At 70.7% G+C, this 48,215-nt stretch carries 48 protein-coding genes and 5 pseudogenes (1 of these 53 only partly in view); 24 read left to right on the forward strand and 29 right to left on the reverse strand.

Annotation, left to right across the window (positions count from 1 at the left end):
• On the reverse strand, positions 1 to 5 hold the start of the coding sequence (locus H1D24_RS14745) for a universal stress protein (RefSeq protein WP_181657979.1). Its footprint begins 460 nt before the window's first position; the window shows 5 of its 465 coding nt (coding positions 1-5); it begins with the start codon at positions 3 to 5; its stop codon lies beyond the left edge, outside the window.
• A gap of 236 nt (positions 6 to 241) precedes the next feature.
• Here H1D24_RS14745 and H1D24_RS14750 point away from each other — a divergent pair, with 236 nt between their 5' ends.
• Positions 242 to 1,111: a polysaccharide deacetylase family protein gene (locus tag H1D24_RS14750; protein ID WP_181657980.1), complete on the forward strand. Its 870-nt coding sequence runs from the start codon at positions 242 to 244 to the stop codon at positions 1,109 to 1,111.
• Between the two features lie 69 nt (positions 1,112 to 1,180).
• Here H1D24_RS14750 and H1D24_RS14755 read toward each other — a convergent pair whose 3' ends face one another.
• The 6 genes and pseudogenes from H1D24_RS14755 to H1D24_RS14775 all read right to left on the reverse strand — a co-directional run bounded on the left by H1D24_RS14755 (position 1,181) and on the right by H1D24_RS14775 (position 5,398).
• Complete coding sequence (locus H1D24_RS14755) at positions 1,181 to 1,852, reverse strand: class F sortase (protein WP_181657981.1); 672 nt, start codon at positions 1,850 to 1,852, stop codon at positions 1,181 to 1,183.
• 408 nt (positions 1,853 to 2,260) lie between these two features.
• A complete protein-coding gene (locus H1D24_RS44380; RefSeq protein WP_445194917.1) occupies positions 2,261 to 2,785 on the reverse strand; it encodes a hypothetical protein in 525 nt (174 codons plus the stop codon).
• Between the two features lie 74 nt (positions 2,786 to 2,859).
• Entirely contained in the window at positions 2,860 to 3,009 is a 150-nt protein-coding gene (locus H1D24_RS44385) for a hypothetical protein (protein WP_445194918.1), read from the reverse strand.
• 691 nt (positions 3,010 to 3,700) lie between these two features.
• Positions 3,701 to 3,931, reverse strand: a complete 231-nt coding sequence (locus H1D24_RS14765) for a hypothetical protein (RefSeq protein ID WP_181657983.1) — start codon at positions 3,929 to 3,931, stop codon at positions 3,701 to 3,703.
• A gap of 69 nt (positions 3,932 to 4,000) precedes the next feature.
• Positions 4,001 to 4,765 (reverse strand): annotated as a pseudogene (locus tag H1D24_RS14770) (bestrophin-like domain).
• Between the two features lie 18 nt (positions 4,766 to 4,783).
• The gene (locus H1D24_RS14775; RefSeq protein ID WP_181658053.1) at positions 4,784 to 5,398 is read right to left on the reverse strand and encodes a hypothetical protein; all 615 of its coding nucleotides are present in this window, start codon (positions 5,396 to 5,398) and stop codon (positions 4,784 to 4,786) included.
• A 263-nt stretch (positions 5,399 to 5,661) separates the two neighbouring features.
• Here H1D24_RS14775 and H1D24_RS14780 point away from each other — a divergent pair, with 263 nt between their 5' ends.
• From H1D24_RS14780 to H1D24_RS14790, 3 genes are all read left to right on the forward strand, one after another.
• A complete protein-coding gene (locus H1D24_RS14780) occupies positions 5,662 to 6,624 on the forward strand; it encodes an SCO0930 family lipoprotein (protein ID WP_181657984.1) in 963 nt (320 codons plus the stop codon).
• Positions 6,625 to 6,978: 354 nt separating this feature from the next.
• Positions 6,979 to 7,791 carry an SAM-dependent methyltransferase gene (locus tag H1D24_RS14785; RefSeq protein ID WP_181657985.1) on the forward strand — a complete coding sequence of 271 codons (813 nt, stop codon included), beginning with the start codon at positions 6,979 to 6,981 and terminating at the stop codon, positions 7,789 to 7,791.
• Positions 7,788 to 9,923: a putative bifunctional diguanylate cyclase/phosphodiesterase gene (locus H1D24_RS14790; protein WP_181657986.1), complete on the forward strand. Its 2,136-nt coding sequence runs from the start codon at positions 7,788 to 7,790 to the stop codon at positions 9,921 to 9,923. The genes H1D24_RS14785 and H1D24_RS14790 overlap by 4 nt, the downstream gene beginning before the upstream one ends.
• Before the next feature lie 161 nt (positions 9,924 to 10,084).
• Here H1D24_RS14790 and H1D24_RS14795 read toward each other — a convergent pair whose 3' ends face one another.
• Complete coding sequence (locus H1D24_RS14795) at positions 10,085 to 10,963, reverse strand: LysR family transcriptional regulator (protein ID WP_181657987.1); 879 nt, start codon at positions 10,961 to 10,963, stop codon at positions 10,085 to 10,087.
• A gap of 95 nt (positions 10,964 to 11,058) precedes the next feature.
• Here H1D24_RS14795 and H1D24_RS14800 point away from each other — a divergent pair, with 95 nt between their 5' ends.
• The 5 genes from H1D24_RS14800 (at position 11,059) to H1D24_RS14820 (ending at position 16,921) form a co-directional block, all read left to right on the forward strand.
• Positions 11,059 to 11,763: a succinate dehydrogenase gene (locus H1D24_RS14800; protein ID WP_181657988.1), complete on the forward strand. Its 705-nt coding sequence runs from the start codon at positions 11,059 to 11,061 to the stop codon at positions 11,761 to 11,763.
• Position 11,764: 1 nt separating this feature from the next.
• Complete coding sequence (locus H1D24_RS14805) at positions 11,765 to 13,714, forward strand: fumarate reductase/succinate dehydrogenase flavoprotein subunit (protein WP_181657989.1); 1,950 nt, start codon at positions 11,765 to 11,767, stop codon at positions 13,712 to 13,714.
• Entirely contained in the window at positions 13,711 to 14,460 is a 750-nt protein-coding gene (locus H1D24_RS14810) for a succinate dehydrogenase/fumarate reductase iron-sulfur subunit (protein WP_181657990.1), read from the forward strand. Before H1D24_RS14805 ends, H1D24_RS14810 begins: the two co-directional genes overlap by 4 nt.
• A 587-nt stretch (positions 14,461 to 15,047) precedes the next feature.
• Positions 15,048 to 15,833: a GNAT family N-acetyltransferase gene (locus H1D24_RS14815; RefSeq protein ID WP_181657991.1), complete on the forward strand. Its 786-nt coding sequence runs from the start codon at positions 15,048 to 15,050 to the stop codon at positions 15,831 to 15,833.
• A 41-nt stretch (positions 15,834 to 15,874) separates the two neighbouring features.
• Positions 15,875 to 16,921: a lysophospholipid acyltransferase family protein gene (locus H1D24_RS14820; protein ID WP_374064237.1), complete on the forward strand. Its 1,047-nt coding sequence runs from the start codon at positions 15,875 to 15,877 to the stop codon at positions 16,919 to 16,921.
• A 43-nt stretch (positions 16,922 to 16,964) separates the two neighbouring features.
• Here H1D24_RS14820 and H1D24_RS14825 read toward each other — a convergent pair.
• Positions 16,965 to 17,973, reverse strand: a pseudogene (locus tag H1D24_RS14825) (LLM class flavin-dependent oxidoreductase).
• A gap of 174 nt (positions 17,974 to 18,147) precedes the next feature.
• Between H1D24_RS14825 and H1D24_RS14830 the strand changes: the two are divergent.
• Entirely contained in the window at positions 18,148 to 18,609 is a 462-nt protein-coding gene (locus H1D24_RS14830; protein WP_181658046.1) for a phosphatase domain-containing protein, read from the forward strand.
• Positions 18,610 to 18,634: 25 nt separating this feature from the next.
• On the opposite strand, the gene H1D24_RS14835 is transcribed toward H1D24_RS14830, so the two are convergent.
• The 6 genes from H1D24_RS14835 to egtA form a co-directional block, all read right to left on the reverse strand.
• The gene (locus tag H1D24_RS14835; RefSeq protein ID WP_181657992.1) at positions 18,635 to 18,850 is read right to left on the reverse strand and encodes a dodecin; all 216 of its coding nucleotides are present in this window, start codon (positions 18,848 to 18,850) and stop codon (positions 18,635 to 18,637) included.
• Positions 18,851 to 19,161: 311 nt separating this feature from the next.
• Positions 19,162 to 19,635, reverse strand: coding sequence for a carboxymuconolactone decarboxylase family protein (locus H1D24_RS14840; protein WP_181657993.1), 474 nt, complete (start codon positions 19,633 to 19,635; stop codon positions 19,162 to 19,164).
• Positions 19,636 to 19,833: 198 nt separating this feature from the next.
• Entirely contained in the window at positions 19,834 to 20,796 is a 963-nt protein-coding gene (gene egtD, locus H1D24_RS14845; RefSeq protein ID WP_181657994.1) for an L-histidine N(alpha)-methyltransferase, read from the reverse strand.
• Complete coding sequence (gene egtC, locus H1D24_RS14850) at positions 20,793 to 21,626, reverse strand: ergothioneine biosynthesis protein EgtC (RefSeq protein ID WP_181657995.1); 834 nt, start codon at positions 21,624 to 21,626, stop codon at positions 20,793 to 20,795. The genes egtD and egtC overlap by 4 nt, the downstream gene beginning before the upstream one ends.
• Positions 21,626 to 23,089 (reverse strand): ergothioneine biosynthesis protein EgtB, encoded by a 1,464-nt coding sequence (gene egtB, locus H1D24_RS14855; protein WP_181657996.1) that lies wholly within the window; start codon positions 23,087 to 23,089, stop codon positions 21,626 to 21,628. Before egtB ends, egtC begins: the two co-directional genes overlap by 1 nt.
• Positions 23,086 to 24,417, reverse strand: coding sequence for an ergothioneine biosynthesis glutamate--cysteine ligase EgtA (egtA, locus tag H1D24_RS14860; RefSeq protein ID WP_181657997.1), 1,332 nt, complete (start codon positions 24,415 to 24,417; stop codon positions 23,086 to 23,088). The genes egtB and egtA overlap by 4 nt, the downstream gene beginning before the upstream one ends.
• A gap of 233 nt (positions 24,418 to 24,650) precedes the next feature.
• Here egtA and H1D24_RS14865 point away from each other — a divergent pair, with 233 nt between their 5' ends.
• Positions 24,651 to 25,511 carry a TIGR02452 family protein gene (locus tag H1D24_RS14865; protein WP_181657998.1) on the forward strand — a complete coding sequence of 287 codons (861 nt, stop codon included), beginning with the start codon at positions 24,651 to 24,653 and terminating at the stop codon, positions 25,509 to 25,511.
• Positions 25,512 to 25,640: 129 nt separating this feature from the next.
• Here the strand turns inward: H1D24_RS14865 and H1D24_RS14870 are convergent, their stop codons facing one another.
• Positions 25,641 to 26,108: a type II toxin-antitoxin system PemK/MazF family toxin gene (locus tag H1D24_RS14870; protein WP_374064238.1), complete on the reverse strand. Its 468-nt coding sequence runs from the start codon at positions 26,106 to 26,108 to the stop codon at positions 25,641 to 25,643.
• 862 nt (positions 26,109 to 26,970) lie between these two features.
• Here H1D24_RS14870 and H1D24_RS14875 point away from each other — a divergent pair.
• Positions 26,971 to 27,975 (forward strand): LacI family DNA-binding transcriptional regulator, encoded by a 1,005-nt coding sequence (locus tag H1D24_RS14875; protein WP_181657999.1) that lies wholly within the window; start codon positions 26,971 to 26,973, stop codon positions 27,973 to 27,975.
• A 433-nt stretch (positions 27,976 to 28,408) separates the two neighbouring features.
• Positions 28,409 to 29,845, forward strand: coding sequence for a benzaldehyde dehydrogenase (locus H1D24_RS14880; RefSeq protein ID WP_181658048.1), 1,437 nt, complete (start codon positions 28,409 to 28,411; stop codon positions 29,843 to 29,845).
• Positions 29,846 to 29,924: 79 nt separating this feature from the next.
• Here the strand turns inward: H1D24_RS14880 and trxA are convergent, their stop codons facing one another.
• A complete protein-coding gene (gene trxA, locus H1D24_RS14885) occupies positions 29,925 to 30,308 on the reverse strand; it encodes a thioredoxin (RefSeq protein WP_181658000.1) in 384 nt (127 codons plus the stop codon).
• Between the two features lie 214 nt (positions 30,309 to 30,522).
• On the opposite strand from trxA, the gene H1D24_RS14890 reads away from it, so the two are divergent.
• Positions 30,523 to 31,950 (forward strand): dihydrolipoyl dehydrogenase family protein, encoded by a 1,428-nt coding sequence (locus H1D24_RS14890; RefSeq protein WP_181658001.1) that lies wholly within the window; start codon positions 30,523 to 30,525, stop codon positions 31,948 to 31,950.
• 143 nt (positions 31,951 to 32,093) lie between these two features.
• Here H1D24_RS14890 and H1D24_RS14895 read toward each other — a convergent pair whose 3' ends face one another.
• A complete protein-coding gene (locus H1D24_RS14895; protein ID WP_220136720.1) occupies positions 32,094 to 32,453 on the reverse strand; it encodes a tetratricopeptide repeat protein in 360 nt (119 codons plus the stop codon).
• Between the two features lie 105 nt (positions 32,454 to 32,558).
• Here H1D24_RS14895 and H1D24_RS14900 point away from each other — a divergent pair, with 105 nt between their 5' ends.
• Positions 32,559 to 33,524 carry a pirin family protein gene (locus tag H1D24_RS14900; protein WP_181658002.1) on the forward strand — a complete coding sequence of 322 codons (966 nt, stop codon included), beginning with the start codon at positions 32,559 to 32,561 and terminating at the stop codon, positions 33,522 to 33,524.
• 384 nt (positions 33,525 to 33,908) lie between these two features.
• Positions 33,909 to 34,256 (forward strand): annotated as a pseudogene (locus H1D24_RS14905) (PucR family transcriptional regulator); the annotation flags it as partial.
• Positions 34,257 to 34,323: 67 nt separating this feature from the next.
• On the opposite strand, the pseudogene H1D24_RS14910 reads toward H1D24_RS14905, so the two are convergent.
• The 7 genes and pseudogenes from H1D24_RS14910 to H1D24_RS14940 form a co-directional block, all read right to left on the reverse strand.
• A pseudogene (locus H1D24_RS14910) lies at positions 34,324 to 34,492 on the reverse strand (IS1380 family transposase); the annotation flags it as partial.
• 257 nt (positions 34,493 to 34,749) lie between these two features.
• A complete protein-coding gene (locus tag H1D24_RS14915) occupies positions 34,750 to 34,920 on the reverse strand; it encodes a hypothetical protein (RefSeq protein WP_181658004.1) in 171 nt (56 codons plus the stop codon).
• A 36-nt stretch (positions 34,921 to 34,956) separates the two neighbouring features.
• Positions 34,957 to 35,313 carry a PRC-barrel domain-containing protein gene (locus tag H1D24_RS14920; protein ID WP_181658005.1) on the reverse strand — a complete coding sequence of 119 codons (357 nt, stop codon included), beginning with the start codon at positions 35,311 to 35,313 and terminating at the stop codon, positions 34,957 to 34,959.
• A gap of 195 nt (positions 35,314 to 35,508) precedes the next feature.
• Complete coding sequence (locus H1D24_RS14925) at positions 35,509 to 35,781, reverse strand: hypothetical protein (RefSeq protein WP_181658006.1); 273 nt, start codon at positions 35,779 to 35,781, stop codon at positions 35,509 to 35,511.
• Between the two features lie 87 nt (positions 35,782 to 35,868).
• The gene (locus H1D24_RS14930) at positions 35,869 to 36,129 is read right to left on the reverse strand and encodes a hypothetical protein (RefSeq protein WP_181658050.1); all 261 of its coding nucleotides are present in this window, start codon (positions 36,127 to 36,129) and stop codon (positions 35,869 to 35,871) included.
• A gap of 86 nt (positions 36,130 to 36,215) precedes the next feature.
• On the reverse strand, positions 36,216 to 36,443 hold the full coding sequence (locus tag H1D24_RS14935) for a hypothetical protein (protein WP_181658007.1): 228 nt from the start codon (positions 36,441 to 36,443) through the stop codon (positions 36,216 to 36,218).
• A 24-nt stretch (positions 36,444 to 36,467) separates the two neighbouring features.
• Positions 36,468 to 37,007: a DUF5994 family protein gene (locus H1D24_RS14940; protein ID WP_181658008.1), complete on the reverse strand. Its 540-nt coding sequence runs from the start codon at positions 37,005 to 37,007 to the stop codon at positions 36,468 to 36,470.
• A gap of 386 nt (positions 37,008 to 37,393) precedes the next feature.
• Here H1D24_RS14940 and H1D24_RS14945 point away from each other — a divergent pair.
• Together H1D24_RS14945 and H1D24_RS14950 are read left to right on the forward strand one after the other, a co-directional pair.
• Positions 37,394 to 37,510 (forward strand): annotated as a pseudogene (locus H1D24_RS14945) (pirin family protein); the annotation flags it as partial.
• Between the two features lie 436 nt (positions 37,511 to 37,946).
• Positions 37,947 to 38,477 (forward strand): hypothetical protein, encoded by a 531-nt coding sequence (locus H1D24_RS14950; protein ID WP_181658009.1) that lies wholly within the window; start codon positions 37,947 to 37,949, stop codon positions 38,475 to 38,477.
• A gap of 98 nt (positions 38,478 to 38,575) precedes the next feature.
• Here the strand turns inward: H1D24_RS14950 and H1D24_RS14955 are convergent, their stop codons facing one another.
• The 4 genes from H1D24_RS14955 to H1D24_RS14970 form a co-directional block, all read right to left on the reverse strand.
• The gene (locus H1D24_RS14955) at positions 38,576 to 39,055 is read right to left on the reverse strand and encodes a hypothetical protein (RefSeq protein ID WP_181658054.1); all 480 of its coding nucleotides are present in this window, start codon (positions 39,053 to 39,055) and stop codon (positions 38,576 to 38,578) included.
• A gap of 198 nt (positions 39,056 to 39,253) precedes the next feature.
• Entirely contained in the window at positions 39,254 to 39,574 is a 321-nt protein-coding gene (locus H1D24_RS14960) for an aldo/keto reductase (RefSeq protein ID WP_309484313.1), read from the reverse strand.
• 59 nt (positions 39,575 to 39,633) lie between these two features.
• On the reverse strand, positions 39,634 to 40,392 hold the full coding sequence (locus H1D24_RS14965; RefSeq protein WP_181658010.1) for an IclR family transcriptional regulator: 759 nt from the start codon (positions 40,390 to 40,392) through the stop codon (positions 39,634 to 39,636).
• On the reverse strand, positions 40,389 to 41,936 hold the full coding sequence (locus H1D24_RS14970) for an APC family permease (RefSeq protein WP_181658011.1): 1,548 nt from the start codon (positions 41,934 to 41,936) through the stop codon (positions 40,389 to 40,391). Before H1D24_RS14970 ends, H1D24_RS14965 begins: the two co-directional genes overlap by 4 nt.
• A gap of 258 nt (positions 41,937 to 42,194) precedes the next feature.
• On the opposite strand from H1D24_RS14970, the gene H1D24_RS14975 reads away from it, so the two are divergent.
• The 6 genes from H1D24_RS14975 to H1D24_RS15000 all read left to right on the forward strand — a co-directional run.
• Positions 42,195 to 43,646 (forward strand): APC family permease, encoded by a 1,452-nt coding sequence (locus H1D24_RS14975; protein ID WP_309484314.1) that lies wholly within the window; start codon positions 42,195 to 42,197, stop codon positions 43,644 to 43,646.
• Between the two features lie 74 nt (positions 43,647 to 43,720).
• Entirely contained in the window at positions 43,721 to 45,712 is a 1,992-nt protein-coding gene (locus H1D24_RS14980; protein WP_181658012.1) for a primary-amine oxidase, read from the forward strand.
• A gap of 71 nt (positions 45,713 to 45,783) precedes the next feature.
• Positions 45,784 to 46,332, forward strand: a complete 549-nt coding sequence (locus H1D24_RS14985) for a hypothetical protein (protein WP_181658013.1) — start codon at positions 45,784 to 45,786, stop codon at positions 46,330 to 46,332.
• Positions 46,333 to 46,506: 174 nt separating this feature from the next.
• Positions 46,507 to 47,319, forward strand: coding sequence for an amidohydrolase family protein (locus H1D24_RS14990; protein WP_181658014.1), 813 nt, complete (start codon positions 46,507 to 46,509; stop codon positions 47,317 to 47,319).
• 309 nt (positions 47,320 to 47,628) lie between these two features.
• Positions 47,629 to 47,832 (forward strand): cold-shock protein, encoded by a 204-nt coding sequence (locus H1D24_RS14995; protein ID WP_181658015.1) that lies wholly within the window; start codon positions 47,629 to 47,631, stop codon positions 47,830 to 47,832.
• A gap of 109 nt (positions 47,833 to 47,941) precedes the next feature.
• Positions 47,942 to 48,215: argininosuccinate synthase domain-containing protein (locus H1D24_RS15000; RefSeq protein ID WP_181658016.1), on the forward strand; the 274-nt coding region annotated here is incomplete at its 3' end.

Consider the following 48,215-nt stretch of genomic DNA (forward strand, 5'->3'; position numbering starts at 1 on the left):
GTCACAGTCGCGAGGCTAGCGGAACTCGCAGGTCGTGGGCCTGGTGCGGGTCAGATGAGGGTCAGCGGCGGCAGCGGCCGCGCTTCCGGTGCGCGGGCTGAGGTAGCGCCCGTCCTGCCGGGCGGGCCGGGGGAGGGCGTCCGGTGGTCGGCAGGTGGCGCTGGCCCCAATGAGTGCTCCCGTTCGCCCGTACCGGTACTGACCGGCGGCAGCAGCCGCCGGGCGGGTGACCCATTTAGTCATGAATAAGGATCAGATGCTCTCGCGACGAAGGGCGTTGCTGGCAGGTGCCCTCGCCCTGGCGGCTGCCGGCCAGACCGGCCTCTTCACCGTGGAGCCGACCGTCATCCGGGGCGCCCCGCGCAAACCCGCCCCCGCCCCGGGCGCGCCGGCGGAGACCGGCGCCGCCGGACCCCCGGCCCGCCGTCCCGTCAAGGCGTCCACCTACCGGCTCCAGCCTCTCACCGGATACGGCCCGCCACGCAGGGCCCCCCTCCGCACACCGGTGCGGCGGGCGCCGATCCTGCGGCTGTCCGGCATCGGCCGCAGGATGGTGCTCACCTTCGACGACGGCCCCGACCGCCGCTACACGCCCGGAATCCTGAGCACCCTCCGCAAACACGACGTGCGAGCGATGTTCTTCGTCTGCGGCGGGATGGCCGCCGACAACAAGGACCTGCTGCGCCGGATGGTCGACGACGGGCATGTGATCGGCAACCACACGTGGTCCCACCCACTGCTCACGTCACTCTCACGGTCGGGGGTGCGCGACGAGATGGACAGAACCAGCGATCTCATCGAGGACACGGTGGGCGAGCGGCCGCTCTGGTTCCGCGCTCCGTACGGGGCCTGGAACCGCGCGGCCTTCCAGCTCGGCGCCGAGCTCGGCATGGAGCCCCTCGCTTGGACCGTCGACACTCTCGACTGGACCACCCCGGGCACCGGCACCATCGTCACCCGTGTCATCGACGGCGCGGGGCCCGGCGTGGTCGTGCTCTCGCACGACGCGGGCGGCGACCGTTCCCAGAGCGTCGCGGCGCTGCGGAGTTATCTCCCGGACCTGCTGGACGAGGGCTACCGCATCACCGTGCCGCAGCGAAGGCGCGTCTGAGCAGCCACCGATTCTGGGGTCACAGGCATGAGAAAGGCGGGCATCAGCCCGCCTTTCTGGTCGGAACGTTCAGCGGACCTCGACGAGGCGGGCGAAGACCACCACGTTGCCGTCGTATCCGAACTGCTTGGTGAATCCGCCGCCGCAGGTGATGACCCGCAGTTCGGCCTGTCCGGTGTTCCCGTAGACGCGCTGTCCGGGGAAGTTGGTCTTCGAGAATACTTCGACGCCGTAGACCTCGAAGACCGCCGTCTTCTGGTCCGCACGCTTGACCTCTACGCGGTTTCCCTTCTTGAGCGAGCCGAGCCCGTAGAAGACGGCCGGGCCCTTGCTGTTGTCCACATGGCCGACGATCACGGCGGTTCCCTTTTCGCCGGGGGCCACGGCACCGGTGAACCAACCAGCGAGATTCGAGTCCTCAGGTGGTGGTGCCTGCACCCAGCCTTCGGAGTCGAGCCCCACGGCCGTGACGGGTGCGTCGACATTGATCGCGGGGAGCCGCACCCGCTCCACCATCGAGAACGGCAGCGGATCGCGTGTCGCCTTGGGCGCCGTCGTCCCGGTGGAGGTGCGGCCGTCCGCGGCCGCCGCGGCGGCGGGTTGCGGAGGCCCCTCGTTGAATTCCCCGGAGCCATTCCGCATCAAAGCGAGGCCGGTCAGCAGAACAAGCGCGATGACACCCCAGGGCGCGCGCTTCCTCCGTCTTACCTCCTCCTCTTCGGCCGGTTGAAACGAAGGCATTCTCCATCCCCTCTTGACACGGTGGTCCTTTCCCAGTGCCTCAAGGGCCTGGGAGGCGCCCCAGGCACGGCTGGCCCGCCGCGTTCGTTGCGTGTACGTGAACGTTAAGTCCGTCGCGCGCGACGGGCGACCGAAGAAGTGCGAACGGGTGGCGGGGTAAATCTTCCTGCGCCATCCGAGTCGCAGTGGGCCGGAAATTTCTGACGGTGCGTGACCTGCGGCAATATCACATTGATCGCAATTCCCCGGCGTGTCTCCTCACCAGGACGGACGAGTCTCGAAATGCGGCCCTGAGCTGGGCGTCTGAGGGTCGGTCTGGAGGGCGTTCTTGCCGATCTTCCTGGGGAAGGTTCCCCGGGGCGCCTTCCCCGGAGGACTCACATGCGTACTACACGCGCCCTGGCGGTCTCAGCCGCCGCGGTCGTCGCGCTCGGGCTCGCTGCACCGTCGGCTGTGGCCGGGGACGAACCGAACAACGGCAACGGCTCCCGCAACGGCATCGGTGGCGATGGCCCTGGTGGCAACGGCAACCGTAACGGCGATGGCCCTGGTGGCAACGGCGACCGCAATGGCGGTGGCCCTGGTGGCAATGGCAACCGCAACGGCGATGGTTTCGGTGGCAATGGCAACAACGGCTTTGATGGCAACGGGTTCGGCAATAACGGCTTTGGTGGTAACGGAAACGGCTTCGGCCCCAACGGTCCCGGCCTCGGCGGCAACGACAAGGACAACGGCCTCGGCGGATTCCCGGGGAATGGGTTCCCCGGGCTCGGCGGCAACGGGTTCCCAGGGTTCCCGGGCAACGGGCTGGGCGGCAACGGGTTCCCACGATTCCCGGGCAACGGGCCCGGTGTCGGCGGTGCCTTCGGCGACGACAACGACTTCGGGGACAACATCTCCGTGTCGCCCAGCGTCGTACGGCCGGGCGACCATGTGACGGTCACCGTCCGGGGCGTCGCGGGCGTCGTGTGCCAGCTCGCGGGCAGCAAGGTGGAGTCCGGCGCCTTTCAGACCACCTGGCTGCGCCCCAGCGGCGGCAACACCGCGACCGCCTCCGCCACCATCAGGCGGGATGCCAGGGGCCCGTACGGCGTCAGCGCCAAGTGCGGGGGCCAGACCTTCAGCGACAACGAGAACGAGCTCGTTGTCTTCCCCACGCGCAACGGATTCGGTGGCAACGGAGCCGGCGGTGACCACGGCAACAACGGGGTCGGTGGCAACGGAGTCGGCGGTGACCGCGACCGGGACCGCGGCCGCGGCAACAACGGGTTGCCGGGACCGGTGGCCGGCGGCCTCGGCGGCAGCCTCGCCGGTGCGACCGCCACCGACACGGCCATCGGCGGCGGACTGGTGGCTGCCTCGGCTGCGATCGGTGGTGTGTTCTGGCTGCGTCGACGGGCCGAGAAGAGGGGCTGACGACCAGCACAGCCGCATGGAGACAGACCGCACACGACAGCCCTTCACCCCGGCCGGTACCCGATGAGGTCCGGATCCGGGGCGAAGGGCTGTTCGGCGAGAGGCCCTCGGGCGCGTCGTCACGCGCGTTGCCGCGTGGGCGGCGGTGCAGGCGGTGAGCACGGTTATGCCCTGGTGGGCTATGCCGTGCGGGGCGGCCGAAGCCACGCGTATCGCGTGCAAGGTGGTTCCTCCGGTCCTCGAGGAGCAGCCGCGGACCGTCGTCCGCTCGATGACGCAATGCACCTCGATGCCGGAAACGCTAGGGAGGGCCGGGAGATGACGCGATCGGGATCGGGCATAAGGGGCAACCTTGTGGGCCGTACGGGGGGTGTGGCGCGTACGGGCGGGGGACACGGGCGGCGTGTCGAGTCTGGGCGCGGGCGTGAACGGTCAGGGCGCCGTCGCCTCGTCGGGGCGCCAGACGTGCGGGCGGCCGCCCCGCCACTCGACGAGGTGCGGGTCGTCGAGCGCCATGTCGGCCTCGCTCAGCCCCACCCGCCGCAGAAGCCCGACCAGCTCCCGGTCGCTGTGCGCGATGCCCACGGCCTGCCCCCGCACGCTGACCTGGCGCCCGCCCCCGGCGGCGGGCGGGTGCACGACGATGGGTGCTTTCCAGGCCATACCACCAGAGTGCGCCGGTGCCCGGCCCGGCGCACAGCCGTGCCCGGCGCACTGCCGTGTCGGCCTCGCTCAGTTCCCGACGTGGGGGAACAGCGCGTGGAAGGGCTCCGCCGTGGCCGGGATGCCACGGCCGTAGGGGGCGTCGAAGTCTCAGATCAGGAAGAGCAGGAAGGCGATCAGGGCGGAGAAGAGGCCCGCGAGGATCAGTTCGCGCGGTGAGCGGCGGATCTGGAGGGCGAAGACCATGCCGATGGTCACGACTCCGCCGGTGATCAGGCCGAACCACACGACGCCGGGCATCGTGGCGCCGGCCGAGTCGGCGCGCGCGCCCCGCGCGTTGTCGGCGGCGGCGACCTGGTCGAGCAGCGGCTGATAGGCCTGCGCCTCGAAGTCGTTCGCGGGTTCGTGGTCGGTGACATCGTGGCGGAGGCGGTCGAGGAGTGCGGTCCCCCGGGCGGTGAGCTCTCCGCTGCCGGCCATCGTGTCCCACTCGGTGGTCACGACATGGCCGACATACGCGTCGACGTCGGCGCGGATCCGGTCGCGGACATCGTCCGGATAGACGCGGACGCGCTCGGAGATCTCGTGCAGCGCCTGAGCCTCGGCGCGGACATGGTCCTGGGCGGCGCCGCGGGCCTCCCAGACACCGGCGATGGCGAGGCCCAGCACGATGGCGTAGACGACGCCGATCATCATGGTGATGTACTCGATGACGTCCGGGGTCTCGGACGGATCGTCGTCATCCCCGATCCGGCGGTGCCGGATGACCGTGATGATGAGGACGACGGAGCACGCGGCCGCCATCGCGAGGGCGAGAACAAGCCATTCCGGCATAGGAGGACCTCCAGCGGATCAGCGGGGCCGCAGCGCGGCCACGGCGAGCACCGCGGGCGCGGTGACGAGCAGGGTCAGGGACACCAGCGACGGGCCGCTCCGGGGCTGCTGCTGTTGCACCTGAGGGCGGCGGTACGGCGGAAAATGCACCTGTGACGGGGTGGGGGACGGTGACGGCTCCGGGCGGACGCCGGGCTCCGGTGCCGTGACCGGAGGGCTGGGAGCCGGAGCCGGCGCCGGAGGACGTGGTGACGGCGGCGGCGTCGGGGCCGGGGGCTCCGGGCTGGGCGGAGACGGCGGCGCCGGAGTCGGAGTGGGCGTCCGTGTCGGCGTGGGCGGCTCGGGAGACGGGGAGCAGGTCGGCGGAGGCGGCGGGGTGGGCGGAGGCGGGGGTTCCGGCGGGCTTGGCGTCGGGCTCTCCGGGCAGTCGACGTCGTCCCCGGCGACCGCCACCACGCCGCCGCCCTGCCCGCCGCCGTCCCCGCCGACGTAGGCGTACGCACAGGCATCGGCCGGCATCGCGGCCACCGCCACGACCGTCGAGGAGCGCAACAACAGGGCGAGCGTGCCCAGAGTGCACAGCGCCAGCCCGCTTACGAGACGGGCGGACCGCGCCCAGAGTGATCCGTACACGGCGGAGAGCATGATCGGCCGTCGGGCCAGGTACGCCGATGAGGGCGCCGATTGGCGCGAACGTGGGGAATGGGGGAATGGGTGCCCCAAGGTTTGCCGCGCCGGCCGTTGACCGAACTCGCCTGCTGCGACCGGCGGGGGCGGGCCGCTGTCGGCAGATTTTTCGGAGCCGGTTGAACACATCCGCCACCCCCGCCCGTACCTAGGGCCAAGCGCGGCGCATCCCGGCGTCGCAACACGCAAGCAGACAACGGGAGTTGGCAATGAATACCTGGCGGAGCGCCTCGCTCGTAGCGACAGCTGCGGCCGTGCTGGCGCTGACGACGGCGTGCGGTCAGGAGAAGGGCGATCAGGCACCCGCCGGGGCCGTGGGCGCCGCGGCCCCGGCGGCCGAGGGCGGATACGGCTCGAGTGACGGCTACGGGTCCGGCGCGGGCGCCAAGGACGAGCAGGCGTCGCAGAGCAAGGCGCAGGAAGCCGGCCAACTTGCCGTCTGGGACAGCAAGAAGCTCGGCGAGGTCGTCACCGACAGCGCGGGATTCACTCTCTACCGGTTCGACCAGGACACCGCCGAGCCGCCCAAGTCGGCCTGTGACGGCGACTGTGCGACCGCGTGGCCCCCCGTGCCGGGCTCGGGGGCATCGGCCCCGCCCGGTGTCGACGAGTCACTTCTGGGCGAGGTGACCCGCAGCGACGGCACCAAGCAGCTGACGATCGACGGCTGGCCGATGTACCGGTACGCCAAGGACACCAAGCCCGGTGAGGCCAAGGGCCAGGGGGTGGGCGGCACATGGTTCGCCTCGGCGCCCGACGGCAAGAAGGCGTCCGCGGAGGGCAGCGGAGCCGGGGCCGGCGCCGCCGGTCTGCCTGGCATGTCCACCCGTGAGGACCCGGAGCTCGGCGAGATCGTGGTCGACAAGAACGGCATGACGGTCTACCGGTTCATGAAGGACTCGGCCTGGCCGATGAAGACCGCCTGCACCGGCGCGTGCCTCGAGAAGTGGCCCGTCGTCGAGCCGGTCGCCAAGGACGACACCAAGGGGATTCTGAAGAAGGGCTTCGTCACCTTCAACCGGCCCGACGGTCTCCAGCAGCAGACCATCGACTGCTGGCCGCTGTACACCTTCTCCGGCGACAAGCAGCCGGGAGACACCAACGGTCAGGGCGTGGGCGGCACGTGGTACGCCGTGTCGCCCGAGGGAAAGCCGGTCGGCGTGTCCAAGTAGGTCACCGAGAAACAAGGGAGTTGGACGCCACAAGGAGATCAGCGCGGCACGCCCGGCCTGCCGGTCCGTTCCTTCCGCACCGCACGGAGGGAACGGGCCGGCTCTTTTCCCGTTCTCCGGAGGGCTCTCCGGCGTACCCTCGCTCTCGGAGTCTCCGGAGCCCTCCGTATCTGCACCGGATCGCTTGAGATCCGTTCGGAATGCTTCGGGATGTTTTCGGGTGACATTCCGTCGGCACTTGCCCGAGTCAGTGTCCGAGAACGGACCGCCAATTTCCGTTTTGACTCGCCCAGTTGGCGCGCGATCAGTAGCCTCAGCTCGAACACCGAATCGGCAAGCGCCTTGGAGACTTGGATGGAGCGTCCCGCCTGGGCCCCTCAGGGCATCGACATCACGGTGCCGAGTGTGTCCCGCATCTACGACTACTACCTGGGCGGTTCGCACAACTTCGAGGTCGACCGGGAAGCGGCACGCAAAGCGATGGAGTTCATGCCGGGACTCCCCAAGATCATGCAGGCGAATCGTGCCTTCATGCGCCGGGCCGTGCGGTACGCCGTCGAGCAGGGCATCACTCAGTTCCTTGACATAGGCTCCGGCATACCCACCTTCGGCAATGTGCACGAGGTCGCCCAGAACGCCTGCCCGGGCGCACGCGTCGTGTACGTCGACCACGACCCCGTCGCCGTCGCGCACAGCCGGGCCGTCCTCGAGGGCAACGAGAACGCGGGCATCGTCGCCGCCGATCTGCGCAAGCCCCGGGACATCCTGGGCAGTTCCGAGGTGGAGCGGCTCCTCGACCTGGAACGCCCGGTGGCGCTGCTGCTCGTGGCGGTGCTGCATTTCCTGGAGGACGCCGACGAGCCGTACCGTGCGGTCGCCGAACTGCGGGACGCCCTCGCACCCGGCAGCCTCCTCGTCGCCACGCACGCCTCGTACGAAGGCATTCCGCTCCGGCCCGAGCAGGCGGGCGGTGCCGTCGGCGTCTACAAGGACATCCGCAATCCGCTGATCATGCGCTCGCGTGACGAGATTGCGCGGTTCTTCGAGGGATTCGACATGGTGAAACCGGGGCTCGTGGACATGCCTCTCTGGCGGCCCGACACCTCGCCCGAGGACGAGGATCCTTACGCCTTCTCAGGGTTCGCCGGCGTGGGGCGTATCGCGTGACCGGGACGCCCGACGGACCGGAGGACAGACTGCGCCGGTTCGCGACGATCTGGAGCCGGGCGATCTTCCCGGTGACGGCGACGTCGCTGACCCGGCCGGAGTTCGAGCAGCAGCTGCTGCCGCTCGCCCGCCGGCTGCGCGACGCACTGCGGGCGCGCACCTTCGACGCGGCGGCCGGAAAGGCCGTGGGCGCGGGACTCGTCGACACGCACTGCACGGAACCCGAGGCGCTGAGCCGCACGCTCGACGTCGTGGACGCCTATCTCGTGCTGTACTGCGGCACGGAAGGCGCCCAGGAGGAGCAGCGGGTGCGCTCGGCACGGCTGCAGCATGCCGCCGCAGCCGGCTTCGCCCAGGCGCTGCGCGAGCGCACCCTCACCGAGCAGGAGGCCATCTACCGGGCCGCCCTCGATGCCCGCGCCGCCGTCGCGGCGGCGCTGCACAACAGCGAGGCACGCTTCCGCGCGGTGTTCCAGGAAGCCGCCATAGGAGTCGGGATCGCCGACCTCGACGGCTCGATCCTGGAGGTCAACGATGCGCTGATCCGCATGTTCGGCATCTCCGGGCAGACGATGCGCGGCTACAACGTCATGGACTGGCACCATCCCGAAGACGCCCCGCAGGTATGGCGCCTCTACGACGAACTGGTGCGCGGCGAGCGTGACCACTACCGCGTGGAAAAGCCCTTCAGCCGTCCCGACGGCACCGTCCTGTGGACCAACCTGACGGTCTCGCTGCTGCGCGACGCCGAGGGCAGGCCCGAGTACCAGCTCGCGCTCATGGAGGACACCACCGAGCGCCGGCTGCTCAATCTGAGGCTGCGCTACGAGGCCACGCACGACGCGCTGACCGGCCTGCCCAACCGCACCCTGTTCTTCGAACGCCTGGAGAAGGCGCTGTCCGCGGGCGAAGGGCAGCGCTTCGGGCTCTGCTACCTCGACCTGGACGGCTTCAAGACCATCAACGACAGCCTCGGACACGCGGCCGGCGACCGGCTTCTCGTCGAGGTCGCCGACCGGCTGGGGTCCTGCGCCACCGCGCCGGGCGAGATGGTCGCACGGCTCGGCGGCGACGAGTTCGTGGCGCTCACCACGGGACCGGACACCCAGGCCGAGGTGGAGGAGCTCGCCGCACGCATCATGAACGCCCTGGCCGCCCCGATCCGCGTCGACGGCCGTGAGCTCACGGTGCGCGGCAGCATGGGCGTCGTCGAGGGGCCCGCGGGCGAGCGCGGCTCCGCGGAGGTGCTGCGCAGCGCCGACATCACGATGTACCGGGCCAAGGCCGCGGGCGGCAACCGCTACGAGACGGCCGACGCGGAGGCCGAGGCGCTGGCCATCACCCGGCACGGGCTCACGACCGCGCTGCCCTCGGCCCTGGACCGGGGCGAGTTCTTCATCGAGTACCAGCCGCTCGTGCACCTCGGCGACGGCAGTGTGCGCGGCGCGGAGGCGCTGGTGCGCTGGCTGCATCCGCAGCACGGTGTGCTCGGCCCGGACCGGTTCATCCCGCTCGCCGAGCACACGGGCCTCATCGTGCCCCTGGGCCGCTGGGTGCTGGAGCAGTCCGTGAAGCAGGCCCGCCGCTGGCAGGAGCGGCACGACGACGCGGGACCGCTGCGGATCAACGTGAACCTCTCGCCGTGCCAGCTCACCCACCCGGGACTGGTGTCCGACACCGTCGCCATACTGCAGGCCGCCGGACTCGCAGCGAACGCCCTCTGCCTGGAGGTGACCGAGTCCGCGCTGATCGGCGCCGACGACGATCTGCTCAAGCCGCTGCGGCGGCTCGCCGAGATGGGCGTCGACATCGCGCTCGACGACTTCGGCACGGGCTACTCGAACCTGGCCAATCTGCGCCGCCTGCCCGTGAGCGTTCTGAAACTCGACCGGTCCTTCACCCAGAGCATGCAGCGGTTCCCTGCAGACCCTGTCGACCTGAAGATCGTCGAAGGCATCGTCGCACTCGCCCACAGCCTGAACCTCACCGTCACTGTCGAGGGCGTCGAGACGGGCGCCCAGGCGGAACAGCTGCGGATACTGGGCTGCGACACGGCGCAGGGCTGGTACTACGCCCGGCCGGGTCCGCCGGACCGCCTGCATGAGCTGGCACTGGTGGACGCGGCGAGCTGAGCCTCGTACGCCGGGGCACCGTAATGGGTGGGCTGTGCCCACCCTCCCCCAAGCTCTCGGCTTCTCCCCAGTGCCTTAAGGGCCTGGGAGGTACCCCAGAGCAGGGGAACCCCCATCGCCCTGCGGAACGCCTGCCCACAGCTGGGTGGCGGGCCATGCGGTCACAGCAAAAGCATCCGCTGCAGCTCCCGAGCAGCCCGAGGCGGAGCCACATCGCTGCGATGCGCCAGCGCGATCGTCCGATGCAGCCCCGGCCGGGCCAGCGGTGTCACCCGAAGCCCCCGCCCGGACCGCTCGGCGACCATGTGCGGCACGACCGCGACCCCCAGCCCCGCCCGAACGAACCCGAGCACCGCGTCCATCTCGCCGCCCTCCACGGCGAAGTCCGGCTCGAACCCCTCGGCCCGGCAGGCAGCGACCGTCAGCTCCCGCAGGTCGTAGCCGTGCCGGAACATGACGAGCCGCTCACCCTCGAGATCGGCGATCCGGACCCGCCCTCCCCGCCCGGGCGCGGCCGCGTCCGGTGACGACACCACGACGAGATCCTCGCGCAGCACCTCAACCGTCGTCAGCGCCGGCGACGGCGTGGGCAGCGGCAGCACGATCAGGGCCAGGTCGAGCGCGCCGCGCGCGAGCTCCCGTACGAGGTCGTGGGAACCGCTCTCCTCGATCATCAGCCGGATCCCGGGATACCGGTCGTGGAACTCGCGCAGCACGTCCGGCAGCATGCCCGTGCACAGGCTGGGCGTCGCTCCCAGCCGCAGTCGGCCGCGCCGCAGCTGGGCCAGCTCCTGGACCTCCTGCCGTGCGGTGTCCGCGTCCGCGAGGATCCGGCGCGCGAGCGGCAGCAGCGCCTCGCCGGCGTCGGTGAGCGAGATGTTGCCCCGCGCCCGCAGGAACAGATCCGCCCCCAACTCCCGCTCCAGCGCCCTGATCTGCTGGGACAGCGACGGCTGTGCGACATGCACGAGCTCGGCGGCCCGGGTGAAGTGCCGGGTCTCCGCCACCGCGACGAAGTACTGGAGCTGCTGGAACTGCATACCGTCCACGATACGCCTGCATAGGCACTGCCTATGGAAATGAGCCGCACCATGTCTTGGACCGATCGGGCCCTTCGGCCCTAGCGTGCTGACTCATGGCTCTGGCAACGCGGACGGACCGACGGCCGTCCATGACGCGCACCATCTGGGACTCGTCCGTCGGCAAGAAGACAGTGATGGCCGTGAGCGGCCTGATCATGCTGCTCTACCTGGTCGTCCACATGCTGGGCAACCTCAAGATCTTCTTTGGGTCGGGCGAGTTCAACCACTACGCGCACTGGCTCCGCACCATCGGCGAGCCGTTCCTGCACTACGAGTGGGCGCTGTGGATCATCCGCGTCGTGCTGCTCGCCGCCGTCGTCGCCCACGCCACGTCCGCGTACCAGCTGAGCCGCCGCGACATCAAGGCGCGCCCGAGCAAGTACGTCCACAAGCGGCCGCGCGCGAGCTATGCGACGCGCACCATGCGCTGGGGCGGCATCATCCTCGGCCTGTTCATCGTCTGGCACATCCTCGACCTGACGACGGGCACCGTGCATCCGGGCTTCGAGTCCGGACGCCCGTACCAGAACGTCGTGGACACCTTCTCCACCTGGTACGGCAACGTCATCTACATCGTCGCGATGCTCGCGCTCGGCCTGCACACCCGGCACGGCTTCTGGAGCGCCGCGCAGACGCTCGGCGTCGGCAGCCGGACCCGCGACCGCATCCTCAAGACCATCGCCAACGTCCTCGCGCTGGTGCTGACGGTGGGCTTCATCTCCGTACCCGTCGGCGTCATGACCGGATTGGTGAGCTGACATGAGTTCCTACAGTGAATACGAGACCGGGGAGCCGGTCGTCGACACCAAGGCGCCCAAGGGCCCCGTCAACGAGCGCTGGGACATCCGCCGCTTCGAGGCCAAGCTCGTCAACCCGGCCAACCGGCGCAAGCACACGATCATCGTCGTCGGCACCGGCCTCGCGGGCGGCTCGGCGGGCGCCACGCTCGCCGAACAGGGCTACCACGTCGTGCAGTTCTGCTTCCAGGACTCCCCGCGCCGCGCCCACTCGGTCGCCGCGCAGGGCGGCATCAACGCGGCGAAGAACTACCGCAACGACGGCGACTCCATCCACCGCCTCTTCTACGACACGGTCAAGGGCGGCGACTTCCGTGCCCGCGAGTCCAACGTCCACCGGCTCGCGCAGATCTCCGTCGAGATCATCGACCAGTGCGTCGCCCAGGGTGTGCCGTTCGCCCGCGAGTACGGCGGTCTGCTCGACAACCGATCCTTCGGCGGCGTGCAGGTCTCCCGTACCTTCTACGCCCGCGGCCAGACGGGCCAGCAGCTGCTGCTCGGTGCCTACCAGGCGCTGTCGCGGCAGGTCGCGGCAGGCAACATCGAGCTGCACCCGCGCACCGAGATGCTCGACCTGATCGTCGTCGACGGTCGGGCGCGCGGCATCGTCGCCCGCGACCTGGTCACCGGGAAGATCGACACCTACTTCGCGGACGCCGTGGTGCTCGCGTCGGGTGGCTACGGCAACGTCTTCTACCTGTCGACGAACGCGATGAACTCCAACGCGACCGCGATCTGGCGGGCGCACCGCAAGGGCGCGTACTTCGCGAACCCCTGCTTCACGCAGATCCACCCCACCTGCATCCCGCGCACCGGCGACCACCAGTCCAAGCTGACGCTGATGAGCGAGTCGCTGCGCAACGACGGCCGCATCTGGGTGCCGAAGGCCAAGGGCGACGACCGGCCGCCGAACCAGATCCCCGAGGACGAGCGCGACTACTACCTGGAGCGCATCTACCCGTCCTTCGGCAACCTCGTCCCGCGAGACATCGCCTCGCGCGCCGCGAAGAACGTGTGCGACGAGGGCCGCGGCGTCGGTCCCGGCGGCCAGGGCGTGTACCTCGACTTCGCCGAGGCCATCGAGCGCATGGGCCGCAAGGCCGTCGAGGCGAAGTACGGCAACCTCTTCGACATGTACCAGCGGATCACCGACGAGGATCCGTACGAGGTGCCGATGCGGATCTACCCCGCCGTGCACTACACGATGGGCGGCCTGTGGGTCGACTACGACCTGGGGACCACGATCCCCGGCCTGTTCGCGATCGGTGAGGCCAACTTCTCCGACCACGGCGCCAACCGCCTCGGTGCGTCCGCGCTGATGCAGGGCCTGGCCGACGGCTACTTCGTACTGCCGTCCACCATCAACGACTACCTCGCCCGCAGCCCGCACCACGACGAGGTCTCCGAGGACCATCCCGCGGTCGCCGAAGCCGTACGCGAGACACAGGACCGGCTCGCCAGGCTGCTCGCCGTCGACGGCGACCGCACGCCCGACTCCTTCCACCGCGAGATCGGCGAGCTCATGTGGGAGTTCTGCGGCATGGCCCGTACCGAGGAGGGGCTGCACAAGGCGCTCGAGCGGATCCCCGAGATCCGTGAGGAGTTCTGGCGCCGCATCAAGGTGCCCGGTACCGGCGAGGAGTTCAACCAGTCGCTGGAGAAGGCCAACCGCGTCATCGACTACCTGGAGCTCGCCGAGCTCATGTGCCTCGACGCGCTGCACCGCGCCGAGTCCTGCGGCGGCCACTTCCGCGAGGAGTCCCAGACCCCCGACGGCGAGGCCGCCCGCAAGGACGACGAGTTCTCCTACGCGGCCGCCTGGGAGTTCACCGGCACCGGCGAGGCGCCCGTCCTGCACAAGGAAGACCTGGTCTTCGAGTACGTCCACCCCACTCAGCGGAGCTACGCATGAAGCTCACCCTGCGCGTCTGGCGGCAGAAGAACGCCGACGCCGACGGCGCCATGTCCACGTACGAGGTGGACGGAATCTCCTCCGACATGTCCTTCCTGGAGATGCTCGACACCCTCAACGAGGAGCTCATCCTCAAGGGCGAGGACCCCGTCGCCTTCGACCACGACTGCCGTGAGGGCATCTGCGGCGCATGCTCGCTCGTCATCAACGGCGACGCGCACGGCCCGGAGCGCACCACGACTTGCCAGCTCCACATGCGGTCCTTCAAGGACGGCGACACGATCGACATCGAGCCGTGGCGCGCCTCGGCCTTCCCGGTCGTCAAGGACCTGGTGGTGGACCGGTCGGCGTTCGACCGGATCATCCAGGCCGGCGGCTACATCACCGCGCCGACCGGTACCGCGCCCGAGGCACACGCCACGCCCGTGCCCAAGCCGGACGCCGACTTCGCGTTCGAGCACGCCGAGTGCATCGGCTGCGGCGCGTGCGTCGCGGCCTGCCCCAACGGCGCGGCAATGCTCTTCACCTCGGCCAAGATCAACCACCTCAACGTCCTGCCGCAGGGCGCGCCCGAGCGCGAGTCCCGCGTCCTGGACATGGTGGCCCAGATGGACGACGAGGGCTTCGGCGGCTGCACCCTCACCGGGGAGTGCGCCACCGCCTGCCCGAAGGGCATCCCACTGATGTCCATCACGAACATGAACAAGGAGTGGCTGCGCGCGACCCGCAAGGCGGGCAAGCGCTGAGCGCTTCGCTGGAAGCACGGTGACGAACCTGCGGGCCGGTGGGGGGGCTGGTCGCTCCCCCAAGTTCTCGGCTTCTCCCCCAGTGCCTTAAGGGCCTGGGAGGTACCCCCAGAACAGGGGGGACCCCCATCGCGGCGGAGCCGCACAATGTCACAGCCCCGCGCCCCTTACGGGGCGCGGTACCGCCGGACTTCGCCAAGGCCGCTCAACCATAAGACGTTCGCCCACCAAGGGGTGGACGGGTGGGACCGGGGCACGGTGCTCAGCCCCGGTCCCACCACGCTTTCGCGGGCTGCCATGGTCCCACCGGGCTTTGGCGGGCCGGCCCAGTACCGCCAAGCCTTGGCGGGCCGCCCCAGCCACGCTTCGGCGGGTGCCCCGGTCCCGTCAGGTCGGGCGGGCCGCCCGCCAGTCATTCAACAACCGCACACTCTCTCTCCTGCCGCAGGTCATGTCTGCGCCAGCAGACGCGGGCACAACAGGTACGCGCACACCGGCGCGGGCCGACGGCGTCAGCCGCACGGCACACACCGGTGAGCCGCCGCACCGTCTGCCCTGCTGCACAGGTCACTGACCAGGAGAGAGCCATGACCGGCGTTTCCACCCTCGACACCCCCGCTCCCCCCGCGGCCGAGACTCGCTACACCGTCACGCTCGCCCGCGACGAGACGGAGGTACGGGCCGCGCAGCGGCTGCGGCACGACGTCTTCGCCACGGAGATGGGCGCCCTGCTCGCGACTCCCGAGCCGGGCCTCGACATCGACTCCTTCGACGCGTACTGCGACCACCTCCTGGTGCGCGACAACGTCACGGGGCAGTTCGTCGGCACGTACCGCCTGCTGCCGCCCGACCGAGCCGCGATCGCCGGACGGCTCTACTCCGAGAGCGAGTTCGACCTCGGACCGCTCGCCGGGATCCGCTCAGGGCTCGTCGAGGTCGGCCGCTCCTGCGTCCACCCCGACCACCGTGACGGCACCGTCATCGGCCTCATCTGGGCCGGCATAGCCCGCTACATGGTCAAGGGCGGGCACGAGTGGCTGGCCGGCTGCTGCTCCGTACCGCTCGCCGACGGCGGCGCGCTGGCCGCGGCCACCTGGGACCGCGTCCAGGCCAAGCACCTCGCGCCCGAGGAGTACCGGGTGCGGCCGCTGCTGCCCTGGATCCCCAAGACCGAGGGCCAGGGCGCGGCGCGGCCCGCGAACGCCGACCTGCCGCCGCTCCTGCGCGGCTACCTCCGGCTCGGCGCCTGGGTGTGCGGCGAGCCCGCCCACGACCCGGACTTCGGCGTGGCCGACCTCTACGTGCTGCTGTCGATGAGCCGCGTCAACCCGCGCTACCTGCGGCACTTCCTCTCCCTCGCGCCGGCCTGGTGAACGCCCCGAGCACCGGCCCGACGAGCGTCCGGAGCACGGGCATGATGAGCGCCTGGCTGCCCACCGCGCCCTGCACCCCGGCGGCGTGCGTGGACTCCGCGAGATCCGCGGCGGCCTCCCCCATGGCCTTGTGGGCATGGGTGGTACCCCCATCGCGCGCCGTCCTCCGCCTCGTCGCGGTCGCGGTCGTCACGGTCACCGGGTTCGCCCTGACCCCGCTGGCCGCACGGCTGTCGCCCGCGCGGCGCGACCGGCTCGTGCGGTGGTGGTGCCGGATGGTCGTCCGTGCCGCGGGGGTGCGCGTGCGCACCACGGGAGGCGAGGCGCCCAAGGGTGGCGTACTGCTGGTGGCGAACCACATCTCCTGGCTCGACATCCCCCTGCTCGCCGCCGTCCGGCCCGCCCGGATGCTGGCCAAGTCCGAGATCCGGGACTGGCCCGTGGCGGGGGCGATGGTCGCCCGCGGCGGCACCCTCTTCATCGAACGCGACCGGCTGCGCGCGCTGCCGGAGACGGTCGCCCGTATCGCCGCCGTCCTGCGCGAAGGCGCCGCGGTCGTCGCCTTCCCCGAGGGCAGTACCTGGTGCGGCCGCGCCCGGGGCAGCTTCCGGCGCGCCGTCTTCCAGGCCGCCCTGGACGCGGGCGTGCCCGTCCAACCGGTCCGCATCCGCTACCGCCAGCACGACGAGACCACGAGCACGGCGCCCGCCTTCGTCGGGGACGACACGCTCGGCGCCTCCCTGTGGCGCGTCGCCTCGGCACGCGGCCTCGTCGCCGAGGTGGACGTACTCCGGCCCCTCGAGCCGGGCACCCACCCGGACCGCCGAGGCCTCGCCCTCGCGGCGGAGTCGGCGACGGGAGAAGGCGTTCGCCGCGAGTCCGTCTCGTGCGCTGCGGGCACCGGCTCGCATGTCGCCGAGGACCCGAATCAGCCTGTCCGGCGCTTGACGACAGGGCCTGGGCGATGGGGGTCTGGGGGCGAAGCCCCAAGCAGGGTCCAGGGGCAGCGCCCCTGGTTACGGGAAGGGGTGGGGTGGGGGACCATACCGCCTCGCCTACGCAGGCATCGCGCGGGCGGGGCACGGTGACGCCGCGGGTCAACCCCAGACGCCCGGGGCATCCATGCGGGCATCACCTGTGCGGGGTCAGCCCCGCGACCCCGGCCAGCCTCCGGAAGGAGTCCAGCAGCCCCTCCCGGTCGTACGTGCTCGTCGTGACCAGCACCTCCTGCGCCCCGCTCTCCTTGATCAGCGCCTCCAGCTCCTCGGCGACCTGCTCCTCGGTGCCGTGGATGTGACCGGTCAGTCCGGCCTCGTAGTACGTCCGCTCCTTCGCCGTCATCGTCAGCTTCTCGATGCGCTCGGCCGGGGCGAGCGGTGGGAACGTGCCGTGCGTGCGCGAGTACGCCATGGCCCAGGCCTCGGGCATCAGCAGCCGGCGGGCCGCCTCCGGTGTGCCGGCGACGGCGATCGTGCCCGCGACGACCACGTACGGCTCCTGTGCCCACGGCGAGGGCCTGAACGCGTCCCGGTAGCGGTCGATCGCGGCGAGCAGCCGCTCGCGTCCCTTGATGTCGCCGATGACGAGCGGCAGTCCGGCCGGCGGCGATCGTTGCGCCCTCGCCGGTCGCCAGCACATACGCCGGTACCGTGAGGCCCTCCGCGGGGCGGGCGTGCACCCCGGTCGGCGAGGTGCCGCGGAACCAGGCAAGCAGCTCGGCGAGGTGCGCCGCGAAGTCGCCGGCATCGTCCTTGTCCCGTCCCAGTGCCCTGCGCACACCGTCCGTGAAGCCGACCGAGCGTCCGAGTCCCATGTCGATCCGCCCGGGGAACAGGGACTCCAGCACCCCGAACTGCTCGGCGACCACGAGCGGTTGGTGGTTCGGCAACATGACGCCGCCGGTGCCGACCCGGATGCGACGGGTGGCCGCGGCGACGGCGGCCGCCAGAACCGTGGGCGCGGAGCCCGCGACGCCGGGAACCCCGTGGTGTTCCGCGACCCAGAAGCGGTGATAGCCGAGCTCCTCCGCCTGCTGGGCGAAACCGACCGTGTCACGCAGCGCCGCGTGGCCGCCGTGCCCCTCGCGGATGCGTGAACGGTCCAGGACGGAGAACCGGGTCGATCCGATCACTGAGCTCACGCATCTGTTCAACGCCGAGGTCGCGCCAGGATTCCCGCAGCCGGGGCCCTGCCGGTGTTCGCGTGACGCAGTCCCTACGCTGGCCCCGTGACGGACAACAGCAGGGGCAGCAGCAGGGGCAACAGCAGGGACAGCAGCAGGGGCAACAGCAGGGACAGCAAAAGGCCACTCGCCGTGTTCGACCTGGACAACACCCTCGCGGACACCGCGCACCGGCAGCGGTTCCTGGAGCGCAGGCCGCGGGACTGGGACGCCTTCTTCGCGGCGGCCCCGCAGGACCCGCCGCTGGCCGAGGGCGTGGAGCTGGCGCTGAAGAGCGCCGAGGAGTGCGAGATCGTCTATCTGACCGGCCGCCCGGAACGGTGCCGCCGGGACACGGCGGACTGGCTCGCCGCGCAGGGACTGCCCGAGGGCCGGATCTGGATGCGCCGCAACGACGACCGCCGCCCCGCCCGCTTCACCAAGCTGGCGATCCTCCGGAGGATCTCCCGTGACCGGGAGGTCCGCGTGCTCGTGGACGACGACGAACTGGTCTGCGAGGAGGCCCGGCGAGCCGGCTTCACCGTCGTACAGGCACGCTGGGCCACCCCGTCCGAGGACCTGAAGGACGCGCAGGAACGCGAGGGACGTACCTGACCCGTGGGGTCGTGTTGCGCAGTCGTCACTCGCCGTCCTCCAGGCGGAACCCCACCTTGAGGCCCACCTGGTAGTGCTGGATCTCGCCGTTCTCGATCTGGCCGCGGACCTGGGTCACCTCGAACCAGTCGAGGTGGCGCAGCGTCTCGTTGGCCCGGGCGATGCCGTTGCGGATGGCCTGGTTGACACCCTCCGGGGAGGTGCCGACGATCTCGGTGACCCGATAGGTGTGGTTCGTCATGGGCTTGCTCCTCTCGGCCGGCTCCCGGGCCGGTTCACTCCACCGTGCCCCACCGGGCTCCGGCGCGCGAGGCGGGCACGCGAGCCAGGTCGCGTAACGGCCAACGAGGGCCGGCGCTCCGCCGCGGAAGTCGCCCAAGGGGCGGTGCACACAGCTGGGCCCACTCGTTTGGATCAGTCGGACCGCCCGGCGTACCAGAACTCGGACCGCCCGGCGTGCCAGAACAATGCCCCGGGTCCCCGCGAGGGGCCCGGGGCGTGTGCTGCTGCTGGCGCGAGACGGCACCGGCGGTCCCGGCCAGGCACTCCTCGTTATCCGAACTGGCCGGGCTGGTAGTCGCCGGCGGGCTGCTGGACGATGACGTTCACGCGGTTGTAGGCGTTGATGAGGGCGATGAGGAACACCAGGGCGGCGAGCTGGCCCTCGTCGTAGTGCTTGGCGGCATTCGCCCATGCCCCGTCGGTGACACCGCCGGCCGCGTCGGCGATGCGGGTCCCCTGCTCCGCCAGCTCCAGGGCGGCGCGCTCGGCGTCCGTGAACACCGTGGCCTCCCGCCAGGCCGCCACCAGGTGGAGGCGCTGCGCGGTCTCCCCGGCGTGCGTGGCGTCCTTGGTGTGCATGTCGGTGCAGAAACCGCAGCCGTTGATCTGGCTGGCGCGGATCTTCACCAGTTCCTGCGTCGCGGCCGGCAGCGCCGAGTCCGACACGACCTTGCCCGCCGAGTTGATGTGCTTCAGGACCTTGGCTGTGTCCGGGTTGCCGAAGAGGTTCAAGCGAGCATCCATGATGAGCTCCTCTGCCGTGGCTGGTGGTTACACACGTCCGACGGAACAACTCGGCGAGATGTGACACGGAGGAATGTGACGTGCGTCTCCCCTGTAGCGGGACCGGTTCGGCGGCCTTGGCCGCGGCACATCCATCGCCGGCCGGGACTCTCACCGCACCAGACTCCGGGACTCTCACCGCGCCAGACTTCGGGACGCTTACCGCGCCATACTCAGCGACAACGCGAACCGTCCCGCCGTATCCGTCCACCAGTGGGTCAGCTCCAGCCGTGCGGCGGCCAGTTCCGCACGGACGCCGTCCTTGCGGAACTTCGCCGAGATCTCCGTGCGCAGCTCCTCGTCCTGCTCGAAGTCGACCGCCAGATCCAGCGCGGGGACCTTCACGGAGAGCGGTTGCAGAGCGCGCAGGCGCATCTCGATCCACTCCTTGTCGCGGTCCCACAGGGCGACGTGAGCGAAGGCGGCCGGGTCGAAGTCGGCGCCCAGTTCCCGGTTGACGACGGCCAGGACGTTCTTGTTGAACGCCGCCGTCACCCCGGCCGCGTCGTCGTACGCAGCCACGAGAACGGACTCGTCCTTGACCAGGTCCGTGCCCAGCAGCAGTGCGTCGCCGGGCGCCAGCAGCGAGCGTACGGAGGCGAGGAACTCGGCGCGTTCGGCGGGCAGCAGATTGCCGATGGTGCCGCCGAGGAACGCGACGAGCCGCGGTCCGGGCGTGTCCGGCAGCGTGAGGCCGCGCGTGAAGTCGGCGATCATGGCATGGACGTTCAGCTCCGGCCGCTCGGCGAGGAGCGCCTGCCCGGCCTGCTTGAGAGCGCTCTCGCTGACGTCCACCGGTACGTACGTGTGCAGGTCCGGGAGCTCGTCGAGCAGATGGCGCGTCTTGTCGGACGAGCCGGAGCCGAGCTCGACGAGTGTGCGGGCCGCGGTGGCCTCGGCGATCTCCGCGGACCGGGTGAGCAGGATCTCGCGCTCGGCGCGCGTCGGGTAGTACTCCGGGAGCTCGGTGATCTCCTCGAACAGTTCGCTGCCGCGCGCGTCGTAGAACCACTTGGGCGGCAGCGTCTTCGGGGTGCGGGTGAGGCCGTACAGGACGTCGGCGCGCAGGGCCGCGTCCGTGGCGTCCTCGGGCAGGGTGCGGGTGAGTTGGAACGGGCTCACGCGGTCGGCTCCTCGGTCTTCGGGGGTTCGTGAAGATCGGTCCCTGGGGGTACTTGGTGATGCTCTTGCGGGTACTCCGGCTCCTGCGGCTCCTTCAGCGGCGTCAGCAGGACGTCGGTGCGGCTCGCGACGAGCAGCGTCCGGTCGGGCACCTCGCGCCAGTACGGGTCGTCGTCGTACGGCTCGGAGGCCACGAGGGTGCGCCCGCCCGCGGCGAGATACCAGAGCGTGTCGCCCCAGGCGGTCGCGGCGATCGCCTCGCCGTTGGTCAGCAGGAGGTTGAGGCGCGAGCCGGGCGCGGCGGCCGCCACCTCGAGGACCGTCTCGGCCAGCGCCTGGCCCGCCTCGTCACCGTTCCGCAGCCGGTGCAGGACCAGTGCCCACACCAGCGCGGAGTCGTTGCGGGCCTCCAGCGCGAGCAGTTCGGCGGGCGGCAGTTCCCCGGCGAGTACGGCGAGGGAGCGCGGCCAGCCGGTCACCGCGCCGTTGTGGCTGAACAGCCACGGGCCCGCGGCGAACGGCGCTGCCGCGGCCTCCGCGTCGGCGCTCGCCACGGTCGCGTCCCGTACCGCCGCGAGCAGCGCCCCCGTGCGTACGACCCGCGCGAGGTCCGCGAACGACAGGTCGGCCCAGACCGGCCCGGCCCGGCGGTACCGGGCGGGCACCGGATCGTCCTCCGCGTACCAGCCGATCCCGAACCCGTCGGCGTTCACGGTGCCGTACCGCTGCCGGCGTGGCGCCCACGACTGGCGGTACAGCCCGTGCGGCGGCGCCACAACGAGGTCGCCGAACGGCACGGGCGGCCCCAGGTAGGCCAGATGCCGGCACATCAGGCACCTCCCGACGGGCCGTTCGCGGCGCCTTCCGCGCGGCCGTCCACCCGGCCGTCCACCCGGCCGTCCACCCGGCCGTCCACCCGGTCGTCCACCCGGCCGCCCACCAGGTCGTCCGCGACCCCGTCCGCGGGCGTGACGTCCCGGGCGGTGCGGAAGCCCGAGAAGATCTGCCGCCGGATTGGATAGTCCCAGTTGCGGAACGTGCCGCGGCAGGCCACCGCGTCGACGGCGAACGAACCGCCGCGCAGCACCTTGTACTCGGACCCGAAGAACACCTCCGAGTACTCCCGGTACGGGAACACCGCGAACCCCGGATAGGGCAGGAAGTCGCTCGCTGTCCACTCCCACACATCGCCGATCAACTGCCGTACGCCGAGCGGGGACTCACCGAGCGCGTAGCTGCCCGCGGGGGCAGGACGCAGATGGCGCTGGCCCAGGTTGGCGCGGTCCGGCGTCGGATCGGCGTCGCCCCACGGGTAGCGCATGGAACGTCCGGACACGGGGTCGTGACGGGCGGCCTTCTCCCACTCGGCCTCGGTGGGCAGCCGCCGCCCCGACCATCGCGCGTACGCGTCGGCCTCGTACCAGCCGACGTGCAGCACGGGCTCGTCCGGATGTACGGCCTCCGTCACCCCGAAGCGCCGCCGCAGCCACTGCCCGCCCTCGCGCCGCCAGAACAGGGGAGCGTTGATCCCGTGAGTGCGGATGTGCGCCCATCCCTCGGGCGTCCACCAGCGGGGGTCGTCGTAGCCGCCGTCCTCGATGAAGGCCTGGTACGCGGCGTTCGTCACGGGAGTCGTGTCGATGAAGAACGGCGGGACGAGCCGGACATGACCGGGACGCTCGTTGTCCAGCGCCCACGGCTCGGTAGAGGTGCCCATGGTGAACGGGCCACCGGGGACGAGGACTTCAGCCGGACCGGTGTACGGCGATGACAGGGGCTCCGGGTCGGGCGCCGACAGCACGGCTGGCCCCTTGCGCAGCTGATGCGTGATCAGCATCGTCTCGTCGTGCTGCTGCTCGTGCTGCGCGATCATCCCGAACGCGAAGCCCGCATCGGTCAGTGCGGAACCCTCGAAGGGCGTGCGCTCGAGGACGTCCAGCGCCCGGCCGCGCACATCCGCCGCATAGCGACGGGCCTCGGCGGGCGGCAGCAGCGGCAGCGAGGGCCGCTCCGCGCGCGAGTGCTCGAACGCGTCGTACAGCGGGTCGATCTCGGGCCGCATCGCCTCCTGCCCGGCGACGGCCCGCAGCAGCCACTGCTCCTCCTGGTTGCCGATATGGGCGAGATCCCACACCAGCGGGGACATCAGCGGTGAGTGCTGCGCGGTCAGATCGGGGTCCTCGACGCACCCGGTGAGCAGCGTGGTGCGCTCGCGTGCGGTGAGCAGCGCGGAGACGGCGCGCTTCCGCAGCGCCTCGGGATCCTGGTCGTGGGTTGCGACGGTCTCGGTCATGGGCGGGCGTCCTTCCCGTGCACGTGACAGCGGTCGAGCAGGTCGGGCAGGTCGGGCAGGTCGAGCAGATCGTCGGCGGGGCAGCGGCCCCGGGCGACGTAGCGGTCGGTGAAGGCGGCCACGGCGTCCCGTACGGCCTCGTCGGCACCGAGGCGGGGCAGCGCCTCCTGGGCGGCGGCGAAGCAGGTGACGGCGGCCTCGTGCAGCTCTGGGTCGTGGAGGGCCTGCCGCGCGGCGCTCAGCCACAGCTCGTTGCGCGGCGCGGGCCCTGGGCCCGCCCGTTCGGCCAGTGGTTTGACGGTGCGGTACGCGGTCTCGGCCGCCTCGGGATCGTCGAACAGCGCGGTCGTCACGGCGAGCGGAACGATCCAGCCGTCGTCGCCGGGCTGGGCGTCGATCATGCGCAGTTCCAGATGACCGCGCGGCCGTACCGGCGGGAACAGCGTCGTCAGGTGGTAGTCGACGTCCTCGCGGGTCGGCGGGCGCGGCTTGCCCGAGCGCGTCCACGCCCGCAGGCTCAGGCCCTTCGGCACGGTCCACGGCCCGTCGTCCGCCCGAATGCACATCACGGGCGCGTCCAGCACATGTCTGGTCCACGCGGTCCGCGGATCCCCGTCCAGCGGCGGGGCCGCCGACCGCCCGGGTTCGATGTCGGCCCACAGTACCTGCCGGGTCGACCGCCACCCGGTCAGACGTCCCTCGCTCAGCGGCGAGTTGGCGAACGCGGCTACCAGCACGGGCCCCAGCAGATGCGCCAGCCGCCAGCGTCGGCCGTGGCCGAGCGGGCCCGGCTCCTCGTACCCGGCGTCCAGGCAGACCTGCACGGATGCCGAGGAGCACATCATGTGGCGGCCCGCAGTCCCCGCACGGTCGAGATACTTCTCCATCGCGTCGTAGCGGGGCTCGTGCAGCAGCCGGGACGGCGGGCACCACGGGTCGGTGCCGAGCCCGGTGAGGGCCAGACCGAGGGGGCCGAGTGCCGTCCGCACCGCCGACAGATCGGCCGACACGGCGGTGACGCACTCCATCAGGGACGCGGCGGGCAGCGAGCTGAGCTCCAGCTGACCGCCGGGTTCGACCGTGAGTGGGGAGTGCAGGGGCAGGGCCCGCAGTACGGCGTAGGCCGCTTCGAGGCGGGCGGGTGATACAGGCTGCCGTGGCGTGTAGCCACCGGCATTGTCGAAGCCATGGACGTCGTGGACGAGCCACTCCAGTTCGACACCGATGGAACGAGGCGGGCCGGTCTTGAAACAGATGCCGTGGACCAGCGCCTCCACCTCGGCCTCGGTGACCATCGGGGCGACCCCCGTACAGTCTCCCTCGGACATGCCGGGATCCTCCTGATCTTCAGGTCGGCCTGGTTCCCCGGTCGGGAACCATGCAGCCGCTCCGGCCATGGGTGGGCCGGAACGGCAGCGCTCGTCCTACCCAAATCCCCCTGAGCGGATCGCACAAGAGTGCCCCCAGAGTCGGATTGGTACGGAGAAAGTCTGTTGCGCGAGGGGTCATGAGGCGCTCACGATGCGTTCATGAAGAAGTCGGGGGACACGGGGGACCGGGCGTGAGTGCCCGGCTGCGCGGAATCGCACAGCACACCGAGGAGATCGTCGCGGCCGGTTCGTACATCGGACCGGCGGGCCGCGAGGTGTCGATCGCCGCAGCGGTGGCGGCCGCCCGGGACGGCACACGGATATACGGGCCGGGTCCGGTACCGATGGACCCTGCCGTTGTGACGGTCACCGCTCCCACCACGGTAATCGAGGTCACAGGGGAGAGCAGCCTGGAGGCGGCGCGACGGCTCACGACCTGCGGAGACGGGCCGGTCGCCGTGCTGAACTTCGCCTCCGCCCGCAATCCCGGCGGCGGCTATCTCAACGGCGCGCAGGCCCAGGAGGAGGCGCTGTGCAGGGCGTCTGCGCTGCACGCGTGTCTGCTGCGGGCCCGGGCGTTCTACGACCACCACCGCGCCGACCGCGACCCCTTCTACAGCGACCGTGTCGTCCACTCGCCGGGCGTCCCCGTCTTCCGCGACGACCGCGGGCAGCTGCTGGACGCGGCATACCGCGTGGGCTTTCTGACATCGCCCGCGCCGAACGCCGGGGTCGTTCTGCGGCGGGCCCCGGAGCGGGCCGCCGAGATACCGCGCGCTCTGGCCGGACGCGCGGAAAGGGTGCTCGAGACCGCCGTGGCGTGCGGCTACCGGCGGCTGGTGCTCGGCGCTTGGGGGTGCGGCGTGTTCCGGAACGACCCGGTACAGGTGGCCGGGGCGTTCCGTGCGCTCCTGGACGGGGGAGAAGGCGGCCGGTTCGCGGGGTACTTCGAGCACGTCGTGTTCGCCGTACTGGACCGCACACGGGGCACGGCCACCCGTGCCGCCTTCGAGCGGGCCTTCTCGTGCGGCGGGCCGGTGCGGCGGCCGTAACGCGTCCGCAGCGCCCGTCGTACGGAGGGAGCTCGCCCGAGGGACCCGGTCGTACGGAGAGGCCTCGCCCGTGGGGAGCCGGTCGTACGGAGAGGCCTCGCCCGTGGGGAGCCGGTCGTACGGAAGAGGTCAGCGCCAGCCGTAACGCTCCCGCAGCCGGTGCACCACCAGATTGAAACGCATCCGGTCCAGCGCGCAGGCCTCGCGCCGCATCCCGTGCTCGTGCACCCGCAGCACCCGGTCGATGTTCACCCACGAGTCGCGGCCCTCGCGGTCCCACGGCCCCCTGCCGATCGGCACCCACTCCCGGTCGTGGTCGTGGCGCTTGCTCGACAGTTGTACGGCGAGCAGCGTGCCGGCCGCCTCACGGGCTACGACCAGGACGGGGCGGTCCTTGCCGCGTCCGTCGTTCTCCTCGAACGGCACCCAGGTCCACACGATCTCACCGGGATCCGGGTCGCCGTCGTGGGCGGGCGAGTACTCGGTGCGCACCCGGCCCACCCGGCGCGGCTCGGCCTCGGTCGTCGCGGTCGGGCCGGTGCGGCCCGGGGTGTCGTCGATGCGCGGGTCTGCGGTGGAGTCAGTCACGCGGGTCACGTTAGAACCTGACCCGTTGGGCACGAAGACCGGGTCCTCGGGGCCGCGGTGCGCGAGGTCCGTGGTGCGGGAGGTCCCGGTGCGGGAGGTCCGCGGTGCGGGAGGTCCGCGGTGCGCGAGGTCCGCGGTGTACGACGACAGGGTCGGCGCACTCGTCGTACGCCGGCCCCGCTGCCTGATGTCAACTCCTCATCTGTCCGCGGGCCTTACTTCCCCTCGGACGGGGTGACACTTCCGGTATCCGCCTGCGGGAATGTTTCTCCGGGGCCTTGCCCGCGTGATGCTGCCGCTGCCGCGCCGGTCCAGCATCGGATCCGGAGCCCGGCTCGGCATCGGATCCGGAATCGGGCTCGGCGTCGGCGGCGCAAGCCCGGCTTGGGGCTTGGCGCGTAAGGCCGCCCGTGGCATGGGGCTCAAGTCCGCCCGTGGCATGGGGCTCAAGTCCGCCCGTGGCATGGGGCTCGAGTCCGCCTTCGGTATGGGGCTCAAGTCCGGCTTCGGGCATGGAAAGATGCCTCGCGTCATGGTGCAGATACCTGAGCAGTCCGTACCACAGCAGCCATTCGGCGCTACGCCGGATGACGACGTGGAATCGCCCGATTCCGCACCGAGCCCGGCCCGGCACCACGCCGTGCAGGCTCCCCCCTCGTCACGCCCCCAGGCCGAGTCGCGCCACGCCGGGGGGCCGCCCACGCCACCCCCGACCATGCGGCCGCCCGCGCCGCCTCCGTCCGCGCCCGGCTCCGCACATGCCCAGCCAGCCGCCCCGCGCAGCGCCCACGGCTCCGGAACCGCCCAGCGGTCGGCCCCACGTGTCACGGACGGCCCGGGCACCGCGCAGCGGTCCGCTCCCCGTCGGGTCGTGCAGCGGGCCGTCCCGACGAGTGCCGATGTGGCGCGGCTTGCCGGGGTCTCACGGGCCACCGTGTCGTACGTACTGAACAACACCAGCTCCGTGCGGATCAGTGAGCCCACCCGGCGACGGGTCCACGAGGCGGCCAGGGAGCTCGGCTACGTGCCGCATGCGGCGGCCCGCAGTCTGCGGGCCGGGCACACCCGCATGGTGCTGTTGCCGGCCCCGGAGGTGGCCGTCGGCCCTCTGTACAGCGGGCTCTTCCACGAACTCCACTGGGCGCTGAGCCGTCTCGACTACACCGTCGTGCAGTTCGGCAGCGCCGGGCAGAGCGGCGACCAGGCCGCCCGGGCCTGGGCGGAGCTGCGGCCGGCCGCCGTGCTGATGTTCAGCACGTTCAGCGCGCGCCTCGGGCCCCTGGGCGTCGACGTCCTGAAGCGCTCCGGCGTGCGGGCCGTCATCACTCTGGCCCAGGAGCCCACCGAGGGTGCCCACGCGGTCCTCATGGACCAGCGCACGGTCGGCCGCTGTGCGGGCGAGCACCTCCTGGCACGCGGCCGGCGCCGCATCGGGGTCGTCGTTCCTGAGGAGCCGGGCCTGGAGGCCTATTCGCTGCCCCGTCTGGAAGGCGTACGCCGTGCCGCACAGGGCACGGGCGCGGAGATCACCGAGTTGCCCCTCGCCTACGACGAGGCGTCGGCCGCCCGGCTCGCAGGGCGTTGGCGGCGCCTCGCCCTCGATGGCGTGTTCGCGTACAACGACGAGTACGCAATGCTGCTGATGCGTGCCCTGCAGGACGAGGGGATCGGCGTGCCCGACGACACGGCAGTGATGGGTGCCGACGACCTCATGCTCGGCAGGCTGCTGCGTCCCCGGCTGAGCACCGTACGGATCGAGCTGCCCTCCGGAAGGGAGCTGGCGGAGATCGTCGACCGCGCCGTCCGCGACCCCGGCGCGCCGCCCGAGGTCCACAAGGTGCTCGACGTGACCGCGGTGCACCGCGAGTCGGCGTGACCGCCGTGCACATAGAGTCGGCGTGAACCGCCGCGCAGCGCGAGTCGGCGTGACCGCCGTGCACATAGAGTCGGCATGAACCGCCGCGCAGCGCGACTCGACGTGAGCGTGCACCCAGGTGCCACGACGCGGCCGGAGGCCGTGGTGCGCGGCACGTACGTGCATCATCGTCCGGTTCGCCGGAACTCCTCGACTGTTACCGCGAATTACGCCGGCGGAGAGTGTGGCAGGCGACACGCTTTTCGAACGGGATGACTAACATGTTGCATGCTCAACCAGGGGGGATGCCTGAGAGCACCGCGTATGTTTCGCGCGCCCGCGGCGTATCGCGGCATCCCGCCTCGCAACCGCCGAACCGGCCCCGAGCCACACGGGACTTCCGATGTGCGAACGGGCTTCCCCTCGACGACCTGTGACCGATCGGAGAGCCGTCATGGCCCTGCTCGACCCGAACACCTGGCAGTCCCGGCCTCTGTCGGGAGGTGAGTACGCCGTCACCGAGCCCGCCACAGGCGACACCCTGGCCTCCGTCACGCTCGCCTCCGCCGAGGACGTCACGGCGGCCGCGGTCAGCGCACGTGCGGCCCAGACCGCCTGGGCCCGCACCCCGCACTTCCAGCGCGCCGCGGTGCTGCGCCGCGCCGGCGACCTGTTCGCCGCGCACGCCGACGAACTGCGCGAGTGGATCGTGCGCGAGTCCGGCTCCATCCCGGGCAAGGCCGACTTCGAACTGCACGTGGCCGCCCAGGAGTGCTACGAGGCCGCCGCCCTGGCCTCGCGCCCGACGGGTCAGGTGCTGCCGACCGAGGCGCCCCGGCTGTCGTACACGCGCCGTGTCCCGGTGGGCGTGGTCGGCGTCATCTCTCCGTTCAACGCGCCGCTGATCCTGTCCATCCGCTCGGTCGCCCCGGCCCTCGCGCTCGGCAACGCCGTCGTGCTCAAGCCGGATCCGCGGACCGCCGTGTGCGGTGGCCTGGCGCTCGCTGCCGTCTTCGCCGAGGCAGGGCTGCCCGAGGATCTGCTGCACGTCCTGCCCGGCGGTCCCGAGGCGGGTCAGGCGCTCGTCGCCGACCCGAACGTGCCGGTCATCTCCTTCACCGGCTCCACCGCCGCGGGCCGCGCGGTAGGCGAGGCCGCGGGACGCCACCTCAAGCGCGTGCACCTGGAGCTGGGCGGCAACTCGGCGCTCGTCGTCCTCGAGGACGCCGACATCGACGCGGTGATCTCCACCGCCGCCTGGGGCTCCTTCTTCCACCAGGGCCAGATCTGCATGACGACGGGCCGCCACCTCGTGCACGCCTCGCTGTACGAGGAGTACGTGGAGCGGCTCGCCGCCAAGGCCGACTCACTCGCCGTCGGCGACCCCCACCGCGAGCAGGTCCACCTCGGCCCGATCATCGACCAGGGCCAGCTCGCCAAGATCCACGGCCTGGTGGAGGCCAGCACGGCGCGCGGAGCCAAGCTCGCCGCGGGCGGCACGCACCAGGAGCTCTTCTACCGGCCCACCGTCCTCGCCGGAGTCGAGGACCAGACGCCCGCATACGCGGAGGAGGTCTTCGGCCCGGTCGCGCCGGTGCGGTCCTTCACGACGGCCGACGAGGCGGCGGCGCTCGCCTCCGCGACCCCGTACGGCCTGTCGCTCGGCATCGTCACCCGCGACACCGCGCGCGGTCTCGACCTCGCCGAGCGCATCCCGACCGGCATCGCCCACATCAACGACCAGACCGTCAACGACGAGGCGGTGGCGCCCTTCGGCGGCATCGCGGCCTCCGGCACCGGCGCCCGCTTCGGCGGCGAGGCCAACCTGGAGGCCTTCACCGACGTGCGCTGGACGACGGTGCGCGGGGATGTGGCGGGCTATCCGTTCTGACGGCGCGGCTTGTTCCGGCGTAGCTGCCACCTGCCGTTGTGGCGTCGACCGGCGCCACAACGGCAGGTGACTCGGGCGCTCAGCCCTGCTGCTCCTGCTGCTCCGCCTCGGCGATCGACTCGCGGACCGCGTCCATGTCCAGGCGGCGGGCCTGCCCGATGACGTCGTCCAGCGCGGCCTCGGGCAGCGCCCCGGGCTGGGCGAACACCGCGACCTGGTCCCGGACGATCATGAGGGTCGGGATGGACTGGATACCGAAGGCCGCGGCCAGCTCCGGCTGGGCCTCCGTGTCGACCTTGCCGAAGACCAGGTCGGGATTGCCCTCAGCGGCCTTCTCGTAGACCGGGGCGAACTGCCGGCACGGCCCGCACCAGGACGCCCAGAAGTCGATCAGCACGAAGTCGTTGTCCGTGACCATCTGGTCGAAGTTGTCCTTCGTCAGCTCCACGGTGCTGCTGCTCATGGGTTGTTCCCTCTTCCTGGTGGGGGTTCGTGGCTGGTGGGGGGTTCGTGGCTCGGTGGGGTTCGTGGCCGGCGGCTTCCCGGTCGGGGGGAGCCGCTGTCGACTACCGGGCGTATACGGCTGTCCACAACCGCGCGCGTAGATGGCGTATTCCGCGTGTTCCGCGCACGTACCCATGTGGCCAGGCGGCACACCTGGCACCAGACTGGCCCGTATGACGGAAGCCATCGCGTATGACGTCGTAGTGCTGGGTGCGGGGCCGACGGGGGAAAACGTCGCGGACCGAACGCGCGCGGCGGGGCTCAGCACCGCGGTCGTGGAGAGCGAGCTCGTCGGCGGCGAGTGCTCGTTCTGGGCGTGCATGCCCAGCAAGGCCCTGCTGCGGCCGGTCATCGCCCGCGCGGACGCCCGGCGCACGCCGGGGCTGCGGGGGGCCGTGCAGGGCCCGCTCGACACACCGGCCGTTCTCGCGCACCGGGACGAGGAGACCGCCCACTGGAAGGACGACGGGCAGGTCGCCTGGCTGGACGGCATCGGAGCGCAGCTCTACCGCGGCCGCGGCCGTCTCGACGGCCCTCGCCGCGTCGCCGTCACCGCCCCCGACGGCACGGAGCAGCTGCTCACCGCCCGGCACGCCGTGGCGGTCTGCACCGGCAGCCGCGCGGTCCTCCCGGACCTGCCCGGCCTGGACAAGGTGCGCCCCTGGACGAGCCGCGAAGCCACGAGCGCGGACCATGTGCCGGGCCGGCTCGTGGTGGTCGGTGGGGGAGTCGTCGGCGTCGAGATGGCCACGGCCTGGCAGGCGCTCGGCTCCCAGGTCACGGTGCTCGTACGCGGCGGGGGGCTGCTGCCTCGTATGGAGCCCTTCGCCGGTGAGCTCGTCGCCGGGGCGCTCAAAGAGGCCGGTGCGGACGTACGGACCGGCACGTCCGTGACCGCGGTGACCCGGGACGGGTCCACGATCACGGTCGAGGTGTCCGGGGGCGACCGCATCGAGGCCGACGAGATACTCTTCGCCACCGGTCGCGCCCCGCGCACCGACGACCTGGGCCTGGAGACCGTCGGCCTGGAGCCCGGGTCGTGGCTGACCGTCGACGACAGCTGCCGCGTCGAGGGCAGCTCCTGGCTGTACGGGGTCGGGGACGTCAACCACCGCGCGCTGCTGACCCACCAGGGCAAGTACCAGGCGCGGATCGCGGGCGCGGCGATCGCCGCTCGGGCGCAGGGCGTGCCGCTGCTCGAGACGGACCGCTGGGGCGCGCACGTGGCCACCGCCGACCACGCCGCCGTCCCGCAGGTCGTCTTCACCGACCCGGAAGCGGCCGCGGTCGGCCTCAGCCTCGCCGAGGCGGAACGCGCCGGCCACCGCGTACGCGCGGTCGACCAGGACATCGCCGCCGTGGCGGGCGCCGGCCTCTACGTCGACGGCTACCGGGGCCGCGCCCGCATCGTCGTCGACCTCGATCGCGAGGTACTGCTCGGCGCCACGTTCGTGGGCCCGGGCGTCGGCGAACTCGTGCACTCGGCGACCATCGCGGTCGCCGGCGAGGTCCCGATCGACCGCCTGTGGCACGCGGTCCCGTCGTATCCGACGATCAGCGAGGTGTGGCTGCGGCTGCTGGAGGCTTACCGGGACGCGTAGCCGCCCGTTTCCATGCTGTCCCCATGGCGCAGGAGCATTTCAAGGACGGGACCCTGTCGGGCGAGAGCGAGGACGCGGACGCCGGCGAACCGGCCCGTGGACGTTCTCCTTTTGTTGCCGTCTACTCGGGCCTCCTGTTCCGGCTACTCCGGCGCGAAGTCTCCCGACAGCGCCGCGGCCATCCGCAGATGCGGCGCCGCATCGGCGTCGCGACCCTGTCGCTCCAGCGTCCGGCCCAGCATCAGCCGCGCGTAGGTCTCGACCGGATCGCGCTCCAGGACCGCCCGCAGCTCCGTCTCCGCGCGGCGCAGTTGGGCCGAGTGGTAGTACGCGCGGGCCAGCAGCAGTCGCGGGGCGACCTGCTCCGGGACCTCGGCGACCAGGCCGTCGAGAACCCGAGCGGCAGCCGCGAACTCCTTGGCGTCGAAGAACATCCGCGCACGCTCCCAGCGCTCCGCGGCCGTCCCGTGCCCGTAATACTCCGTGTACTCCACGTTCTCCATGTCGGCTTTCGACCTCCTCGACCGTCCGAAACCACTGCTGACCGTTGAAAATTCCACCGTCGGGGCGAACTGACGCGGGGCGCCCGGCGGGTCTAGGTTGGCGCCATGAGCAATCTCGACCGCGAGGCGGTTCCCGCCCTCTGCGGTGGCCGAGGATTCGTCGTCGCCGAGCCGGTGCGCGAACTCCTCAGCCCCCGGCGGGTCAAGCTCGGCGAGTCCACCGAGGTACGCCGTCTGCTGCCCAACCTGGGCCGCCGCATGGTCGGCGCCTGGGCCTTCGTCGATCACTACGGCCCCGACGACATCGCCGACGAACCGGGCATGCAGGTGCCGCCGCATCCGCACATGGGCCTGCAGACGGTCAGCTGGCTGCACGACGGTGAGGTGCTGCACCGCGACTCGACCGGCAGCCTCCAGACGATCCGCCCGCGCGAACTAGGCCTGATGACCTCCGGTCGGGCGATCAGCCACTCCGAGGAGAGCCCCGGGCGGCATCCACGGTTCCTGCACGGCGCGCAACTGTGGGTGGCCCTCCCCGACACCCACCGGCACATCAACCCGCGGTTCGAGTACCACCCGGACCTCCCCACCGTCACGGCCCCGGGCCTCACCGCCACGCTCATCCTCGGCTCCCTCGACGGCGCCACCTCACCGGGCTCGACCTACACCCCGATCGTCGGCGCCGACCTCGCCCTCACAAGCGGCACCGACGTACGCCTCCCGCTGGAGCCCGACTTCGAGTACGCGGTGCTGTCCATGTCCGGCGAGGCACACGTGGACGGCGTCCCCGTCCTGCCCGGCTCGATGCTCTACCTCGGCTGCGGCCGCGGTGAACTGCCGCTGCACGCCGAGTCGGACGCCGGTCTGATGCTGCTCGGCGGCGAGCCGTTCGAGGAGGAGCTCATCATGTGGTGGAACTTCATCGGGCGTACGCAGGAGGAGATCGAACAGGCCCGCTCGGACTGGATGACGGGCAGCCGCTTCGGCGAGGTGAAGGGGTACGACGGCGGCCGGCTGCCCGCTCCCGAACTCCCGCCGGTGCCGCTGAAACCGCGCGGAAGGGTGCGCTGACCTGGGGGAATATAGGTGAGTGGTTCCTCGGGGCGGACGTCCCCTACGGGCCGCGTGCCTCGCGTTTGCCCGCCGGGTGGGGCGTGGCGCCACGCCCTCTATCGGTCTCGGCGGGACCATCTTCGATTCCGGGCACGGCGTGATCCACGACCTCGGCGGGCGCCCCCTCGCGCGCCGGAGGGCAGGCCCTGCCGAAGCTCCCATCCGTCGACGCCCGGAGCCTCAGATCCGGCGATCATGAAGCGGACGAGTGAGAAGCACGGCCGTTGATCTTCCGGGTACCGGTCGTTGAAGTTCTGCACTCGAAGGAGCTCCAGGCCGTTGCTGGCGCAGTGCTCCCGTATCTACTTCAGGGCGGCGTTGGCCGCGTGCTCCGTGGCCACCCCCGTCGTGGACGCTTCGGATGTACTGGTCTACCAGGTCCTCGGTAGAGACCGCGCAGCCATCACCGACCTGGTGGCTACGGTCCTCGGCGGACTGGAGAGAGCACGCGGCGGCTCGCAGCCGCTTCTGGACACCCTCACCGCCTACTTCGCCAGCGGTTGCCTGAACACCACCACCGCACGCCGCCTGGGACTGAGCGTACGGGCGGTCGCCTACCGGCTTAACCGCGTCCGGCGGCGCACCGGCCATGACCCCACCGACGCCGACCAGCGATACATCCTGCAGACCGCCGCTCTCGGCGCACGCCTCCTGGGCTGGCCGTCTCGTCCGCTCCAACCCACAGACTGACCCTGCGCCGCGCTCAGTGGGGTCCGATCTTGCTGAGGGCCCGTCAGCTTGCTGACGGACGTGGGTCGCCGCCGGAATCGGTGCGGATCAGGGTCCCGCGCCCGCGCCGGTACTTCTTCGGCGGCTGGGCCAGCGCCAGCCGGGCGGCTTCGACGTGGTCGGTTGGCGGTGTTGCTGCCCGCGTTGCCCGGCCGCAGCAGGCCGGCGACCGGCTCACCGGTACCCTCGCGGCCGTGCTGACCTTGTTCTCTGCAGATTTTCTCGTCGGACCGGCGAACGCGGCGGCCGGGGCCGTGTACGAGTCCAGGGGCTGGGACAGGATGGACCGCCCGCGGGTGGCCAACCCGAGTTGGAGGCGTGGAACAGACGGGCGGTGCGCTGAGCCTGCACGGCAGGACCAACGACGCTTGCGGCGACGGCGCTTGCGTCCAGTACCGGTCGTGGCCACCGTCGACCGCGTCCGGGGACCGCCCGCGGGCGAGGCGCGGTGGTTTCATCGGAGGGGGTGCCGACGCGAGCGCCGGGTCGTTCGCACGGCGATGAAGGCCACGTCGGCCACGACGAGCACGATCCCGATGATCAAGAGATAGAAAAGGCCCTCCGCCAGTGCGCCGATGACTCCCAGGACGACGGCCACGAGCAGCAGGAACAGGAAGATCGCCATGCGAAGAACACTTCCTCTGGCGCGAGGCTCGGGTGGTCAACGGCGGGCGAGTTTTCGTTCGCCGCCTGCGCCCGGCTGGTAGGCCATGTCGTAGTGCTTGAAGATCGCTTCTTCCTGCTCGGCGGGCAGGATGTCGTCCGTGCCGATTGACGGGACTTTCTTCACCAGTCCCTTGGAGTACGCGACCTTGACGTAGTCCGGTCCCAGAATCGCCTCGTCGAGGGGGACGAAGATCAGACGCTGGCGGGTGGGCAGGCCGGTGCGGACGGTGGCCATGGCCGGTTCGTCGGTGGTCGTGTCCACGTAGATCGCTTCCAGCGCGCCGATCTTGTGTCCCTTCCGGTCGACGACGTCGTGGTTGCGCCACTCGCGGATGTCGGCTGAATGGATCATGCCTTGCTCCCTGTGGGCGCGGCGATGGTGGCACAACGGCCCCGGCGTATACACACCGGGGCCGCCCTTCCAGGTCGTTGCACGTGAGAGTGCGCCGACCCACTTCTCATGGTATGCCCAAGGCGCTTTTCCGGCATTAGTGACGTTTTTATGCCATACGGCCCATCGGGGCCCGCCAACGGCCCCGATGTCGCGTCAGCCTCGATCCTCCTCTTCGGCCTCCATGAGCCGGATTCCCTGGTGCGTCAGCGTGACCATCGCGGGTGTGTTTCCTCGTGACCAGTCGACTGTGATGAGCCCCTCGCCCATCAGGTATGCGCAGGCGGCGGCCAGATCCTGCTCCGGGACCTGGAGGTCGTCGCGTAGCTTCGCTCCGGTGACGCCAAGGAGACGATTGCCTTCCGTGGCCTCGTACAGAGCCTTCATGATCGCATCGCGGAAGTGCTTCCGTTCGTGCAGTGTTGCCATGATTGCCGCCCACTCGTGCCGGGCATCGACTCGGAGCCCATGGGGACCGGGGTGGCGACGCCCGCCGCCCCGTTGAGGGGTATCGCTTCAGACTTCGTCCGTCTGAGTGCGATCCTCGCCGGAGGATTGACTGGTGACGAGCCAGGACTGCGCCGGCCCTGCAACACGCGCGGTGTCCACGGTGAGGTGGAGGCGGGTTCCGCCTTCACCGGTTGCGGGGTAGCTGCGCTGTTCGGTGGAGGCGAAGCAACGACGCAGAACCTCTGCGACTTGGCGGGCGGCCTCGGGTGACGCGGCGACGATGCGCACGTCGGCGCGCCAAGCCGGGGGCAGTTCCGTCGGCTTCATGGTGACCTCGCTCATCCGGGACGACGTGTTCGGTGGGTGTGACACCGTCGCGCCACACCCACCGCCCCACCAGAGGAAAGTCGGCGTCACCTGCGGCCCCCGATCGCCGTGCTCGCGGTGGGTGGTGACGACGGGCGATCCGGCAGGCCCTGCCGGCCGTCGGCTCTTCCGGCTCTGTCGGCCGATTCCCGGTATGGCTCGCTGTAGTGGAATGCTGCGATCCGTTCGTCGTGCCGGCCATTGAGCAGATGGATCAGCAGCATTCCTATGAGGATCATCGCAGTGATCGCGGCCAGGGTGATGACGGTCTCCACGTCCTCACATCCCTCGGGCGGTGTTCAGGAGTCCGACAGGGTTCCGGCCGCCGAGGCGGCGCCGCCATCGGTCTCCCACTCCTCTTCCCCGCTCAGCGCCTCCCTCGCGTCACGGGTTGTGTCCTCGCTCGCCATCAGACTGCTGGCGGTGAGGAGGGCCCCAGGGGTCGCTGCGGCCGACATCAGCCGGGCGGCGGCAGCCTCTCCCGTCTCCGGCGGGACCACCAGGAGGTCCCAGCGGCCCGAGTTGTAGGAGAGGAGGATCAATTTGTTCGGGTCCTGCTCGTCGGCGAACCAGCCCACGTGCACCGTGTGCCCGGTCACTGGCACCTTGCGTGGGATCACAGGCCAGTGTGCCGGGTTGACTGTGACGCGAGTGATCCGGCCCCAGCGCGCGTCCAGTACGTCCGTGAGGGCACGGAGTTCATGGGAGAGATCGCGTGAGCGAGGCCACCAGGCACCGTCGAGGAGACCTGGAACCGACCCCGCCGGGGTGAGGGACAAGCGGACCGGCTGCGACGGCAGGCACTCATTGATGATCGTACGTTCGATGGTCGCGGTCATGACGCGGACCTGTCCCCAGGCTCGTCTCCGACGTCCCGGTGTTGTTGCTCGCCGAGAACGACACCGGTATTGAAGCCGGTGCACGAAGTACTCCCGGTGCCTTCACTCTACTCCGGTCGACGGTCCACGGATGTGCGCATGACCAGGCGTTTTCCTGGGGACCCACGGGTTCCCGTTCCCGGGCTGAGCCCCCACGGCAGCTCCTGCAGTGGTGGACATCGCGGTCAGGGTATGGAACGTGAACGACGAGGGGGACGACTGGAGCGCACAGCTTGGCCGGACGGTGCGCCGCCGCCGATCGACGCGGGGGCCGGCGCGCTGGCGCAGCCACCAGACCTGTTCGGCATACCGGAGAGCTTCACCACCGGCACCGTGGCAGCACCAGCGAGCAGGCCCGCTCGGACTGGATGACGGGCAGCCGCTTCGGCGAGGTGAAGGGGTACGACGGCGGCCGGCTGCCTGCTCCCGAACTGCCGCCTGTGGCGCTGAAACCACGGGGGAAGGGTGCGCTGAACTGCGGTGATGGGCCCGGGGCGCATCGCCGTCAATTCCCCCTGCCCGGCCGTCCGCCGGAGCCCCGTCGCTTCATCGGCCCGTGTGGGATGCCGATCATGGTGGGGTAATATGCCGCCACGAACTCACCGATCACGAGTGCAAGTTACTCGCTCCGCTGATACCGCGGGCCTTGACGGGACGGCCGCGCAACGGGGACCGGCAGGTCATCAACGGCATGTTCTGCAAGATCCGTACCGGGATTTCCTAGCGTGACCTTCCGGAACCCTACGGGCGTGGAAGACGGTGTACACCCGCTTCCGCCGCTGCGCGCTCGACGGTCGTCTTCGCCCGTGCACTGCAGCAGGCCTGAGGAGCGCCCAAAGGACATCGACGAGGTAGACGTTCGGCCATGATCAAGACGCAGACGGTTGCCGAGGAGCCAGCGTGAGACACACCGTCGGAATGGCCGTACCCCTGGCGGCTCTGGCGCTGCTGACCGCGTGCGGGGGTTCCGCGGGAGGCACCCACCCCTGCACCCTGACGGACGCGCCCGCCGGGATCCAGGTCGATGTCCACCCGGACCTGGAGAAGAGGATGGCCGACGCGACCCTTACGGCCTGCTGGGACGGCACATGCCGGAAGCGCCCACTGCGGGGGACCTGGTCGGAAGAACCGGCGACCCCGGGGAACCCCGTGATAACCACGGAATCCGCTACCGCCACAGAAACCCCGGCAGCGCGAACCCGCCCAAACCCCGCGCCCTATCTCTGGCCTGGCTTCGCGGTCGTGCGTGACCTCCCAAGAAAGCCGATACACGTCACGCTGGTGTTCAAGAACCAGCGGGGCGCCACCGTGCTCGACCGACAGATCACCATCACCCCGCAGCTCACCTATCCCAACGGCCGCAACTGCTCGCCAGGCGGGCACCAGGCGCGCCTGAAGGTCACGGCGGAGGGCTCGCTGATCCCACGCTGACCGTGCGCTCCACAACGGATTGGGGCTGGAGGAGGAGATCACGTTCGGCTCGGCCGTATCCAGCCCGCTTGAGGAGCCTGTCTCTCGTCACCTGACCTTCACCCTGGCCGGAGCTGTCCCCGCTCCAGGTCGGCCGTGAGCGTGGCCCGGAAGAGTGTTGGGGTGCAGCCCTCCCCGTTGGGCTGGAACCTGCGCAACTCGACATCCGTGCGCTCGTCGAAAAGGACGCGCTTGCCGTCGTCTCGCGAGGTGACGGTGAACCGCACGGGCACTGTCACCTCGCCGATGTCCTCGTCGAGCACCACGTCCGTAAGAGGTGCCGGATCGTCACTGTTCGCCACGGTCCTGCTCTCGCAGACCTCCTGTACGCAGAGCCGGGCGACGAGCGAGCCCGAGTCCGTGTCCGACCCCCCTGTCACCGAGTCGGCGAAGTCAGCCGGCTCCCAGCCCACGGCGACCCCTGACTCTCCGCTGATCTCGGTGCACGCCTGCCCTCCGCCGATGCCCGCGCAGCCGATGGCCAGCAGACCGGGAAGGGCCAGAAGCAACAGCCGTTGTCTCTTCGCGTTGCGCTTCATGTTTTCCCCCAGAACGTCGCACGTACGACGAGTCGCCGGTGAAAATGTTCCCGCCTTAGGGAACATCGGTACAGCCCATCGTCCGACCTGGATCGCCCTGGGTAACCACCGGGGGCCTTCCGCAGCCGCCGCACGTCATGATGGGTCGGTGGACTTCGTCTGACTGCGTTGGAGGGGCGTGCCCGGCGGCCGTTGCCGTCAGGGCTGGGCGCGCCGAGCGACGATCCCGGGGGCAGATCGAGGTGGGCACGTACCTTCGGCGTAGCGGGCGCCGAAGCCGCCGTGGGGCAGGATCTCGTCGATGGCGGCCGGGTCGGCCTCGGTCAGGGCGACATCGGCGGCGCCGGCGTTCTCCTCAATGCGCTTCGGGCTGCGGGTGCCGGGGATGGGCACGACGTGCTCGCCACGGGTGAGCAACCAGGCCAGGGCCAGCTGGGAGACGGTGATGCCCTTGGACGCGGCCAGGTCGCTGAGCCGGTTGACGGCCTCGACGTTCTTCTCGAAGTTGCCGGGCTGCATGGCGGCGGAAAGGACTTCCGGTAGCTGGGCTGGTACGGGGAGGCAAGGTACCCGCCGGCTCAGACCACCAATGGCGCCAGCCGCCGTGCGCATTCCCGCAGTTGGTCGACCAGGGCACTCTGCTCCCCGGGCCGGGCGACGGCGCCGATCCGATCGGGCGTGCCGCAGACCGCGAGCCCGGCCGCCAGGCGGCCCGTGGTCTCGCTGTGGACGGGTACGGCCAGGCAGGCATGGAGCGGATCGAGCTCACACTGTTGCATGGCGACGCCGTCGGTTCGGACGCGGACGAGTTCGGCAGCGAGGGCTTCGGGCGTGGTGATGGTGTGCCCTGTCAACGCGGCAAGGTGGGACGGCATGGTGTGTGCGTCTGCGAGGAGGAGTTTGCCGAGAGCCGAGGCGTGTGGGTGGCGTGTCAGGAAGGCGGCGTCCGTGGGCGGGTGATCCGGATCCGGATCGGTGAAGTCGATGCGGCCGTCGGCGTATCCGGCCAGATGAACCCCGAACCGTAGCTGGTCACGCAGCCGGGAGACCGCGGCATGCGCGGCAGCCGGCACGGCGGGGACCGGGCGGGGCCCGGTCAGTTCGGCGACCCTGCGCCCTAGGGCGAAGCCGCGGAGATCGGGCATCCGCACCAGGTATTCCTCCTCGACCAGCAGATTGAGGAGCCGGTACGTTGTCGCGGGCGCCAGTCCCAGGGCTGCGGAGATCTCTTTGGCGGTGACGCCCGGCGCGGCTGCCGCCACATGCCGCAGCACGGCCAGTGCGCTGCGTATGGCCCGTGGCTGGCGCCCGCTGAGGGCGACCGTGTCACCGCTCACCGCGCCCGCCGGGCTGGTGGTCCGCTCTGCTGGTGCGCGATATCGACCGGCAGGTGCAGGAGGGTGGCACTCGCACTGTGCAGGACGTCGGCCGCGCTCGTCTCGTCGTACACCCCGATCCTCCCGATACGCTCCGGGTCGCGTCGGCGGGCGATCACGAACCAGACCGTTCCCGCACCCATCAGCAGCGTGAAGAGGCCGGGCACAAGCGCATTGCCGGCGGACAGGTTGAGCCGGGCGTGAGCGGCGAGGACGAGCAGCAGGGACGGGACGCACACCGCTGCCGTGGCCACGGCCCCGCGGGTCAGCTCGCCGATGCGGTGCAGAAAGACGGGTGCCGCCAGGCACACCAGGGCGTATGCGGTGAGGAACCCGTAGGTGCACAGGCTCAGCAACAGGCTGAAGACCGTGCGCAGTTCGAGTCCCGCGGCGAGCAGACCGAGCGGGACCAGTACCAGGAAGGGCAGCACCAGGCGGACCGCGATGTGTGGCGTGCCGTGGGTGGGGTGCGTGCTGCCCAGTCGGCGGGGTGTCATGCGTTCGCGGCCCATGGAGAACAGCAGACGCACCAGAGCAGTACCGGAGGCGACTGCGCAGGCGAAGAAGGAGATGGCGATACCGAGGTCGAGCAGGACGGGCAGCCGCACGGCGGGATGGCGACCTGGGTCGTCGAGCGGGGACAGGACGCCGTCACCACCCGTTGGCAGCACCTGGGTATAGGTCGCCAGCAGATACAGGGCGGCGGAGCATACGACGGTCCAGCGCACGGCCCGTCCCACGACGAGGAACGGGCGGCGTGCCTCCGCCCCCAGCACGGTGGCGCTTTCGAACCCGATGAAAGCTCCGAACGCGGGCAGCGCCCCCGCGGCGACCGACGCGAGCGCCCCGGGATTCGCCTCGGGCGGCGCCAGTTGTCGCATATCGGGATGTGGCCCCTGGCGTACGAGGAGCACGGCGAAGAACGCCAGGGCCAGCACGATGGACGCGACCTCCAGGCAGAGAGCGAGGCCGGCGGACAGCCGCACGCCCCGCACGAGGAAGTACGCGGTGAGGGCGCCCGCAGCCGACAGCGTCAGCACGACCGGCAGGCCGGGCAGTTCGGGCGGCCAGGCCGTCAGACCCAGCCGGGCGCAGAGCAGCCCTGCATACAGTCCGGTGCCGGTCAGTGCCCCCATCACCAGCACGCCGTAGCCGATCAGCAGGGCGCATCCGCAGGCGAAGGCCGCGGCCGGACCCAGCCCCTTTGCGGTGAAGCTGTACAGGGCGCCGGGCGCGGCCATCCGGATCGAGAAGGTGCGTACGCAGGCGGAGACCAGCAGTGCGAGCAGTGCGGCGAGCGCCACTGACCACAGTGCCGAGGTGCCCGCTTGTACGGTGACCAGGGCGGGGGTGGTGGCCATCGCGGCTGCAGGGGCAACGGCCGAGACGGACTGGGCCAGCACCGGCAGCGGCCCGAGTGAGCGCCTGTCGAGGCCCGCGACGGGAGAGCTGCCGCGCAGCGCCTGGGCTGAAGAGGCTTGTGCCGACGTGCTGGTGGCGCTCATCGCAGTCCTCCTGAGTCTCGTCCGACCCTGATCACTCGGACAAGACCTGGTGCCGGTGGTGCCGTGCGGCACGGTAGGGGCGGCACGTTTCCGCCAGATGATCACCAGGTCACACGGGAGTGTTCGCGAACGGGAAAGCTCGCAGCCGACGTTCCCGTTCGGCGTGCCGCTGACAGTGACTCCGGTGTGACGGACCGGCAACCCCAGGCGTTGAGACTGCCGCGCAGGCCAACTGCCGCCGATCATCTGGAGGCCACCGTGAGCAGTACGGCGAGTTCACCGCCCGAATCCGTGACCGGGCCCGGAGAGGGTGCCGCAACGCGCCCGGGTCTGCGCGGCTCCCTCGGCACCACTTCGATCGTCCTGATGGTCCTGGCGGCCGCCGCCCCGCTGACCGTCGTGGGCGGAGCCGTCCCCCTGGGCATCGCCTTGGGCAACGGCCCTGCGTATCCGGCCGCTTTCGCCGTCTGCTGCGTGGTGCTGCTGCTCTTCGCAGTCGGCTTCTGCGCGATGGCGCGACACGTGGGTCAAGCCGGAGCGTTCTACGCATACGTCGACAAGGGTCTCGGCCCACGCGCCGGACTCGGCTCCGCGTTCCTCGCGCTGGTCACCTACACCGCGATTCAGGTGTCGGTGTACGGGTACATCGGTGTCGCCCTCGACGGCCTCATCCAGTCCTACGGCGGGCCGCACATCCCGTGGTGGGCATGGACCGGCACCATGATCGCCCTGGTCGGCGTGCTCGGCTACCGGCACGTCGACCTCAGCGGCAAGGTGCTCGGTGCACTGCTGATCGGCGAGGTCGGCATCGTCCTCGCGCTGGACGCGGCCGTGGTCGGCACCGGCGGCGACCACGGTCTGTCCACCGCGCTGCTCACGCCCTCGCAGCTCACCTCCGGATCGCCGGGCCTCGCGGTCACCTTCGCCATCGCCGCGTTCATCGGTTTCGAGGCCACGGCCGTCTTCCGCAGCGAGGCCCGCGACCCCGACCGGACCATTCCCCGGGCCACGTATCTGGCCCTCGCGCTCGTGGGCGGTTTCTACACCCTTTCCAGTTGGGCCCTGGTGTCCGCCTGGGGCGATGAGCAGGCGGTGGCTGCCGCCGGCCGCGACCCCGAGGGCATGCTGATGGCGACCGTGAGCCGCTACCTCGGGCCGTTCGCCGAACACCTCGCACAGGCGCTATTCGTGACGAGCCTCTTCGCGTGTGTGCTCTCCTTCCACCACGTCATCGCCCGCTATCTGCACTCGCTCGCCGAGCGCGAGGCCCTGCCCGCACAGCTCGGCCGCGCCCACCCGCGCCACCACTCGCCGTACGCGGCGTCCGTGGTGCAGACGGCGAGTGCCGCCGCGCTGATCGCCGTGTTCACGCTCGCCGGGATGGATCCCATCACCCAGATCTTCACGTGGATGGCGGGTGTGGCCACCGCGGGCGTCGATGTCCTGATGCTGCTCACGTGTGTCGCGGTGCTGGTGTTCTTCCGCCGCACGGGCAGCGACACCCGGGCGTGGCACACCCGGTGGGCGCCTGCCCTCGGCGGCGTCGGGCTGGCCGTACTGCTGACCCTCACGGTCCTCAACTTCCCGCTGCTGATCGGCGGTTCCACCGTCCTGGCCGCGGCGCTGCTCGGTGTGCCGGCCGCGTCCTTCGTCGTCGGTGTCGTACGAGAACGCCGACGCCGTGGCGATGCGGTCGCCGTGGCCGCCTGAAAGCGCAGGCCCTCCCCTTCCTCTTTCCCTTTGTCCCTGACCACCTGCACCTCCCGAGATCCAGGAGTACACACATGACCGTGACCGACGGCGCCTTCCCTGAGGCTGCTGCAGCGGGCCTCACCGTGCCCCCGCCCGCGCACCCCCTCGCCATGCTCACCGCCGACGAGATACGCGCCGCCCGCGCCGTCCTGGACGCGGCCGGGCACCTCGGCGATGACGTACGTTTCGTCTCCATGGTCCCTGAGGAGCCGGCCAAGGCCGAGCTGCTCGCCTTCTCCCCTGGCGGCCTTGTGGACCGGCGGCTGCGGATTCTGCTTCTTGACCGGGCGAACGGCGCCTCGTACGACACGATCGTCTCCGTCACGCGCGGCGCGGTGGACCACTTCGAAAAGATCGACACCGCGGTGTCCGGCCAACTTCCGATCCTGGACGAGGAGTTCGAGACCGTTCAGGAGATTCTCGACGCCGACGACACCTGGCGCAGGTCGCTGGCCCGCCGGGGGCTCGACGTCTCGACCGTACAGGCGGTCCCGCTCTCCGCCGGCCACTACGGCTATGAGGGCGAGGCAGGCCGCCGTATCGTCCGCAGCTTCGGATTCCATCAGGACCACGAGCAGGACCACCCCTGGGCCCACCCGGTCGACGGCCTGGTGGCATACGTCGACCTGACGGCACGTACCGTCGTGCAGGTCATCGACGACGAGCTGGTCCCTGTGCCCGAGGAGCCCGGCAACTTCCAGGACCCCGCGTACACCGGACCGGCCCGCACCACCCTCAAGCCCATCGAGATCACACAGCCCGAGGGCGTCAGCTTCACCGTCGAGGACGGGGTCGTCCGCTGGGAGAACTGGACTCTGCGGCTCGGTTTCAACGTCCGTGAAGGCCTGACGCTCCACCAGATCAGCTTCTTCGACCGCGAGAAGGGCCGCGAACGGTCGGTCGTGCACCGTGCCTCGATCGCGGAAATGGTCGTCCCGTACGCCGATCCGTCCCCGGTGCGGTTCTGGCAGAACTACTTCGACCAGGGCGAATACCTCTTCGGCCGCTACACCAATTCCCTGGAGCTCGGCTGCGACTGCCTCGGTGAGATCCACTACACGGACGTCGTCGTCGCCGACGAGCACGGCGAGCCGCGGACCATCCGGAACGCGATCTGCATGCACGAGGAGGACTACGGCGTGCTGTGGAAGCACTCCGACCTCTTCGCGGGCTCGAACGAGACCCGCCGCCAGCGCCGCCTGGTGATCTCGTTCTTCACCACCGTCGGCAACTACGACTACGGCTTCTACTGGTACCTCTACCTGGACGGCACCATCGAGTGCGAGTCCAAGGCCACCGGGGTCGTCTTCACCTCCGGGTACCCTGAGCAGGGACGGGAGTTCGCGACCGAGATCGCCCCCGGCCTGGGCGCACCCTTCCACCAGCACCTCTTCTCCGCCCGGCTGGACATGGCCGTCGACGGGCAGTTCAACGCCGTCGACGAGATCGATGCCGTACGCGTGCCCGTGAGCGACAAGAATCCGCACGGCAACGCCTTCGGACGGCAGGTCACCCGCCTGCGCAGCGAGCAGGAGGCGCAGCGGCAGGCCGACGGCAGCCGGGGCAGGGTCTGGCACGTGGTCAACCCTGAGGTGACGAACCGGCTCGGGCAGCCCGTCGGTTACGCCCTCGTTCCCGAGGGACTGCCGACACTGCTCGCCGACGACTCGGCGTCCGTCACCTCCCGGGCGGCCTTCGCCACCCGCCACCTGTGGGTCACCCGCCACGCAGACGACGAGCGCTACCCGGCGGGCGACCTGGTCAACCAGCACCCCGGCGGCGCGGGACTGCCCGCATGGACGGCCGCCGACCGGAGCATCGACGGCGAGGACATCGTGCTGTGGCACACCTTCGGCCTCACCCACTTCCCGCGTCCCGAGGACTGGCCGGTCATGCCGGTCGACTACGCGGGCTTCGCCCTCAAGCCGGTCGGCTTCTTCGACCGCAACCCCACTCTCGACGTGCCGCGCAGCAGCAACAGCGGGCACTGCCACGGGGACGGGCAGGAGTCGACGTGCCTCTGACGCACGCAGCGGTGCTCGGGGCGGCGATGCATGGGGGAGCGGGTCACAGTTCGACGGTCCACGGATCGGTCGTGGGGCACGTATCAGCGCTGCACACCGTGCTGATGGCGGTCATGGCCCTACTGGGTGCGGTCTGTGCCCTGGCCGCACTGTGGTCCGGGCGGCGCGGCGACACCGCCCGGTGCTGGCTGCCCCATCTTGCAATGGGGACGGTCATGGCCGCTGCATGCCTGCCGAGCGCGGGTGCCGTCGTGCCTTGGGCGGGCGCGGCGGCGCTGGCCGCGGTGGCGGTGTGGTCGGCCCGGCTGGCCACCCGCCCGGCCACCGTCGGCTGGTACACCTGCGCCGACCTGATGGCGTGCGCCGTGCTGCTCGCCCTGACCGCCTGGGCAGCATCCGCGCCCGCCGGCCCCACAGGCCACGCCACCCCGCCCGGCGCCGCCGTAGCGGCCACGGTCGCTGTCACGCTGGCCTGGGCGGGCACACGCGCGGCGCTTTTCGCGGGGACCCTGCCGCCTCCGTCCCGTACGACAGACCGGGACCCATGGGGGGCACGCCTCGTCCGGCTGGGCGGACCTGTCATGGTGCCGCTGATGGGCGTGATGGTGCTGACGGCCTGAACCGCCGGACGCCCAGGGCCGGTGCGCCCGTGTCGACTGTCCTTGGTACTCAAGAGCCGGCCTGCTTCCACGGTGGTCCCGTCGAGCATGGACCGCTACGCTGCCGGGGTAAGCGATCGCTTAGGCCTGCGTCGCTGAGCAAGCCGGCGGCAGGAACAGAGAGGCAGGGGACACGTGCCGGTCGTAGACGCGTGGATGCAGCATCCCACGCTCCGTCACTCCAACCACGAGATGTTCGATTCGCTGCGCCGCTGGACCGGGCAGGGGCTTCTCGAGGAGGCGCTGCCGATCAAGGCCACATTGGCCGCGATGGCCGCGGCCGATGTGGAGATCGGCCTCTCCGCGGCCTGGTACGGGCCGCAAGGGCCGCTGATCACCAACGACGAGGTGGCGGAGTTCGTCGCCCAGTCCGACGGGCGGCTGCGCGGGGTTGCCGGCGTGGACCTCACCACACCGGTCCAGGCCGTACGGGAACTGCGCCGTGCGGTGCAGGAACTCGGTTTCGTGGCCCTCAGGATCGTTCCATGGCTGTGGCAGCTGCCGCCCACCGACCGGCTGTACTACCCGCTGTACGCCGCCTGCGTCGATCTCGGCATCCCCTTCTGCACGCAGGTCGGACACACCGGCCCTCTGCGCCCTTCCGAGACGGGCCGTCCCATTCCCTACATCGATCAGGTCGCGCTCGACTTCCCTGAACTGACGATCATCTGCGGGCACATCGGCTACCCGTGGACGACGGAAATGATCGCGGTGGCGGACAAGCACGCCAACGTCTACATCGACACCAGTGCCTACGCCGCTCACCGTTACCCCCGCGAGCTCGTCGACTATCTGCGGGGCAGGGGAAGGCGGAAGGTACTGTTCGGCACCAACTACCCGATGATCACGCCCGCCCAGGCCTTGGAACACCTCGACGACCTGGGCCTGGACGACGAGACGCTCGAGCTGTTCCTGCACGGAAACGCGCGACGGATCTTCGACCTCTGACGGCCGCTGTATCAGCTGCACGCACCAGAGCTGTGAGCACGCCGGGCCCATTGCCGGTCCCCGCCGAGCAGCGATATGCGGCCTTTCATCTCCGAACCGCCACCGTGCGCTGCCGCCGCAGAGCACATGGCTGAAGAGGCGCACGTCCGAATTGATGATGCCCCATTGACCAACCGGCTGCCCGGGCGACTCAGGCGGTGCGTTCACTGACAGAAGCCAAAGCGGGATGGCAAGGTTCAGGAGCCGCGGCCGCTACAGGTCTGCTCGGCGTGGAGGCTTTGCGTCACGGCGCGAAAGGGGATCCGGACGATGGCAACTGGCACTGTGAAGTGGTTCAACGCCGACAAGGGCTTCGGCTTCATCCAGCAGGACGACGGCGGGCCTGACGTGTTCGTCCACTTCTCCGCCATCCAGACCACTGGTTTCAAGGAACTGCACGAGGGCGACAAAGTCGAGTACGAGGTCACCCAGGGGCCCAAAGGACCCCAGGCGGAACAGGTTCACCGCATGTAGAGCACCTTTCGGTGCACCGTCCCACCAACTTCAAGATCGCCGCGGCGGCCGTGGCGGCGCGACGTAGGACCCCTTTGCATGATCATGCGAATCCATGCATAATCTTCCTATGTCCAAGGTCCTCACCTCCCTCCCCGCCGGCGAGCGCGTCGGCATCGCCTTCTCGGGCGGCCTCGACACCTCGGTCGCGGTCGCGTGGATGCGCGACAAGGGCGCCGTCCCGTGCACCTACACCGCCGACATCGGCCAGTACGACGAGCCCGACATCGCCTCGGTGCCCGGCCGTGCGAAGACCTACGGTGCCGAGATCGCGCGCCTGGTCGACTGCCGCGCGGCGCTGGTCGAGGAGGGACTCGTGGCGGCTGGGGTGGGTGTGCTCGTGG

It is taken from the genome of Streptomyces himalayensis subsp. himalayensis (assembly GCF_013778455.1).
GTDB lineage: Bacteria > Actinomycetota > Actinomycetes > Streptomycetales > Streptomycetaceae > Streptomyces > Streptomyces himalayensis.

What these genes read in the sequence shown, in the direction of transcription:
- H1D24_RS14820 (WP_374064237.1), top strand. Translation starts at nt 15,875, where the DNA reads ATGATGAGCGCCTGGCTGCCCACCGCGCCCTGCACCCCGGCGGCGTGC.
- H1D24_RS14750 (WP_181657980.1), top strand. Translation starts at nt 242, where the DNA reads ATGAATAAGGATCAGATGCTCTCGCGACGAAGGGCGTTGCTGGCAGGT.
- H1D24_RS14895 (WP_220136720.1), bottom strand. Translation starts at nt 32,453, where the DNA reads ATGGAGAACGTGGAGTACACGGAGTATTACGGGCACGGGACGGCCGCG.
- egtC (WP_181657995.1), bottom strand. Translation starts at nt 21,626, where the DNA reads ATGTGCCGGCATCTGGCCTACCTGGGGCCGCCCGTGCCGTTCGGCGAC.
- H1D24_RS14800 (WP_181657988.1), top strand. Translation starts at nt 11,059, where the DNA reads ATGGCTCTGGCAACGCGGACGGACCGACGGCCGTCCATGACGCGCACC.
- H1D24_RS14970 (WP_181658011.1), bottom strand. Translation starts at nt 41,936, where the DNA reads ATGAGCGCCACCAGCACGTCGGCACAAGCCTCTTCAGCCCAGGCGCTG.
- H1D24_RS14785 (WP_181657985.1), top strand. Translation starts at nt 6,979, where the DNA reads ATGGAGCGTCCCGCCTGGGCCCCTCAGGGCATCGACATCACGGTGCCG.
- H1D24_RS14890 (WP_181658001.1), top strand. Translation starts at nt 30,523, where the DNA reads ATGACGGAAGCCATCGCGTATGACGTCGTAGTGCTGGGTGCGGGGCCG.
- H1D24_RS14795 (WP_181657987.1), bottom strand. Translation starts at nt 10,963, where the DNA reads ATGCAGTTCCAGCAGCTCCAGTACTTCGTCGCGGTGGCGGAGACCCGG.
- H1D24_RS14980 (WP_181658012.1), top strand. Translation starts at nt 43,721, where the DNA reads ATGACCGTGACCGACGGCGCCTTCCCTGAGGCTGCTGCAGCGGGCCTC.
- H1D24_RS14940 (WP_181658008.1), bottom strand. Translation starts at nt 37,007, where the DNA reads ATGACCGCGACCATCGAACGTACGATCATCAATGAGTGCCTGCCGTCG.
- H1D24_RS14880 (WP_181658048.1), top strand. Translation starts at nt 28,409, where the DNA reads ATGGCCCTGCTCGACCCGAACACCTGGCAGTCCCGGCCTCTGTCGGGA.
- H1D24_RS14900 (WP_181658002.1), top strand. Translation starts at nt 32,559, where the DNA reads ATGAGCAATCTCGACCGCGAGGCGGTTCCCGCCCTCTGCGGTGGCCGA.
- H1D24_RS14960 (WP_309484313.1), bottom strand. Translation starts at nt 39,574, where the DNA reads ATGCAGCCCGGCAACTTCGAGAAGAACGTCGAGGCCGTCAACCGGCTC.
- H1D24_RS14755 (WP_181657981.1), bottom strand. Translation starts at nt 1,852, where the DNA reads ATGCCTTCGTTTCAACCGGCCGAAGAGGAGGAGGTAAGACGGAGGAAG.
- H1D24_RS14815 (WP_181657991.1), top strand. Translation starts at nt 15,048, where the DNA reads ATGACCGGCGTTTCCACCCTCGACACCCCCGCTCCCCCCGCGGCCGAG.
- H1D24_RS14835 (WP_181657992.1), bottom strand. Translation starts at nt 18,850, where the DNA reads ATGACGAACCACACCTATCGGGTCACCGAGATCGTCGGCACCTCCCCG.
- H1D24_RS14915 (WP_181658004.1), bottom strand. Translation starts at nt 34,920, where the DNA reads ATGGCGATCTTCCTGTTCCTGCTGCTCGTGGCCGTCGTCCTGGGAGTC.
- H1D24_RS14920 (WP_181658005.1), bottom strand. Translation starts at nt 35,313, where the DNA reads ATGATCCATTCAGCCGACATCCGCGAGTGGCGCAACCACGACGTCGTC.
- H1D24_RS14925 (WP_181658006.1), bottom strand. Translation starts at nt 35,781, where the DNA reads ATGGCAACACTGCACGAACGGAAGCACTTCCGCGATGCGATCATGAAG.
- H1D24_RS14765 (WP_181657983.1), bottom strand. Translation starts at nt 3,931, where the DNA reads ATGGCCTGGAAAGCACCCATCGTCGTGCACCCGCCCGCCGCCGGGGGC.
- H1D24_RS14810 (WP_181657990.1), top strand. Translation starts at nt 13,711, where the DNA reads ATGAAGCTCACCCTGCGCGTCTGGCGGCAGAAGAACGCCGACGCCGAC.
- H1D24_RS44380 (WP_445194917.1), bottom strand. Translation starts at nt 2,785, where the DNA reads ATGGTCGCCCGGCCGTACGACGCTGGGCGACACGGAGATGTTGTCCCC.
- egtB (WP_181657996.1), bottom strand. Translation starts at nt 23,089, where the DNA reads ATGACCGAGACCGTCGCAACCCACGACCAGGATCCCGAGGCGCTGCGG.
- egtA (WP_181657997.1), bottom strand. Translation starts at nt 24,417, where the DNA reads ATGTCCGAGGGAGACTGTACGGGGGTCGCCCCGATGGTCACCGAGGCC.
- H1D24_RS14995 (WP_181658015.1), top strand. Translation starts at nt 47,629, where the DNA reads ATGGCAACTGGCACTGTGAAGTGGTTCAACGCCGACAAGGGCTTCGGC.
- H1D24_RS14780 (WP_181657984.1), top strand. Translation starts at nt 5,662, where the DNA reads ATGAATACCTGGCGGAGCGCCTCGCTCGTAGCGACAGCTGCGGCCGTG.
- H1D24_RS14840 (WP_181657993.1), bottom strand. Translation starts at nt 19,635, where the DNA reads ATGGATGCTCGCTTGAACCTCTTCGGCAACCCGGACACAGCCAAGGTC.
- trxA (WP_181658000.1), bottom strand. Translation starts at nt 30,308, where the DNA reads ATGAGCAGCAGCACCGTGGAGCTGACGAAGGACAACTTCGACCAGATG.
- H1D24_RS14955 (WP_181658054.1), bottom strand. Translation starts at nt 39,055, where the DNA reads ATGAAGCGCAACGCGAAGAGACAACGGCTGTTGCTTCTGGCCCTTCCC.
- H1D24_RS14930 (WP_181658050.1), bottom strand. Translation starts at nt 36,129, where the DNA reads ATGAAGCCGACGGAACTGCCCCCGGCTTGGCGCGCCGACGTGCGCATC.
- H1D24_RS14805 (WP_181657989.1), top strand. Translation starts at nt 11,765, where the DNA reads ATGAGTTCCTACAGTGAATACGAGACCGGGGAGCCGGTCGTCGACACC.